Annotated in this window: 41 protein-coding genes (2 of these 41 running past the window's edge); 9 read left to right on the forward strand and 32 right to left on the reverse strand. The window is 50.4% G+C overall.

Annotated features, from left to right (window positions below; translation table 11 throughout):
* The 8 genes from CFK45_RS12790 to CFK45_RS12825 all read right to left on the reverse strand — a co-directional run.
* A protein-coding gene (locus CFK45_RS12790; protein ID WP_096086836.1) for a xanthine dehydrogenase family protein molybdopterin-binding subunit crosses the window boundary here: on the reverse strand, positions 1-1,147 show its 5' portion. The gene continues 1,100 nt to the left of window position 1, outside the view; 1,147 of the gene's 2,247 nt are visible here — the first part of the coding sequence; its start codon is at positions 1,145-1,147; its stop codon lies beyond the left edge, outside the window.
* 21 nt (positions 1,148-1,168) lie between these two features.
* On the reverse strand, positions 1,169-1,636 hold the full coding sequence (locus CFK45_RS12795; RefSeq protein WP_096086837.1) for a (2Fe-2S)-binding protein: 468 nt from the start codon (positions 1,634-1,636) through the stop codon (positions 1,169-1,171).
* 121 nt (positions 1,637-1,757) lie between these two features.
* On the reverse strand, positions 1,758-2,438 hold the full coding sequence (locus CFK45_RS12800; RefSeq protein ID WP_096086838.1) for a nucleotidyltransferase family protein: 681 nt from the start codon (positions 2,436-2,438) through the stop codon (positions 1,758-1,760).
* A complete protein-coding gene (locus tag CFK45_RS12805; protein ID WP_096086839.1) occupies positions 2,423-3,577 on the reverse strand; it encodes an XdhC family protein in 1,155 nt (384 codons plus the stop codon). The genes CFK45_RS12800 and CFK45_RS12805 overlap by 16 nt, the downstream gene beginning before the upstream one ends.
* Complete coding sequence (locus tag CFK45_RS12810) at positions 3,567-3,986, reverse strand: iron-sulfur cluster assembly scaffold protein (RefSeq protein ID WP_096086840.1); 420 nt, start codon at positions 3,984-3,986, stop codon at positions 3,567-3,569. The genes CFK45_RS12805 and CFK45_RS12810 overlap by 11 nt, the downstream gene beginning before the upstream one ends.
* 41 nt (positions 3,987-4,027) lie before the next feature.
* Entirely contained in the window at positions 4,028-5,305 is a 1,278-nt protein-coding gene (locus CFK45_RS12815; RefSeq protein ID WP_096086841.1) for an aminotransferase class V-fold PLP-dependent enzyme, read from the reverse strand.
* A gap of 217 nt (positions 5,306-5,522) precedes the next feature.
* Positions 5,523-6,908: a DUF1552 domain-containing protein gene (locus CFK45_RS12820; protein WP_096086842.1), complete on the reverse strand. Its 1,386-nt coding sequence runs from the start codon at positions 6,906-6,908 to the stop codon at positions 5,523-5,525.
* Complete coding sequence (locus tag CFK45_RS12825) at positions 6,908-10,204, reverse strand: DUF1588 domain-containing protein (protein WP_096086843.1); 3,297 nt, start codon at positions 10,202-10,204, stop codon at positions 6,908-6,910. The genes CFK45_RS12820 and CFK45_RS12825 overlap by 1 nt, the downstream gene beginning before the upstream one ends.
* A gap of 982 nt (positions 10,205-11,186) precedes the next feature.
* Here CFK45_RS12825 and CFK45_RS12830 point away from each other — a divergent pair.
* The 4 genes from CFK45_RS12830 to CFK45_RS12845 all read left to right on the forward strand — a co-directional run bounded on the left by CFK45_RS12830 (position 11,187) and on the right by CFK45_RS12845 (position 15,091).
* Entirely contained in the window at positions 11,187-11,783 is a 597-nt protein-coding gene (locus CFK45_RS12830; protein ID WP_096086844.1) for a hypothetical protein, read from the forward strand.
* On the forward strand, positions 11,783-12,892 hold the full coding sequence (locus tag CFK45_RS12835) for a hypothetical protein (RefSeq protein ID WP_143247581.1): 1,110 nt from the start codon (positions 11,783-11,785) through the stop codon (positions 12,890-12,892). Before CFK45_RS12830 ends, CFK45_RS12835 begins: the two co-directional genes overlap by 1 nt.
* Before the next feature lie 149 nt (positions 12,893-13,041).
* Positions 13,042-14,445, forward strand: coding sequence for a BamA/TamA family outer membrane protein (locus CFK45_RS12840; RefSeq protein WP_143247582.1), 1,404 nt, complete (start codon positions 13,042-13,044; stop codon positions 14,443-14,445).
* A 382-nt stretch (positions 14,446-14,827) separates the two neighbouring features.
* A complete protein-coding gene (locus CFK45_RS12845; RefSeq protein WP_204378477.1) occupies positions 14,828-15,091 on the forward strand; it encodes a DUF2492 family protein in 264 nt (87 codons plus the stop codon).
* Here the strand turns inward: CFK45_RS12845 and CFK45_RS12850 are convergent.
* Complete coding sequence (locus CFK45_RS12850) at positions 15,088-15,984, reverse strand: LysR family transcriptional regulator (RefSeq protein WP_096086847.1); 897 nt, start codon at positions 15,982-15,984, stop codon at positions 15,088-15,090. The two genes, CFK45_RS12845 and CFK45_RS12850, sit on opposite strands and share 4 nt — an antisense overlap.
* A gap of 193 nt (positions 15,985-16,177) precedes the next feature.
* Here CFK45_RS12850 and CFK45_RS12855 point away from each other — a divergent pair, with 193 nt between their 5' ends.
* Entirely contained in the window at positions 16,178-16,669 is a 492-nt protein-coding gene (locus tag CFK45_RS12855) for an SRPBCC family protein (RefSeq protein WP_158224694.1), read from the forward strand.
* A gap of 20 nt (positions 16,670-16,689) precedes the next feature.
* Here the strand turns inward: CFK45_RS12855 and CFK45_RS12860 are convergent, their stop codons facing one another.
* The 13 genes from CFK45_RS12860 to speA all read right to left on the reverse strand — a co-directional run bounded on the left by CFK45_RS12860 (position 16,690) and on the right by speA (position 33,883).
* On the reverse strand, positions 16,690-17,514 hold the full coding sequence (locus tag CFK45_RS12860) for a siderophore-interacting protein (RefSeq protein WP_096086849.1): 825 nt from the start codon (positions 17,512-17,514) through the stop codon (positions 16,690-16,692).
* 50 nt (positions 17,515-17,564) lie between these two features.
* The gene (locus CFK45_RS12865) at positions 17,565-18,485 is read right to left on the reverse strand and encodes a carbon-nitrogen hydrolase (protein WP_096086850.1); all 921 of its coding nucleotides are present in this window, start codon (positions 18,483-18,485) and stop codon (positions 17,565-17,567) included.
* Positions 18,482-19,537: an agmatine deiminase family protein gene (locus CFK45_RS12870; RefSeq protein ID WP_096086851.1), complete on the reverse strand. Its 1,056-nt coding sequence runs from the start codon at positions 19,535-19,537 to the stop codon at positions 18,482-18,484. Before CFK45_RS12870 ends, CFK45_RS12865 begins: the two co-directional genes overlap by 4 nt.
* 277 nt (positions 19,538-19,814) lie before the next feature.
* Entirely contained in the window at positions 19,815-20,987 is a 1,173-nt protein-coding gene (locus CFK45_RS12880; RefSeq protein ID WP_096086853.1) for a carboxynorspermidine decarboxylase, read from the reverse strand.
* 3 nt (positions 20,988-20,990) lie between these two features.
* A complete protein-coding gene (locus CFK45_RS12885; protein ID WP_096086854.1) occupies positions 20,991-21,869 on the reverse strand; it encodes a sugar phosphate isomerase/epimerase family protein in 879 nt (292 codons plus the stop codon).
* The gene (locus tag CFK45_RS12890) at positions 21,866-23,155 is read right to left on the reverse strand and encodes a DUF6005 family protein (RefSeq protein WP_143247583.1); all 1,290 of its coding nucleotides are present in this window, start codon (positions 23,153-23,155) and stop codon (positions 21,866-21,868) included. The genes CFK45_RS12885 and CFK45_RS12890 overlap by 4 nt, the downstream gene beginning before the upstream one ends.
* Positions 23,156-23,214: 59 nt before the next feature.
* Positions 23,215-24,486 carry an AMP-binding protein gene (locus CFK45_RS12895; protein ID WP_096086856.1) on the reverse strand — a complete coding sequence of 424 codons (1,272 nt, stop codon included), beginning with the start codon at positions 24,484-24,486 and terminating at the stop codon, positions 23,215-23,217.
* Positions 24,487-24,536: 50 nt separating this feature from the next.
* Positions 24,537-26,444, reverse strand: a complete 1,908-nt coding sequence (locus tag CFK45_RS12900) for an IucA/IucC family protein (protein WP_158224696.1) — start codon at positions 26,442-26,444, stop codon at positions 24,537-24,539.
* Positions 26,422-28,305 (reverse strand): IucA/IucC family protein, encoded by a 1,884-nt coding sequence (locus CFK45_RS12905; protein WP_096086858.1) that lies wholly within the window; start codon positions 28,303-28,305, stop codon positions 26,422-26,424. Before CFK45_RS12905 ends, CFK45_RS12900 begins: the two co-directional genes overlap by 23 nt.
* Positions 28,306-28,500: 195 nt before the next feature.
* Positions 28,501-29,877 (reverse strand): MATE family efflux transporter, encoded by a 1,377-nt coding sequence (locus CFK45_RS12910; RefSeq protein WP_096086859.1) that lies wholly within the window; start codon positions 29,875-29,877, stop codon positions 28,501-28,503.
* Between the two features lie 12 nt (positions 29,878-29,889).
* Positions 29,890-30,621 carry a 4'-phosphopantetheinyl transferase family protein gene (locus tag CFK45_RS12915; RefSeq protein WP_414630755.1) on the reverse strand — a complete coding sequence of 244 codons (732 nt, stop codon included), beginning with the start codon at positions 30,619-30,621 and terminating at the stop codon, positions 29,890-29,892.
* A 102-nt stretch (positions 30,622-30,723) separates the two neighbouring features.
* Positions 30,724-31,932 (reverse strand): saccharopine dehydrogenase family protein, encoded by a 1,209-nt coding sequence (locus tag CFK45_RS12920; RefSeq protein ID WP_096086861.1) that lies wholly within the window; start codon positions 31,930-31,932, stop codon positions 30,724-30,726.
* Between the two features lie 28 nt (positions 31,933-31,960).
* Positions 31,961-33,883, reverse strand: coding sequence for a biosynthetic arginine decarboxylase (gene speA / locus CFK45_RS12925; protein ID WP_239923675.1), 1,923 nt, complete (start codon positions 33,881-33,883; stop codon positions 31,961-31,963).
* A gap of 460 nt (positions 33,884-34,343) precedes the next feature.
* Here speA and CFK45_RS12930 point away from each other — a divergent pair, with 460 nt between their 5' ends.
* The gene (locus CFK45_RS12930) at positions 34,344-36,326 is read left to right on the forward strand and encodes a TonB-dependent receptor plug domain-containing protein (RefSeq protein WP_158224698.1); all 1,983 of its coding nucleotides are present in this window, start codon (positions 34,344-34,346) and stop codon (positions 36,324-36,326) included.
* Between the two features lie 34 nt (positions 36,327-36,360).
* Here CFK45_RS12930 and CFK45_RS12935 read toward each other — a convergent pair whose 3' ends face one another.
* From CFK45_RS12935 to CFK45_RS12955, 4 genes are all read right to left on the reverse strand, one after another.
* On the reverse strand, positions 36,361-36,858 hold the full coding sequence (locus tag CFK45_RS12935) for a hypothetical protein (protein ID WP_096086863.1): 498 nt from the start codon (positions 36,856-36,858) through the stop codon (positions 36,361-36,363).
* A 351-nt stretch (positions 36,859-37,209) separates the two neighbouring features.
* Positions 37,210-38,418, reverse strand: a complete 1,209-nt coding sequence (locus CFK45_RS12940) for an NnrS family protein (protein WP_096086864.1) — start codon at positions 38,416-38,418, stop codon at positions 37,210-37,212.
* Positions 38,419-38,622: 204 nt separating this feature from the next.
* Positions 38,623-41,658, reverse strand: a complete 3,036-nt coding sequence (locus CFK45_RS12945; protein WP_143247584.1) for a polysaccharide lyase family 8 super-sandwich domain-containing protein — start codon at positions 41,656-41,658, stop codon at positions 38,623-38,625.
* Between the two features lie 223 nt (positions 41,659-41,881).
* Positions 41,882-44,158: a DUF4955 domain-containing protein gene (locus CFK45_RS12955; protein ID WP_143247585.1), complete on the reverse strand. Its 2,277-nt coding sequence runs from the start codon at positions 44,156-44,158 to the stop codon at positions 41,882-41,884.
* 570 nt (positions 44,159-44,728) lie between these two features.
* Here CFK45_RS12955 and CFK45_RS12965 point away from each other — a divergent pair.
* The 3 genes from CFK45_RS12965 (at position 44,729) to galE (ending at position 48,044) form a co-directional block, all read left to right on the forward strand.
* Entirely contained in the window at positions 44,729-45,775 is a 1,047-nt protein-coding gene (locus tag CFK45_RS12965) for a UDP-glucose--hexose-1-phosphate uridylyltransferase (protein ID WP_096086868.1), read from the forward strand.
* Positions 45,776-45,854: 79 nt separating this feature from the next.
* The gene (galK, locus tag CFK45_RS12970) at positions 45,855-47,006 is read left to right on the forward strand and encodes a galactokinase (RefSeq protein ID WP_096086869.1); all 1,152 of its coding nucleotides are present in this window, start codon (positions 45,855-45,857) and stop codon (positions 47,004-47,006) included.
* 15 nt (positions 47,007-47,021) lie between these two features.
* Positions 47,022-48,044 carry a UDP-glucose 4-epimerase GalE gene (gene galE / locus CFK45_RS12975; protein WP_096086870.1) on the forward strand — a complete coding sequence of 341 codons (1,023 nt, stop codon included), beginning with the start codon at positions 47,022-47,024 and terminating at the stop codon, positions 48,042-48,044.
* Between the two features lie 455 nt (positions 48,045-48,499).
* Here galE and CFK45_RS12980 read toward each other — a convergent pair whose 3' ends face one another.
* The 6 genes in view from CFK45_RS12980 to CFK45_RS13005 are tightly spaced (at most 23 nt apart) and all read right to left on the reverse strand, a layout consistent with a single transcriptional unit that may run on beyond the window.
* Positions 48,500-49,108: a hypothetical protein gene (locus CFK45_RS12980; protein WP_096086871.1), complete on the reverse strand. Its 609-nt coding sequence runs from the start codon at positions 49,106-49,108 to the stop codon at positions 48,500-48,502.
* Between the two features lie 8 nt (positions 49,109-49,116).
* The gene (locus tag CFK45_RS12985; RefSeq protein ID WP_158224699.1) at positions 49,117-49,737 is read right to left on the reverse strand and encodes an OmpA family protein; all 621 of its coding nucleotides are present in this window, start codon (positions 49,735-49,737) and stop codon (positions 49,117-49,119) included.
* Position 49,738: 1 nt separating this feature from the next.
* Complete coding sequence (locus CFK45_RS12990) at positions 49,739-51,043, reverse strand: TolC family outer membrane protein (RefSeq protein ID WP_096086908.1); 1,305 nt, start codon at positions 51,041-51,043, stop codon at positions 49,739-49,741.
* A gap of 23 nt (positions 51,044-51,066) precedes the next feature.
* The gene (locus CFK45_RS12995) at positions 51,067-52,386 is read right to left on the reverse strand and encodes an HlyD family type I secretion periplasmic adaptor subunit (protein ID WP_096086873.1); all 1,320 of its coding nucleotides are present in this window, start codon (positions 52,384-52,386) and stop codon (positions 51,067-51,069) included.
* Positions 52,376-54,718 (reverse strand): type I secretion system permease/ATPase, encoded by a 2,343-nt coding sequence (locus tag CFK45_RS13000; protein ID WP_204378478.1) that lies wholly within the window; start codon positions 54,716-54,718, stop codon positions 52,376-52,378. Before CFK45_RS13000 ends, CFK45_RS12995 begins: the two co-directional genes overlap by 11 nt.
* An 11-nt stretch (positions 54,719-54,729) precedes the next feature.
* Positions 54,730-57,671, reverse strand: the 3' portion of a protein-coding gene (locus CFK45_RS13005) for a type I secretion C-terminal target domain-containing protein (protein WP_096086874.1). The gene runs 7,453 nt beyond the window's last position; the window shows 2,942 of its 10,395 coding nt (coding positions 7,454-10,395); the start codon falls outside the window, past its right edge; the stop codon is at positions 54,730-54,732.

Here is a 57,671-nt window from a genome sequence, read left to right on the forward strand (position 1 = left end):
CACTGTCGACCGCCGACTGCGGGTTTTGGGTTGCCGACCACAATTCAACTTTATCTTGTTGCCAGTGGGCAGCCGCCGCTGGAGTTTCCATCGGAGCGTGGGCCAGGCTCGGCACATAGTATTCCCTAACCACACGTTTGTCGGCCTGCTTTAGCGCAGTTTTGGCATCGCCCTTTTGGCGGTGGGTAAAGCTGACCACATCGAGATCTTTTTCGAGCTGCTTTTCAAACTTGTGGCTGTCAAACTTGGCGTGAGCGCTGTCCGACCAGCGAATCGTTAGTTTGTCCCGCCCCTGCATTGCCGCCCAAGTATTTGTCGCAAGCACCGCGACGCCGCCGAGCGGTTTATACGCAACCGGTTCGGTAACAGCCTGCATTTTTATTACCTTTTTAACGCCTGGCACTTTTAGTGCGGCTTCAGCGTCAACTTCAATCGGCTCTGAGCCGAGCACCGGTGGGCGGGCAATCACGGCAATTAACATGCCCTCTTTTTGCACATCGATGCCAAATTCAGCGCGCCCGGTAACGATGTCCACACCGTCGATATTGGCAACCTTGTCACTGCCAATAAATTTAAACTCTTTTTTACTTTTGTATTTGAGCGTACTGCTATCGGGAACTTGCTGGGTTGACGCCAGCTCAGCCAGCTCACCAAAACTGGCTTGTTTGTTTTTGTAACGAAGTTTTCCGTCTGCAACGCTAATATCATCGGCGCTTATTTTCCAAAGCTGCGCTGCAGCTTGCGTCAACATATGTCTGGCCAAGGCACCGGCTTCGCGCAGGCTTTCATAAAACAGGCGCATTGTCGATGAACCATCGGTATTTTGGCTGCCGTATTTTGGGTCCCCCAGGGCTTGCACCAATTCTATTTGCTGCCAGTTAGCGCCGAGTTCATCGGCTACCACCATCGGGATACTGGTTCTTACACCCTGGCCCATCTCACTGCGATGACAAATAACCACCACGCGATCATCCGGGCTAATTTCTAGATACACACTCGGCGCAAATTTAGGTTTTTTGCCGTCAACACCGGCCAGTGCCTGCGGCACCAGCGAGGCGACCGGCAGCGATGCACTTAATATTAACGAGCCTTTGGCAGAGCCCAGAATTAACGAACGTCGACTGATATTCTCTAATTTCTTGTTCATCTCTGTGTCCTTATTTACTCGTTAAGATTTCACTTCAGTCGCTAAATCTGCGGCAAACTTAATTGCCGCTTTAATTCGGGGGTAAGTGCCGCAGCGGCAAATATTGCCCTCCATCGCCGCGTCAATATCGGCGTCGCTGGGTTTGCTGTTTTGCTTAAGCAGCGCTGCGGCATTCATCATCTGCCCGCACTGGCAATAACCGCACTGGGCGACATTTAATTCCTGCCACGCTTGCTGTACGGGGTGGCTGCCATCGTCACTTAAACTTTCTATCGTGCGAATATCCTGCCCGGCAACGGCGGCCAGCGGCATAGAACACGAGCGCACGGCCGCGCCATTTAGATGTACCGTGCAAGCGCCGCACAAACCTTTGCCACAGCCAAACTTGGTACCTTTTAAATTCAAAATATCTCGCAAGACCCAAAGCAAAGGCATGTTCGGGTCTTCGTCGAGCTCGTGCTTCTGACCATTGATAACGATACTAAGCATGTGCCATGTCTCCTATTAGGTTATGCCTCTATAGCTATTATTAACGTTGTTGTTTATTGCCCGCACGCCTCACTTAAGAACTGATGCGAAATACGCGCGGGTTTTAATATTTAGCTTAGCGCTACATCTGCTTAAGCTGTTTGCGCATTTGGCGCAAATCATCTTCGCTATCCAAATCAATCAGCGCCTCGGGCATGCTGTGCGCCAAGACCTGCGAGCGATTGTTTCGCAGTATAGCCGCCGCCCCTTTATCGCCGTGAAGACCTGAAAACAGCGCCAATTTGTGTTCGGCGCACAGCATCGGCGCCAGTAATAAATCCTGCTCTGGCGCATAAGCACAGGCGATCGCTTTCGATGATACGCACCAGCGCTGATACAGCGCCAAGTAGTCTTTGCTCTTTAAGCGCCACTGGTCCAACAAACACAGCATCAGCGCTGAGCGCTGTGCTTTGGCACAGGCCAGCGCCTTGAGCACACTGGTGGACATGCCCTGCTGCCAGTTTTCATTGAGTACACATCGCAGCTCGAGCCCATCTAGCTCCGCGCGCAATTTATCGGCCGAAGCGCCGAGCACAACGCTCAGCTCTAGCTTACATTTTCCTGCCAGCGCATTTTTTAAGGCCAACAGCTGCAAACACTTGTGCCGCAGCAAGCTGTGCTCGCCAACGGCAACCAGTGCTTTTTCCTGGCCCAAACGCCGCGACGCACCGGCGGCGAGTAACACCACCTGCAAGCTATCTACGCGCTTGCTCGTCTTTATTTGGCTGCTATCAGCGTTAAACGTTGTTAAATTTTCAGGCACGGTTTTAACTCAGAGTTCGATGCCGAAAAAAAGCGCTGTAACTCGGCGACAATAGACAGCGCGATCGCCTCTGGCCCCCGCCCGCCAAGGTCTAAACCTATCGGGCCGCGAACACGTTGCTCGCTTGTCTCCATGAGCGAGGCAAAATCGCGATCGCCATCGGCTGCAATGGCCTTTAATAGTTTTTGTTTGCGCGCTTTAGGCCCGAGCAAACCAATATAAGCAAGCTCGCTGTCTAAGCTCGCTGCCAACCACTGCTGATCGCGCTGGAGATTGTGGGTCATAATCACAAGCGCATCGGCTGCGGCGATAAGTGCCGGATCGACTGTTTTATCGAGTTTTGCATCTATTTGCTGCTTAAGGCCTTCAGATGCTTCTTTTTCCAGAACCTTGTTTTCTAGCGCTAGCGCTGAGTCCAACTCACCTAGCTGTTTTAAAGCATCAATCGCTGCCGGGCGGTGATCAACCACCGTCACCTGCCAGTGCATCGCCAAAAACATGCGTATTAACACATGCACATCTGGCCCGGCGCCGGCTAGTAATATGCGCTTGCTCGGCGCGGCGGCAATGGCAATATATTTATTCCACGTAAGCGTTTTTTCAAAGGCACTTAATGTTTGCTCAAAAAGGTTTTGATTAGCGGCATCTTGAGCACTCGGGCTTTGATCACTGCTTTGATCACTGCCCCGATCAATACCCTTACAAGTTAAATTAGTGGCAGCGATCGCAGCTTGTGCACGCTCAAGGTTTAAAGCGTAACAAGCGCCCTTACCCTGTAGTACTGCATTTAATAAATCGGCAAAATGTAGGTGATTGTTTTTTGGGCTCAGCGCCACAAGGGCAATATCTACCTGCCCTTCACAACCGGCGCCAAGCCCCCACAGCAGGGCTTCATCGCCGCGCAAGTCGTAACTTAAGTGCAGAAGCTCGTCACTTTGGCGCACTTTTTTTGCATGTAGAGCAATATCCGCCTCAAGGCAGCCACCACTTAATAAACCGTGACAGCGACCACTGGCTTCAATCAGCATCAGGCAGCCGGCTTTTTGATAGGTGGCGCCTTCAGTTCGGGTAATGCAGGCGAGCACATAGTCGCGCTTTTGATCAAAATGCCGAGCGAGTTCGGGCCAATTAGTTTGCATCAATGCCCCCCTTCAGATTTACAAAGGCCTGCCACGGCAGCAGAGCACACTGAATACGAATCGGATGGCGTTTAAGATGAGCCAGTGGCGCAAGCGGCTCAGGTACATTTTGTCTATCGTCAGCGAGCGCAGCTTCTAGTTCGGCGGCAAGCTGCTGTGCTTGTTCAAGCGACAGCCCCGGTAGTTGTTCACACAGCAAACTGGCCGAGGCGCGACAGACCGCGCAGCTGTCACCGTGAAAACTTAAGGCCTTAATTGTTTGTTGTTCACAACACAGCTGCAGGCGTATTTCATCGCCGCACACCGCATTAACAGCGCTGTGTTCAAGCGCATTAGGCAACTCAACAGCAAAGCCTGTCGGCTGCTGATGTAAGGCTAGCAGCTGCTGTTGATACAAGCTGTCACTCATAAATGTTTCACTCCACGCTCTTATATGCCAGCGCTGCAGCACTATTTGTTTTTATTAACAGCAAATAATTCATAAGCCAAATCAAGTGCGTTAAACAGGGCGTGAATATCTTCTTGCTGGTTGTACATAGCAAAACTTGCGCGCGCACTGGTGCTGACGGTGTGTTTCGCTACGGAATTATCTGCCGTTTTGTGCGCATAATAACGATGTAGCGGCTCGGCACAATGGCGCCCCGCCCTCAAGGCTATGTGATGCTGATCGAGCAAAGCGGCAATATCGTGGCTGTGAACACCATCGAGCATAAAACTGACAAGCAAAGGTTCGGACTTAGCTAAAAGTTCGCGCTCTATTAATGTTTTTATCCACGGCCGGTGCGCCAGCTCATTCCAAAAAACCTTGTTCAGTTGTTGCTGCTGGGTTTTAACTTGCGACCAGCCAATATGCTGCACAAAATTTATCGCGGCTTGAAGCGCAACAATGGCGGCAAGGTTGACGGTGCCGGCCTCAAATTTTTGTATGCTCTTAATATAATCCGCGCCCTCGGCACTGACCTTCACAACAATGCCGCCACCGAGCTTTACCGGCTGGCACTTTGCAAGCTTGTCTTCGCGAACATAGAGCACACCACAACCCGGGCCCGCATAAAGTTTGTGCCCGGAAAATACGTAAAAATCGCAGCCGAGTTTATTCACGTCAACGGCCATATGCGCGACAGCCTGGGCACCGTCAACCAACAGTGCGGCGCCGCAAGCTCTGGCGACTTTAGCGCAGGCGGGAATATCATTGACAAGGCCAAGCACATTGCTGACCTGGGTGAGCGCAACGAGCCGCGTTTGATTGTCACACAACTGCTCTAATTCTTGCACATCAATATAACCGCGCTTATCGAGCCCGACTACACGCAGCTCAGCGCCAACCTCGCGGCACAGACTTTGCCAAACCAAAAAATTTGCGTGGTGCTCGGCAACACTGAGCACAATATTGTCACCGCGTTGTAATTGCGGCCGCAGCCAACTGTAGGCAACAAGATTTAGCGCCTCGGTTGCGCCGGAACAAAAGGCAATGGTATTGGCACTGTCGGCATGAATAAACTTTGCAACCGCCTCGCGGGCCTGTTCTAGCAGCGCTGTCGCTTCAACGCTCAATTGATACAGGCCGCGCTGGCTATTTGCGTGTTCACAGGCAAGATAATAACTGATTCGCTCGATAACAGGCCTGGGCACAAGGGCCGTTGACGCGCTGTCGAGGTAGACGAGTTCAGGCCGCGTCTCGAAGGCGGGAAAAGCGTTTTTTAAATTTGATGTCGCAAGCAGATTCATCGCTAGACCTTATTATCACCAGACCTTAGCGCCCACGGATTAGACCACAAATACTAACACAGCCAAAGCGAGGCGACAGCGCCGGCAAAGAAAAAGCAAAAGTCACTTAACGCAAAAAAGCCGCAGCTGAACGCAAACAGCGGCGGCGGTAGATAAGTGCGGATTTTATATCCACACAAAACTTATTGTTTTAGTAAAAACCGCTTAAGCTGCGCCCTTAAAGCAAAAACCCAGGCAGCGCACCACTGCCAGTATCGAGCGAGCCAAAGCGCTGTACATCTTGTTGGTCAAAGGCGTGGCAAATACCCGTTAACAGACGGCCGTGACTTTCACCGCCAGCATTTAAAAACTGGCCGCTGTTCACCCGCCCACCGAGGCTGCCGAAGCTCAGATAAGGCATCGGCTCACGGCCGTGATTATTGCCAAGTGAAATCTCACTGCCGATCACCACTAAAGAATTATCCAGCACACTGCCACCGCCCTCAGCGCTCTCATCAAGCTTGGCAAGTAACGATGCAAACTGCTGCATATACCAGCGGGTACCGGCTTCGTAAGCAAAAAACTCATCGCTGCCTTTGTGTGCGTGAGACAGATCGTGATGGCCCTGAGTAATCGGCTTGCCATCGGCACCGTTTAACCAGTTAAAGCGCACATTGTTAATCGCCACCGAAAACTGCAGGCTGCAAAAACGTGTTAAATCACAGCGCAAACACGCGGCGAGCAAGTCGATCATCTGCTCGGCGACAAATGGCATCATGTCGTTGGCATCGTAATCGATGTTGTTCGGTTTTTCAGGCAGCACACAGCTGCCGGAAAAACTCGCCTCATTGCGCATCTCGGTTGCACGAACGGCATCGAGGTGGGCTTCAATCTTAGTTTTATCGGCGGCTCCGACTTTATTATTGAGTGTTTGTAAATCTTGATAAACCAAGTCCAATACACTTTTGCGGCGCTCGCGCAGGGCAATAACTTCGGGGCTATCGCCCGACACCCCCATAAATATGCGATCAAACATTTTTATCGGGTCGCGCTCTGCGACAATCGGCGACAGCGCCGAGCCGTAAATATTCACGCCGTTACCACCAGTGCCACCGCGGCTGGCGACACCAAACTGCAAACTGCTAAACAGCGTTTGCGGCTTTAAGCGCTGCACCAAAAACTGATCGATCGACGGGCCGTCGGCAAGGCCGTGCTCGTCGCCACCTGCGAAGGTTTTGGCTTTGGCCCCTGTCCACATCGAGCACATGCCGCCGAAGTGGTTGTTGCCATCGGTGCGCAGATGCTTTAACTGATCAAAAATAAGCATTTTGTCTTTAAACGGCACAAATGCTTGGTGCATATGGTTATTTAATTCAAAGTTGCGAGTGCTGCCACTGGGGCGCCAGTGATCGTAGAGCATGCCGTGATTGTAATTGCACAGAACCAAACGCTTAGGCGCTTCATCATTGGCGTAGGCGCGCTCTATCTCAAGCAGCGGTAAAAACGGCGCCAATGCCGAACTCAAGCCAGAGCGTTTCAAAAATGCACGGCGCGCCGTATTAACACCTTGAACGCGAGCCAGTAATTTTGGCTTTAAATAGTGATTAATCATCGAAAATTTCATTATTTATTGTCACTGCTCGTCCGGGTGGTCTTAAACGCTCGCGATTTGACGATGTCGCGCATCAGTGCATTTAAATCGCCGCCACTTAAATTAAAGTTTTCAACCAGGGCATCAATCTCACAGTCGTCCTGCGGCTCCATGCCCCGGGCCAAGGCGTAAGTCAGCCAGTTTTCAACAAAACAGGCCTGCACTTGCTGGCTGCTGGCAAGCTTATCGGCAAGCCCGCCAACACCGTGGAAACTGCCGTTAACATCGGTGCCAATCAGCTTGCCTTCAACGTCAATTGCCAGGCCAAACTCACTGTCGCGATAGGCGCCAACCGCGTCGTAGTTTTCAAACGCAAAACCGATAGGATCGATCAGCGCGTGACAGCCGGCGCAGGCGGGGTTACTTGAATGCGCGGCAAAACGTTCGCGGGTTGTGGCGTTTTCATCGATGTCGGGCTCGGCGTCGTCAACATCTGGCGGCGGTGGCGGCAAGTCCTGACAGAAAAAGCGATTGCGAATAAATACACCGCGCGCAACCGGCGAAGTCTGGCCACTGTGCGCATAGGTGCTCATCACCGCCGGGTGTGTCAACACACCGTGGCGCAAGCCTGCAGGCAGCGCTGCGGGGTTGTCGGCATCGCTGAAGACGCCGTATATGTTCTGCAGCGCGGTATTTTCAGTGCGCGTTTGCCCCGGCTCGTATAAGTCAAAGAAACTTGGCGTATCGCCGCGGTAAATATCGTCGATATAAGCCGAGAAATCCTCAAGCATGGCCACTGCGACCTCTTTGGAAAAGTCGGGATACAGCTCAGCAATTTTCTCGACGCCGGCAACGTCATCAACCCCTAACCACTGCACATAAAACCCGGTAATGCGCCGCTGCGCTCGCTCGTCAGCCAACATGCGCTCAACCTCAGCACCGTAGATATCGGCATCGCTGAGCTCGTTTTGTTGCGCGCGCTGCATAAGTTGTTGGTCGGGTGTTGTGCCCCATAAAAAGTAGGCCAGCCGGGTGGCCAATTCGTAATCACTTAAATCGACGTAGTCGCCCGCCAAATATCCAGCTTCATTGGCGCTGCCCTCGTAGCGGTAAATAAAATTCGGCGATGCAAATAAACTGGTCATTAATGCGGTGTAGGCCTGCTCGCTGCTGCCCGAGCTGCTTCGCACTTGTTTATACATATCAAGCAGGCGAGTTTTTTCATCGCCACTTAAATTGCGGCGGAAAATTTTAGGGGCGAGCTCACTGACATAGGCATCCATACAGCGATCTTCATTGCCGATGGCGGGCGTGATGCGCATGCCCGAAACAATGGCTTCAAAACTGCCATCATTTTGCTGCGCGGCATCGCAGCGCGAGGCGCCACACATGCAAACACTGTCGGCCGCTGAACTGTTGGCGCAGTCGCTGGCCGCCGGCCAGCGAGAACTGCATTCAGAGGTAAAATTGCACTGGTCTGCGCCGGGCATAAAGGCTTTATTTGCCGGCACAAACGCCAGGTTCAGCTCACCATCGTCGACCCGGATTTCAAAACTTTCATTGTTGATATTAAATTTATTAACCTTGCTTAGTATGTCGTGCGAATCGAAGACCAATTGCCCCTCGGCATAGACATTAAAGATGCGATCACCGACATTGTCGTACTCAAGCTCGGTGAAATGCAGCATGATGTTGTAATCACCGGAAGCCACTGGCACGGCGTAATTAAATTCACCGACACGCGCCGTTCCATAAATAATCTGGGCACCGGTACCGGGAATAGATTGATCGGTATTTATTTCGCGCCCACCGTCAACGTAGTTGTCGGCGATGTAGTGCACCCCGCCAAATGGCTCGTAGATCGGCCCGGCTGAGTTGATTGACAGCCGCTGACACGCTTCGGGCATCGGGCCGTTGTCGTTCAGCTCAGTGGCAATGTATTCGGCCATCAATAAATATTTTTCAAAGTCAGCCTCGCTCATAGGCAAGCTGCTGTTGCCATCAAAAAACTTGGATATTTTTTCATCGCCGGGCAGCGAAGATAAATTCGCAGACAAATCCAGGCCAACTAAGTCTTTTACCGATTGACTGTACTCAGCAGCAGTCAGGCGCTGCAGTGGTGTCTTACCTAAAACTAAATCACTTGCACACGACAGCGGCTCGGTTTGAATTTCTTCAACTAGAGTAAAGGTAATTTTGTCGATATTTACTGCGTTAGCGGCCTCTAAACCCGCAACGACATCGGCCACTTCGGAGCTCACCAGAATAACCTTGCTGACCTCGGCAAAACTTGTGTCGAAATCACCGGTATTGAGCCCGCTAAACGTCAGCGTTTCATCGCCAACACGAATATGCAAACCGCGATTGACCGCGCTCGAATAACGCACACTGACTTCATAGACACCCGGCGTTTCAAAATGCGTTTGATAAAAGGCAATTTGGTTGCCTTTGCCTATGTGTGTGACATAACTGATGCCATCGGTGGTCCTGACTCGAATATGGCCATTGCTGCTTGGGTTGAGATCACCTTCGAGCGTGGCGTTTTCTGCCTCTAATACAACACTGTGTTTTTCACTGGGCGTTTCGCCATTAAAACCATCGAAGTTCAGCAGAATGTAACTCGCCAACTTCGCAGCGCAATCGTCGTCACAGAGCATGGCATCGGTGTAGGGCATGGTATCGCGAATTTTTATGCGCAGCCGATCAAGGCTGGTACAGGTATCGCAGCGCTCGGCTGTCAGCGCATCACCGGAAACAACATTATTGCCTTGTTCATCGCCGTGGCACGCTTGACACTGCTCGGCGTACAGCGCTTTGGCCTGACTAAAATCCGGGCCCGGCGACGGCATTGGGCTTATTGCAGGGCTGGCGAGCGGGCTGGGTTCCACGCTGACTACTGGCGACGGCACAGGCTTTGGCGAAAACTCAGGGCTGGGCACAGTACTTGGCTGTGGGCTCGGTTCGGCGCTTGGCAATAAGCTCGGCACTGGGCTTGATAGCGGGCTTGATACTGGGCTTGGACGCGCACTGGCCTGGCCACTGGGCACAGGCTGCGGCGCACTGCTTGCAGCGCTCGACGGCTGAGGCTCAGGGCTGACAATCGGCTCAGGACTGTCCCCTGGCTTAGGGCTGTTGTCGGGCTCAGGGCTGACAACTGGCTGCGGTGTAAAGCCCGGTATCGGTGTTGGTGATAATGCTGGTGTGAGTGCTGGCACGGGTGTCGCCGACGTTTGTGTCGGCGGAATTAAAGCGCTGCCATTTTCGGCAACACCGCCGCATGCACTTAATACCAGGCAGCAAAAAAAGATAACTAGGTAGTGGCGAAACACAGTAAACCCTGTCGTTATTAATTGACGTAAATGCAGCGCGCAAAAATAAAATGAGAAAAATACAGAAGCAGCCTGCCCGCTGTGCAGCAGATAAGTGCCGGGCGCAGGCTCAAGCAAAAATATCTGTTACAAAAACAAGACTTAGTACGCGCGTTAACATGCATGTATCCCCTCGCCTGACATCTTAATGATGCAATGCATACCTTGTGCGACCTGGATCGCAGAATAAACAGCGGCGAATAAAAAGCGGACAAACGGCAATTTAAACGCCAGAAATAACAACAGCTACACAATAAAAAACATCAGTGATTTGCCCAAGATAAAGCTCACAAAACACGCAGGGCTAAGCTGTATAACGCCAGTATTAAGCAGGCGAAAATGAAAACGTTTACTTTTCTGTACCCCAAACAGCCCAGAAATAACTCAGCAAAAGGCTAATACAGCTCAGCGCTGCTCACACAAATCAGCCCAGCGCAGGCGCCCCTGAATAAAAGTACAAACAAGCCGTGGGCAAAGCCCGGATAAAGCAGCAATGCTGTTCACTTAAGTGCAAGCGTCCCGGAACGAAGCTGACGCGGGCTTTCTTGGGGTGTAAACCCTCGGGGCTCCTGCCCTCGACCTTTCAGGCGCCTGCGGCGGTTCAAACTTTTCCTGAAAGTTTGTCGCCGCCGCATCCGGCAATTGCTCCTGCATTGCCCTAATGAGCTACATCCATGTAGCAACCTTGCGGCAGAGACTCAATCAAACCCACTTCAACTTCGCTCCTACCATCTCGTTACATCATTAAGTGAACAACATTGCGGATAAAGCGGGCAAAACAAAAACCAAGTAAGCCATAAAACCTACGTATACATTGCTATACTCGCCCGGCGCATTGGCGTACAGGGCCTGGCTTGCCGAGGGGGATTGCTCGCGAGGATTTGCGGGGAATGATATGTGCAGCTAGCCGCTTTATTTTAATCAACGGTTCCAAGGATTATTTATGAACCCGTTCAAGCATGAGCGAGCACGTGTAAAAACGCGGCTATCGATCTTTGCATTTATTTTTTCAAGTATTTTTACAGCACAAAGCCAAGCCGATGGTGAACACACCTTTAACGGCGACAATATTATTAACGTGCCCGACAACTTGTGCCGCGGTGCTGGCGAAAATAGCCTGAATGTCTCCAAAGTCATTAGCGGCAACCCCGCTAAATTTTTTGTCGCTGACAACCAGGTTGTTCGAGTGCAATGCCCTTTACCTATGCGAGCGGCAAACGGCTATCAGCGCAGCCATAACGCATACAACCTGAATAACATCAAGGAAATTAGCATCGTCACCCAAGGCCTGGAAAGCGGCAGTGGCATCATCGGTATTTGCGAGGCGTTTTTTAGCTATGCCCTGCCCTACGTCGGTTTAGCCCAGGGCGGCCGGCGTGTAGTCAGTAATCGCCAGCTGCACACTACGACCTGGAGCGAGCCGTTTACCTTTGCTACGAATAAAACACGCATCTTTAACTACGGTGTCGAGTGTGAATTTCACAGCGATGTTGAAGTTATGTCTTTACAAATGATTATTGGCGACGAGGAGCATCACTAATGAAACGACATAAACAATGCTCTGTGCATAAACTGCTCGGCCTTATTTGTTTTTTATTGGGCTCGGTGTCTGCAGCGCCGAGTTTTGCTGTGCATGGCGCCTGGTTTTTAAGCGAAGCAGGCATGAACTGCAATACATTAATTGCCGCAGAAACAGGCTATGAAAAGTTCGACGGCGCCACAAAAATCACCACCAGCTACCCAACGCGCTTTGTCTGCCCCATCGCCTTAGCGGGCAGGCAAACCCCAAGTGAGGACTATCACAGCCGCACACATCTAAGCGCACGCTCGCGCTACGCTGCTATCAATGTTATCGATAATCACGCCCTACAAGATTTTCACTGCCAGGCCATCGCCAAATTTAAAGACGGCTCAGAAAGTTTCAGTGCACAAGTCAGCAGCCAGGGCACGGGGCCGCAAACACTGATCTTGCGGCTCAACGGCTTAAATGGCAGCCAGAACAAAGAATGGGGTGGCGATTTACAAAACAACCAGCACAAGGAATTAGAAGCGTTAAGTTATTTCTGTGTGGCGCCAGCGCAAGATGAAAATAACTGGTTTGCCAGCAGCGCCATTATTCAATACAGCGTTGCACTTTGTTACGGATCCGGCCAGTGCACCGGCCCATTTAATGAAGCTCGTGACGGCAGCGATGCCCGCGAGGCCACCGTCAGCGTTTCGGCAAATGAGTGTTATGTTCCCCACCAGCTAAGCTCAGTTGGCCGAGCTCAGCTGCACATCTACGGCTGGAAAAATATTGAACAAAACGGCTCGAACCTGAGCTGGCCATCGGTGCTGTGCCCAATTTCCGTTCCAGCTCAAGACAGCTACCCCCACCGCATGCTGTTAAGTCAGGGGGTCGTCACCTTAAGTGACCCGCAACAAGCCCGCTGTGTTGTTGGTTACCCCGGCGCACAAACTGGCAGTTTTAGCGACGGTGTCGCGTTTGAGCAGCAAGGTGGCGGTTTGCCCGGCGACGTGTTTATGAATTCAGTTTTATCTGTACCCATAGATAGCTCACCGGTTTTAAAATGCGATTTAGCACCAGGGCAGAATTTTTACGGCGCACAGTTCAACATATCTCGCACTGAAACAAATCAGGCGCCATAAACTAGACGCTAACTTTTATAACGCGCGGGGCCACAAAAAATGGCGGTGGCGCCGCGCGTATCTTACTGACTTAATTACTGCTTTATAAAAAGCAAAGCGTGATAGAGTTGCCAAACTACATCGTTATTCAGCATAACGTCACAATGCCCATGCCTGAGCTTCTTGTTGTACCAGTTGTTGTAGTTGCTATTTTTAAAGCTAAAGCTGTTGTAGTTACTGCTGTTAAAGCTGTGGCAGCCGTTATCGCTCGTGTCGCTTGTTATTATCGATGCGTAACTTTTTTAATTTCACTGCTGTGCAGCTCAACCCTGCTCGCTGGCCCCGCCACCAGTAAATACGCCGTTGAGCGCCTGGAACAAAGTGACGGTCTCGGCCAACAAATTTGGATACCTTACGCGTTTGAAACCGAAAGCATGGGCGGCAACGGCGGTATCGGTTATGTGCACAGAGGCTTTTACCAACCGCAAATGACCGCCGGCGCAACGGCATTTGGCGGCGGCTCCAAAGCCTTTGCCGCCATCGTCTACGACTACCGCCTACCCCACACCGACCGGCTTTATCTAAGCGCACTGGGCATGTACGCAGACTACCCGCGCTTAAAAGCCTACGCCATTCCACAAGATATGTTGTGGCCCGCTGACGAGCCCCGCCCCGGCTCCAACGATTCCGACGCATCGGCCCATATTGAAAGCCACGGCGAAAATAACTGGTTTGATTTGCGCCTGGAATACGTGTTGCCCAGCGGCGCAGCAAAAGACAAAGGTTGGCTCAAGATGCAGACACGCGGTGGCATGCTGGTCTCTGAAAGCCCGCGAAAAAGTGGCTGGAACCCGTTAAAGTCCGGTGTCAGTGTGATGATTTTGCGCGGGCTGTGGCGCGAGCAGCTCTATCAAGGCGAACTGGCAAGGCTCGATGCCAGCTCCACCTCGTGGCAGCTTGGCCTGCACTACGACAACAGCAACTTTTCACCAAACCCTTCTACCGGCAGCAAACAATTTCTCGGTTATACCGCCGACAGCAATTCACTCAAAGAAGCAAACTGGAACTTTGTTGAAGCAGAGCACAGCCAGTATTTTTATTTGGGGCGTGGGCTCGGCGCCAAACAACGTGTTTTGGCTGTCAACGCCTGGGCGGGCTACTCGCCGTCCTGGCGCCAGTATGTAGAAGACGGGCAAGTCTATCTAAGCAATACACCCATTTACGGCGAAGGCGCCACCCTTGGTGGCTTTGAGCGTATGCGCGGCTTCGACACTAATCGTTTCAGCGACAAAGCCGCGGCGTATTTTGGCGCCGAGTACCGCCATACCTTAAATTGGAACCCGGCCGACGACTGGCGCCTGCTGCGCTACGTCGCACTCGACTGGCTACAGCTTGTCGCTTTTGCCGAAGCCGGGCGTGTACACAGCGAATTTAATACTGAATTATTGCGCGATATGCACACAGACTACGGTTTTGGGCTTCGCGCCTATTTTGCAACCATGGTCGGGCGCATGGATTTTGCTATCTCCGATGAGCAAGCCGGTATGTGGCTGATGGTTGGCCAGACATTTTAAAAGATACGCGTGCCACCTGAGCTAATTGCAGTGCCAAGGCCTTAAAGATATTTGAAAGCTTTTTTCTGGAACTGATATACACAGGCCAATTGTTATCTGGCGAGAAGTTCTCTGAATTGGGTTTAGCCAAAAAGTCGGGCTGCATCACCATTACCGTACGCGAATTCCTAATTCGTTTTTCACATACAGGCTTAATTCAAAAAGAACCCCGAGCCCAGTGGCAAATGCTTGAGTATTCCAAGCTACTCTGAAAGATCGACACCCAGCTTAAAATAGAGACTGGATATAGCGCAATCAACAGCGAACTTGATCCCCAGCAAAATCATCAATGCTCAAGCGTGCTGAAATCCGCGATTTAGTATTAAACGATGGGGCTTAACTTATGCAACTGCAGCAAATGCAACACGTTCACGACATACTCGCTTTGCTTAAACAAGATCAGCATGGCTATTCAGCGGCCGGCTTAATACTGGCCATTGAAAAACAATTTGGTGTCGACGCCCGCTTTAATTCCTGCTCTGTCAGTGATATGGATTGTGAGCAAGCCGTTCGTTTTTTAATTGAGCGCGGCAAGTTTATTCCCGGGCAAAGTGGCTGCCACAGTGCCAATGACGGCAGCGCTTGCAGCTGCGCATCGCACGCTTAAGTACCGTCATTGGAGCAAGGGAGCCGCCCCTCAAACAAGTCTCTGTGCTGCGCCATCAGCTCGTACAGGAAATGTACCAGCGCCTGTATTTTTTTACTGCTGCGCAAGTCTGGGTGGTAAAGCAACCACAGCTCAAGTCTTGGCTCCGAACACCCCGGCGGCAAGCGCGCAAGCTGCGGGTCTGCATCGCCGATAAAACAGGGCAAAATGGCAACACCCATACCTGCCCTGCAGGCTTCGTGCTGCAAGCGAATATTCATGATTTTATGGCGCGAGATAAAGCGCGGATACGCTTTTGCTATCTTGCCCACTGGCCTGCGCATCCCCTCGCTCCAGCCGAGCCAATTTAATTTATCGGCTAGATAATCTGGCAGCATGTCTGTTGTCGCGTCACTTATTAAGGCCTGTAACAAGTGCTTGGGGTAATAACAGGCGCGGTGCACATTGACCAGCTTGCGGCCAATCAAGTGCTCGGGTGGCTGGCTACAAAAGCGAAGTGCAACATCGGCTTCACGCCGACTAAGATCAAGTGCTTGTTCGGTATCGATCAGTTCAAATTCAAGCTCACTGTGCTGATCGCTAAACGACTTTAGAGCCTGCATCAAAAAAGGCTGGGCGAGGCCATCGTGCAGAGTCAAACGCAAATCACCGGCTAATTTTTGATCTTTGGCAGCCATGCGCCGGGAAACCAGGTTTAAACTCGCCTCAAGGTGCTGGGCCTGCTCGTAGATATCGCGCGCAGCGGGGGTTAATTCATAACCTTTGGCGCCGCGGTCAAATAAGCGTTCACCGAGGCTTTGCTCAAAAGCGCGGATGCGCCGCGACACCGTTGCATGATTGACCTTTAACTCAAGCGCCGCCGCCCGCACCGAAGCACAGCGCGCAACAGCCAAAAAAACTTTAAGTCATCCCAATTCATAGCGGCCCCAAAAGCATTAGCATAAAACAACCCGAGTGTTTATTGCGGTGCAATTATGCACCAAGCGTTGGCGCACTTGCAGACTTATCGCCATTTTGTTCGAGGACTAAGCTAGGGCCTGGAACGCAGCAAGACCGAAGTTTTTAGCTAAATCTATGGAGAGCAATATGAGCGCACAACGTTTTGAAGTGTCAGCGATGACAAAAATTAATGCCGATCGAGCAACCGTTTGGCAAGCCCTGGAAGAATTTGACGACGTCTATCGCTGGGCACCCGGTGTAAGCGAAAGTTACGCCATCGGTGAAGAAAAACTTGGTATCGGCCACGGCCGCCACTGTAAAATCGATGGTTTTGGTGGCATAGATGAGTATATTACTGAATGGAACCCGGGCCAGAGTTTAAGCTATAGCGTTACACCGGTCGGGCCGCTGCACCGCAGTAACAGTCAGTGGCGCTTAACTGATGCCGGCGCTGGCTCAACCCAGTTAACGATTTGCCTAAACTACGAATTACGCTTTGGTGTGTTTGGCAAAATGATGCACAAATTAATGGTAAGAAAAAAACTCGAAAGCGCCTTGCCAAGCACTCTACAGGCACTAAAAACACGTATCGAACAACAAACGCAGCTGCAAGCCGAGCCCCTTGTCGCGGCAAGCTAAGAAAGAGCTAGAGTCTAGCATCAGTTCGAATCTAATTGAGCCTGCGCATCGCGACGCTTGGCAACTTTGTGTTCGTCTTCACTGCTATGTTGTTTCCAATAGCTGCTGATATAAAACGCGCTGTTGCCAAGTTTGCGATTGGCCGTAAATGTTTCGCCGTTAAAATAACGCCGCAACAAGCGCATCGCCGAGAATTCACACGCTGCCCAGATCGATACTTCACCAGGCAAGCGCGGCAGCGCTTTTACGGCTTCAACAAAAATATTGTCTTGCCCGGCAGCGTCTTGCCCCGCTTGACGAATGACCCACTGCAATTGCACACCGACAGGTTTGTCCAGTTGCTGCTTATCCTGCTCGCTTAAAATTTCGATCACCGCGTAACCACGGGCATTGTTCGGCAGTTGCTCAAGCTTGCAGCTAAGTGCCGGCAGCGCCGTCATATCGCCCGCCAGTAAAAACCAATCCGCTCGCTGATCAAGCAGTTTTACCGGGCCGGGGCCATAAAAACTCATGCTTTGCCCGGCCATCGCACGGGCCGCCCAAGCCGAGGCGGGCCCACCGCCACCGCCGTGCCCGTGTAAAACAAAGTCCACCGTCAATTCAAGCTTGGCAGGGTCAAAAAGCCTAACCGTATAGGTTCGCATTAAACACTTGGCTCCGGCATCTAAGGCCGCGGCGCTTGGCAGCTGTTTTCCAGGCAACGGGAACAGCAACTTAATATAAGCACTGTCACTATTTGCCGGGAAACTCGCTAAAGCGTCACCGCAAAAAACAATGCGCTGCATATGTGCAGTGATTTTTTTACTGCTTTTTACCTGAACTTGGTAGAGTTTGGTCTTGGGCATAGTGCTTACGACAAGCATTCGACGATGTTACTAAATGCCTAAAAAAGGCATCAATCTCGATACAGCTTTAATAAATCACCGTACTGATCAATGCGCCTGTCGCGCAAAAAAGGCCAAATTTGGCGTACCGCTTCACTGCGTTTTACATCGACATCGGCGTAGATAATACACTCGTCGTCAACTCCGGCTTCAGCGAGCAGTTCACCTTGAGGGCCGGCAACAAAACTTGTGCCCCAAAAGGCAATGCCCGCGCCGGCCTTAGTTTCATCGCCACCGGGGCCAGGGTCGGCCTCAAAGCCTGTGCGATTGCAGCTAAGTACCGGCAAACCATTGGCTACCGCGTGTGCGCGCTGGCTGATACACCAGGCACTGCGCTGGCGCTGCTTCTCGTCGTTATCGTCGCGTGGATCCCAGCCGATGGCCGTCGGATAAATCAGCATCTCGGCACCGGCCATAGCCATCAAACGAGCGGCTTCAGGGAACCACTGATCCCAACAAACCAATACGCCGAGCTTACCGACACTGGTTTGCACCGGCGCAAAACCCAAGTCACCCGGCGTGAAATAAAACTTTTCATAAAAACCCGGATCGTCGGGAATATGCATTTTTCGATAACAACCGGCGATGCGGCCATCGCTATCGAAAACCACCGCAGTATTGTGGTAGAGCCCCGCAGCGCGGCGCTCAAATAATGAACTGATAATAACCACACCGAGTTCGGCCGCAAGTGCAGCAAGTTTGTCGGTGCTTGGGCCGGGAATCGGCTCGGCCAAATCAAAATTAGCGAGCTCTTCTTGCTGACAAAAATACAGTGAACGATGCAATTCTTGCAGCACCACTAAGCGCGCGCCACTGCTTGCAGCTTCGCGAATTGCACTGAGTGTATCGGAAAAATTTTTATCGACATCAGCGCTTTTAGCCTGCTGTACAAGTGCAACTTTAACTGGCTTAGCTTGTGAACATTCGGTCATTTAAGAAACCCTTTGGGTAATTGCATGCTAATACAGTGCAAACTGCCAAATTGACGAATAAGCGCCAGGCAGTCTATCGCGATGATGTCGTGCTCTGGAAACGCTTTTTGTAATTGCTGCGCGGCTTGTTGATCACGTTCAGGCTGGCCGTAGGCCGGCATTAACACTGCGCCATTAATAACTAAAAAGTTTGCGTACGTTGCCGGTAAACGCTCGCCGTGCTCATTAAAACAGGCCTTGGGCCACGGCAGCGGCACCAATGAAAAAGGCTCGCCATCACGATTGCGCAGTGCCTCAAGTTCCGCCTGCATCTGTTTAAGCTCGTCGTAGTGGCTGTCTTGTTCATCGTCACAGCGCACATAGACAATGGTATTATTTGGCGCAAAACGCGCAAGCGTATCGATATGCGCATCGGTATCATCACCGGCAAGCGCGCCGTGCTCAAGCCACAAAACCGTGTCTGTCGCAAACGCCGCATTTAACTGCTGTTCGATCTGTTCGCGGCTTAAGCCGGGGTTGCGGTTTTTATTTAGCAAGCACTTAGCTGTTGTTAATAAATGACCTTGGCCGTCTACCTCGATGGCGCCGCCCTCTAAAACCATCGCCTTAGGCTGATGCTGCGCAGCCACCCACGGCTGCTTAACCAAGCCTGAGTTAATTTGATTATCGAGCTGGCTTTCATATTTTCCGCCCCAGCCGTTAAAAATAAAATCGAGCGCAATACAGGGCAAGGCTTCGCCGTTGGCATTATGTTTAGCAACCAGTGTCAGCGGCCCGTGATCGCGCGCCCAGGTATCGTTGCAGGCCTGCACCAGGCAAATGAGCTTGCTGCAATCGAGGCCCGCATCGAGCAAGTACTGGCGCACATAAGAAGCCAGGTGTTCGTCGTGACAGACCACCAGCAGGGTTTGGCGCTTAAGTACTTCGCGGGCGATAGCGCGGTAGCAGCGCTCAACGTCATCGAGCTGCGAAGCCCAGTCCGTCTGGCTGTGAGGCCAGGTTAGCACAACAGCATCTTGCGGGTGCCACTCGGGCGGTAAATAATAATTCATAAATCTTAGTAAGTTATATCGTGCCAACGGCGGCAATCAAAACACGGCTCAAAACTCAGCCTTAAACGCGCCCGGAATAGTACTCAACAATGAGTGTGCGAGTACAGTGCTTTTCGGCCCAAAAACACTGCTGTATCAATGCCTTGCTCAAACATAGACTACGCCGCCTCACAAGCGCGGCCGGCAGCAACGAAGGCCCCGAAATGATTGTAGTTCCGGCGCAACAGCACCCAGCGCACCACGCTGCCATCAAGAAAGCAATTATTGCCCAGTTAAATTAAGATAAAAAATCGCGAAACGTTTCATAGGAAAAGGCTTTGATCAGCCGTGTTTTTCCGCGAATATCTCGATGGCAAATTGATGGCATTTTTATGCCGTTAAAAAAATTCTTCTTGACCATCGAATAACCGGCCACATCGGTGAAAACCAGTTGGTGACCGGGCGCAATCGCCTTGTCAAACACATAGTTTCCAAATACATCACCAGCCAGGCAACTTCGGCCACATACACGGTAGACGGTTTTTCCCTGTGCCAGCGCAGCTTCAAGCTCGTGTTCTTCAATTGCCGTCGCCCCTTCCAGCGCTGGTGCAAAACGATAAATCAAAACATCTAATAAGTGAGTTTCTACACCTGCGTCAACAATCAAGGTCGGCAGGCCATTGTCAACCAGATCAAGCACCGTCACCACCAACGATGAGGACTGGCTTACCGATGCCTCACCGGGCTCTAAATAGACCTGTAGCTGATATTTATCAGACAGGTCTTTTAAACGCAGACAAAAATCCTCAAGCGCGTAGTCATCTCGGGTAAACGCAACGCCACCGCCTAAACTTAACCAACGTAACTTGGCTAATAAACCCGCCAAATGGCGCTCAAGCCAATCAAGCTGCGCACTAAAGTTGGAATAGCTGGTGTTTTCGCAATTCATATGCAACATAACACCGTCGATTAACGACTCGAGCCCGTCGGGAAGTTGGTCAAAAGCAACACCAAGTCGAGAGTATTTAGCAACGGTGTCGCTGAGACTGTAGCGCGAAAAGCCCAGGCCAGGATTTAAACGCAGGCCAGTTGAAACATTCGCAGGCACATTGCTTTGATACTTATCGAGCTGTGTTAACGAGTTAAATATGATTTTGTCACAGTACTTGAGTGTCTGTTTTAGCTCGTCGTCATCGTAGGCAACACTGTAAGCATGCGTTTCACCGCCAAACTTTTCGTAGCCCAATCGCGCCTCGTATAAACTGCTACTTGTTGTACCTGCCATATACTGACGCATAAAATCAAAGCAGCACCAGGTTGAAAAACACTTCAGCGCGAGCACTGACTTTGCCCCAGATCGCTGTTGAACGTAGTGAATGCGCTGCATCGCTTTTAGCATTCGGCATTCATCAACCAAATAATAAGGCGTAGCAAGCCCACTTAGGCCCGGCTGACTATCTGTACTCGTCATTGCTTAAATTACCGGCGCCAGGCTGTTGTTAAGCTTATTCGCTGCAAAATCGCTATTAAGAGCAAGCGCCCTTAGTTTGTTTGCATCGTGCTCGAGCGTGCGAATACTATTTGGCCCAAACCATTCCAAAGATGCATCGAGCTCAGACCAGTCCAGTGTGCTCTTTCTAAAAACATCGCAAAGGAAACGACGATAATCAAACTGCCCTTCAAACAGCGTAGACATGCCTTCGCGTGTTCCGGCCGGTGCGTAAACATTGGCCGGAGCAAAAACAGGCAGTTGTTTTCTGCTGGCGACGTTTTTTAGATGTACATGCACAACCTTTGGCTCGAGTTGGCTAAATGCATTCACCGGCTCACTGCCCATCTCCCAAACATGAATAACATCAAAATTGATACGCAGTGCAGGGTGATTCACTTCTTCGATCAGGCGTTTAGTTGAAGCGAGCGTATCTGCCAGGGTATTGGGATGAGTTTCAACCACCAGTTGCAAACCGTAGTCGTCGGCAATAACACAGTGTTCACGCAAACGCTTAGTCCACAGTGCTCGTTGTTCATCGCTGATATCGGCGCTGGCTTTGGAACCTGAAAAAGTCCGCAACTTTTTTGCGCCCCACTGCCTGGCCAAACGACAAAACAAGCCTGCATTTTCCGCCGCGCTGCTCGCTTGTGTATCTAGCGGCAAATAATCACTGAGCATAGATACCGACAAACCGAGACTCTCGAGCCAATCTCTATCGTATTGGGGGAAGTCACTCATATTCTTAGCGTGCACACCCCACAGTTCAATTGCGTCAAAATGATGGCACTTGGCCCAAAGTGCAATTTGTTCAAGCGAGATCAACTGGTGGCGAAACGAGATCGTACAAACAGATAACTTCACACTTCAACTCCCACTAGCGCTTCGTTTTTTTTTGCAACAAAGGTTTGAGCCCACTGATTTTTAACTGCAACTAAGTGCGCCTTTATTTCAAACTCACGTTTATCTTGCTCATCGAGCAGAGAACGAATTTTGTCCAGCAGACTTAACTCCTCACTCGCGGCTAGTTTCATTGCTTGAAATTGAATCAACTTGTAGCTTTTAACTAAACGATCGATAAGCTCACAGTAATCATCAAACTCAGATTCAGGCAGGCCGAGCGCTCGCCAGAAATAAGCAAAACCATGTTCATAGGCGTATTTTCTAAGCGATAGTACCTGCACCTCCTCCAGCGCTGAAGCGAGGTGTTTAAGTGCTAGTTCAGCACCGTTTTTGTCTCGCCCAAGCGCATGGGCCTCAACGATATTTCTCACCGCATCCGTCAATGGGTTACTATCAGCGATAAAACAGGCGTCAAAATAAGCATTTACTTGCGCGAGCGACGTGGGTCTTAAACCCTGCTCACTAACGACATAGCCACCCGCGACACTCGGCTGCGAAACAGCGTTAACAATACGCTGTTTTTTTATAACACCTTCCCAGCGATAATCGGGGTCATACATAAACCACAGCTTTGGGTCGGGCGTCGGCCCGAGCATGACATAGTGAGGAAAAGGGTCCTTGCTAAATTCATTTTCCCGCTCGGGCAACTGGAACATATCAAGCATGACCATAATGTGTTGCCCCGGCTTGCGCTTTGCGACCAGTTCAGCCAGGGTTTCAAGGTTTTTTTGCTTCTCGATATCGTGCCGATACCAAGGGCTAACCTTCATACCATAAAGTGTTTCATACCAATCAAAGAAGTGCTGGTGACTAATGTTTTGATCGTGATAACTAAGCACATAACGGTCACTGACACAGACCTTTGCATCCCATACAGCAAAATACAGAATACGATGATCGAAGCCACTTTGGCGTTTGACAATTTCAGCAAGGCAGCTGGCGACGCAGTGAATTTTTAAGTCTTCATATACTTCCAAGCCCTTCTCCACCTTCGGCAGACCTTGGGCCTCGTACATTAACTGCGCGACTTCCCGCACAGTTTTAAAGTCTTGATTCATCAAAGTGTCTTCCGTTATCGAAAGCCCGTGATCAAGCTCCAAAAACATGAGCCACTGCAAAATAAGTGAAGAATCTAACGCGAGATCTTCTAACAAGCGTGCGTCACTTTGGAATTTATCCAGGTTCGCATGAGACATTTTCTCACTTAACACCTGAAACATAGCCTCAACAATTTGTTCTCTTGTCATAAAAACTCAGTAGGGATTTGGATTAATATTGCAGAACTTAAATTTCGATCTGAGCATGCCTAAAGCAAGGCTTCAGACAGTTTCTTGCGACTGAGCTTGCCATTAGCCATACGCTCTATTTTATCGACCCGCTGGATGTGCATCGGTACTTGATACGCTGCAAGCTTTTCTCTGCACCAGGTTCTAATTTTTTCGTCGTCCAGATGCACCTTAGATTGATATTGCAAACACACCTGCTCATTGGCAAAACTATGAGCTCGTTTAAACACCGCAGCATCACTAATTTCAGGCATAGCCAGAACGACCTCTTCAACTTCAGCCGGATAAACATTTAGACCACTGACATTGATCATGTCATCGATGCGAGAGAGGAAAAACAAATGCCCTCGCTTATCAAAATACCCAAGATCCCGACTTAAGACTTCACTGCCGTCACCGCGTTTCACGACGATTTCAGCGGCCTGTGATACATCTGTTCCAGCGCTAACACTTAAATGTGGCAATACCTTGCCAACATCATTTGGCGAATGAAGGCCAGTTCCGAGAGCAATACACCCTACTTCCGAACATCCATATTGCTGATAGAAAAAACGCACTTTATTTTTAACCCGATCAAAACACTGCGTGTGCATTAACGTGCCCGATGACATCACCGCGTAAAGCGGCTGATCTTCGCTGAGCATCATGGCCAGCGTACTGATTAATACCGGTGACGAATAAAGAATTCCCTGCTCTACACTGCGCAACTTGCGCAGTATGTATTTGGGGTTAAGGTTTGCGATTAGATGCGGCTCACGACCGCGCTTAAAAGCCGCCAACGCGCCGCAGATCAAGCCGTAAGAATGGCTTAGTGGACAGGCCACGACAGGAGTCATCGAGTCGGCATCGCTGAAGTGTTTCACATAACTATCAAGTTCGGTATCGATGCTCTTCCACGTGCGCTCGATGTATTTGGGCTCGCCGGTTGTGCCCGAACTCATTTGTACCAGCACTGCGTTTGTATCTCGCTCGCGCTTATTTTGATCTCGAGCCACGCTCTCAAAACTATTTAATAACTCGAGTACACTCTCGCCGCCACAGAGCAAGTAGTGGCTACCGCTGCGCTCGGCCCGGCGCCTGGCAGCGGCGATCGGCGTATCTGCTGGCAGCGGGAACAGCGATATATCGTGCTGTTGAGCATACAGACAAAGCGCCAACCAAAGCTCGCTGTTATCAACACGAACAGTTAGGCGCAAGCCTTTTGCATCGTTAAGCAGCGCGTGCTGCTTAAACTGACGATGACAGCTGGCTATAAACGAAGCATCGTAATATTGGTCGTTCACGTAAAACATATAGATCCTAATTCGCCTGCATCAGGCACACTTAGCGCTTGTTTTTTGTTTCAGTTTGATTGCGGAAGCTGCAAGCTCAATGAGCTCAAATACAGTTGGTTTTGTACGCGATGTTCAAATAGCTCAAGCGGCCCGCCATCCATAATCTTCTTCTTAAGCAGCGACTCAACCATAATTTTTTGGTCAAACGCACGGAGCAAATCGATGCGCGATTTTTCGGTAATGCCTAACGCTTGGTAGTCAGCGAGTTTTCTACACAAAAAACGCCAGAAATCGGCTTCGCTATAGTGGTAAAATCGCTCAAGCAAGAACGACAGATCGGCAAGGTTAAATACAAATACGGTATCCATTACCATCTCTCGCAGTGATTCAACTGAGCTCTTACTAAAACCTTCATCTGCGGCAATATGCTCAAAGTAGCTATCCACCTCACTAAGCTTGGGCGTATTGCCCGGATCGTTTAAATACGACTCGACATATTCGATATCTTCGTGAAAATCGCGTAATACTATTTTTTCTGGCCAACCATCTTGATGTATCAGCAATAAATTTTGCGCGTGCGCTTCAAACGCAACGCCGTGGTGAACCAGCATATGCCACAGAGGTAGCAACATTGTATCGAGCAGCTGCTCCAGCCATTGCTCGAGCCCATACCGATCTAACCAATTGGCAATAAATGGCCGGCCGTCGGATTCCGTCAACATCAAGGCGCTAAAAGGCAGCACCTGCTGCCCGACTTCAAGCTTGTCGAGCACACTTTCTCTAAAAATTGCACCGACACGGCCATCCATCTGCTGCCTTAACGAGCGATTACTGGGTTCGTATAACAGGCCCGCGTACTCACTTAGCAAAATCAAACAATTTTTCTGCTGTAAATACGCATCGTTTTTAACCAGATCTTGTAGCCAGGTTGAAATTGCAGCGGCCGTGCAAACAAAGTGTTGCTGCAAATTGCGATGAGCCGAGCTACTAATAATATTTAGTGGAACTTTAATATTGGCCTTGCGCTTGTGACTGACATTAAGCAAGGTGCGCAGTGATTGTGATGCCTGATAATAATCGCCTGCCACACCGAGCTCGATAATTTCCCCGGTCGCCAGGGCTTCAGCCAAGCCCTGATGCTTAAGTGCTTTGAGCTGCCACGGGTGTATAGGTGCCAGCGCGTAACTTTTCCAATCGCCGGAACGCTTTGCGCCATTTAACTGCGGGCTTCGTTCAGCAAGGCGTTTGCTGAGTTGTTCAAAAACATCGTCACCAATCTCGCGGCGCCAGAATTTCTCATCGCTATCTGTCAGCGAACGATCGAGCTGAGTATCGACGATAGCCAACCAACAAAACTGAAAAGACTGCCCGGCCTCCGGGCCGTAGTTCTGGTGATCTGCCAGGGAAAAGCCGCTGCGGGTTTTAAAACAGGGATGATAGAGATGACCTTCGGTAATGGCCGACTCTAACTCCGTAAAACTAAGCTCGCGGCGCGATGTTAAATGATGCGCAAGCGTATGCTCATTCCAGCGGCAAAAAGCCACCGTTTGCATCAGCTCAGCAAACAGCCGCTGTTTAGCGTCAGCCTCAATATCCAACGCGGCAATAAGCTCATCCAAACGTACTTCGCGATAGTTATCGCCGACAAGCAACTGAATCGTCCCCTGTGCAATACGCACACGCTCAAATACGCGCACACTGCCTATACAGCGAAACACTTGATCTGCAATAGAAAAGCTAAAAAGCGAATCAAACACTGCATCGGCGTCTGCACTAATATCGCTATCGCTTCGCGGCATGGATGAATACGTAACAATACCTTCAAACAACAAGGCCTCGACAAACTGGCGCAGCACCCGCCGCTCGACCTCGTCTGCAATAGTGGGTTTACTTAAGTACGAGACTAAGTCAGACCCGAAACGATCGCGCAGATTTTGTGTCAGCGCTTGCGCGTCAAGAATACGCATATGCAGCATTGTTCGTACCTTTTTTGTCGTTTTCCCGCGTAAACGTATTTTCAGCATGCTCACACAGTGGGTTTTTCATCGTTGCGTAAACCGAGCGCTCCATGCCCTCGTGCAATTCATCAATATCATTCACGCGAGCAAGCAAATTATTCTTAGAGCTCAACTCTGCGCTAGTTAATAAATGTTCAATAAAGGCCGCACCGATGCCGTTCATGGCCTGGTGTTGTTGCCGAAGCTTAGCTTGAGCGCGCTTGATAAGGCTTTGCTCATCAATCAGCTTGTCCGCCCCCAAACGATAGATAATTGCAAATAGCTGATTGACAACAACGTAGTAAGAAAACGCATTAAAAATCCATTTATCGTCATAAATCATGCGAGAGAAACGCATCTGATCTTCAACTGAAGCGATGGTGCTGTGATAATTTTTGGAGATGTAATAACCCTGACTATCGCGATAATAAAAACAAGACGGATAACCAGAAGAGATGTCTAACAGGGCATTTTGCTGATGCGCCTCAAGTGCGATGCCGTGCTCATCATAAAGCCTAATCAAGGTCTCTATCGAGCAGTGCCAGTAACGATCAAACCAATGCATTGCAACATCAGCAAGCGAGCGCTGCTCTTTATCGGCCAACTTTTCAATAACTTGTTTAAGTAAAGTCGGCTTATCAATGAGCCCCAGCGGCGAAGCCTGACAAAGTGACAACACTGTACACACGCCCTCGCCCTTGCTCTTGCCATAGCCATCGCTAAACAGGTTTCGACGCAGCACCAGTTCAAAGCCAGATTCAGCCTCGCCATCACCGGGCTTATTAACAGTAATATAAGCAGGATCGTCGACCATCTTAAATTGAGGGTTGGCCGCCATAAAACCGCTCTTTTCCAGAAAGCTATGTATCAACATGCCATCTTCCAACTCATCACGCATATTACTGCGCAAGGAATTAGTGATTTTTACTGGAATTGAAAACTTGAGCATCCACTTAGATTTAGCGTTAAACAAGGTCCTTACCGACGAGGTAGCGGTATAAGCATCGCCACGCTCACCCAAGTACTTCATACGTCCGTCGGCAAGCAAATCACGCACCCAAGTTTGCAACAATAAAAAATGCGCTTGCAGAGGGTGGACAGGAATAGCCACATGGCCAGGCTCGATTGATACGGTATCGCAGGCTTTAAGTTCGTCAGCTAAAATTTGACTGGCACTGTTATCAAGCAGCGAAGCCTCGAGCACCAAGCTTTTATCAACGCTAAAATAATGTAACTGAAACGCTCCACGCAGCTCGGGGCTGTAGTGAGCGAGCTGCCAAAACGCCATACCCTGCCGACTTTTAGGCGTCGGGTGCAGCCAATGCCCTACCAAAGCGCTTTGTTCAGCGTCAATAAATAAGTCACTTAAGAGTGATGCATCACCTTTACGAAGCTCAAGAAATTTTGTCATCAGCTGATAACTATCCATCACCCGCGACAACAGCTCCATCTCATTGAGTTTAACGCTGTCTTTATAGCTGTCGCTGCCCGAGGGCGAAAGCTGTGCCTGATAAAGCTCACGAACAAGGGAAATAATGAGATACATTAATTCAGCACCTTGCCAAGCGCCAAAATCAGTATTTGAACAGGTATAGACTGCGTGAAAATGATGGCGACCAACACGAGAGCGATACGCCACATCAAATAAGACATGCAGGCCCACGCAGGGAAGGTCGAGCTGCAATAATTGATTGCCAAGAAATACAATATCCGGGCGTTTATCTGGCGGCGGAATTTCATCCGAAGACAACCAGCGCCCGCCATCGACCTCACGCAAATAGCAATTGGCAAAAGCGTGAAAAGACGCCTGTTCTGCAATTTCTCTAGAAGTTAAGGTCACAACTCAATCCAAACCGATGTGTTTATCTACCCAAACAATACTGCATGATAATAATTCTCATTAACAGCAGTGTTACAGATGTTACACAACGAGCTGCGACAACAAGTAAAAACCCGCTAGCAGCGCAATGTTGTTCACTTAAGTGCAAGCTTTGCCCCTACCATCTCGTTACATCATTAAGTGAACAGTGTTTCGCTAGCAGCGGGCCTCGAGTAATTTGTCTTGTTTAGACATGATTTTTTCCGGTCGAAAATAAATAAAAAATATAAGCGCAAGCACAAAAGTTAGTGCCTCAGCAACTGAGATGGCATAGATAAACCCGATATCGGGTAGCAATACACGAAGTAGCACAAGCAAAACAATCGGCAAAACGAGTGAGCGCGATAATGCGATTATGCTCGAATGCATGGCGCGCTCTGACGACGTCAAATATGCGCTGATTAATACGTTAAAACCGTTAAATAAAAAAATTGGCCAAATCATATGCACATAGGTTTGAGTTAGTGCGAGCGCTTGCTTAGCGTCATGTTCAAGAAAAAACTCAGCAACCAAGCCCTGAAAATTTAATAAGAATACAACTTGCAACAAACTGAGCACTGCGATTGAACACGCCGCTAGCTTAAAAAAGGATGACACCCTGTAAACAAGGCCGGCCCCGATATTTCTACTGAACAAAACATGCATAGCATCGACAATGCCGTAGTAAATCATCAGGCTTATATATATCAGGTAATTCACCACACTAAACGCTGCAATACCTTCCGCACCGCTTTGTCGACTGATAATCCAATGAAAAACGAGGATTACAATACCTATAGAAATCTCGTTAATAAATTCCGAGAAGCCATTGTAGATGCAAAAACCGAGCTCGGACCAAGACTTTCCTGGCCACGCAAAATGCAAGCTTGTTTTATTTGATAAAAAATGTCGAAGCAGATACAAAAGTTGTACAAGCTGCGCCAATAAGGTAGCCCAGGCCGCTGCCGTAATGCCCCAACCGAAGCCATAAATAAACAAAAAATCAAGTGCGATATTCGTTCCAGCACCAAGCAAAAGCGCATGCATACCAAGCTCAGGCCGATTATCTGCACGAGCAAAATAATAAAGCACCAAGCCTGACAGCTGAATCAGCATCGCCAAGCATAAGACGCTGAAATACTCATCCATAAGTACAAATAACTTCTGTGGCGCGCCCAGAGCCGCAAATAACTGATGACTAAATAACAAGGCCAGCGGACAAAGAACCAGGTTCATAGCCAATACAGCAAAAAACACCTGATTAAACACCCGGCTTGCAGAGCCATGGTCTTTTTTACTTAGGCTGATGCTAATTTTTACTGAACCGCCGACAGCCAGCATCAATGCAACACCAAATAGCAATGCAAAATAAGGCATCAACAGGTTGATCGAAGCTAATGCGTCAGCACCTATAAAGTTACCGACAAAAAATCCGTCGACAACGCTGGCCGTGGAAATTGCCAAAAGGCTCAAGGTCGACGGCAGTACATATCGTAAAAATGTCGAAACAATTGGCCCATTTTCAGGGTCACAGCTCAATGAAGCTGTACTCATAACACCTCGCTACTAATACAAGTGGCTAATACAAGTGGGGCGCAAGCGCCGTGCAATAGGCAAGTTCACCTCAAACAGCCCCTCCCCCGGGAAAAACTCTTTTGTAACAAGCTTAAGATCACTGGCAACGACCTGGGATTTTAGGGCCAGTGTCAAAATATAATTTGGCGCCACATCGAACAGATAGGCTTGCCACCGGGAAATTTCATCGCTGCCATCAACGCAAGATTCAAGTCTTAACAAATGCTGATCCGGATAACTAAATACATCGCCAGTCAAGCTTGGCCATAGCGGCTGCCCCCGGGCCTTGGCAAATGCTTCTTTTAAAGTCCATAGCTCAGCTACTCTTCTGGCTTGCTGGCGAGGCGCCAGCTTGTTCAGGACAGCAACTTCACGGCTATCAAAATAATGCTCAGCAAAAGCCGAGTTAAAGACCGGCTTAGTAATTGGCTCAACATCAATTCCGGGCTCTACGCCACCAGCACCATGGACAACAGCAAGTGCCACTAAACCTGGCGTATGCGACAAATTAAATTTAATGGATTGAGCGCCTGAAGGTGAAGCTAAAACAGGCTTGCCATGCCTATTTGCAGTGAAGCGCCATGCCGCCATCGGCATAGCTGGCGCATGTTGACAAAGTGCCTGGCGCAACATAAAGCGCGCCAAAACAAACTGATGACGCTGTAATTCTGAGCTCATTGCGCGACAGCGCTGACGCTCCTCGTCGGCAAGGCTGTTAAGCATGTCATTAAACAGCGCCTTATTTTCAAGCGCTTCATTTCGGCAAAAGTAAAGCTCAATGCGAGGCTCAAGGCTGTTGCTATCTAACAAAGCGGCTTTGATCAGCTAGAGCAGATCAAAGCCGGGCTCTTCAACAAGCTTCCACGGCAGGCCGTATTTATTCATGTCCTGCATAAATGGATCGGGATCAAGCTGCTCCATATTCCAAACCCCCGCCTGCATCCAACTACCTTCTAGCATCATCTTGGCGCCAATCATCGCCGGCACACCAGTGGTATAAGAAATAGCTTGCGACTGAAGCTCATTAAAACAGTCTTGATGATCTTTAACGTTGTAAACATACACGCTGCGTTTTTCACCGTTTTTAACGCCCTCGACAACACAGCCAATGCAGGTTTTGCCTTTTGTACGCGGCCCCAGCTTTGATGGGTCTGGCAGCAGGGTTTTCAAAAACTGAAGTGGTACAATTTTACTGCCGTTAAAATCAACCGGCTCGATGCCCGTCATGCCGACATTGCCAAGCACCTCAAGATGTTTTAAGTAACTATCACCAAAACTCATCCAAAACTGAGCTTTTTTTAAGCTCGGATAGTGTTTAGTCAGTGATTCCAACTCTTCGTGATACATGCGGTAGATATTGTAGCTACCAACTTCGTCAGGGCAGGTGAAACGCTGCTTGGTTGACATTGCGGCGCTTTTTACAAACTCGCCATCTTGCCAGTGGCGACACTCAGCCGTGACTTCCCGAATATTAATCTCGGGGTTAAAGTTTGTTGCAAACGGGTAGCCGTGATCACCACCGTTAACATCGATAATATCGAGCTTATGAATTTCATCAAAATAATGCTTTGCGGCGTAAGCGGTAAACATATTTGTTGCGCCGGGGTCAAAACCGGAACCAAGCAAGGCCATCAAACCTGCTTGCTTAAATTTTTCCTGATAGGCCCACTGCCATTTATATTCAAATTTGGCGCTATCTAGCGGCTCGTAGTTTGCCGTATCAAGATAGTGCACGCCCATTTCTAAACAGGCATCCATAATCGTCAAGTCTTGATACGGCAAGGCGACATTAATCACCATAAAGGGCCTAAGCTGATCAAAGAGCCGAACAAGCTCGTCGACACTATCTGCGTCAACCTGGGCGGTTTTAATTCTTACACCACTTTGCTGATAAACCTGATCGGCAATGAATTTACACTTTGATTCAGTTCGGCTTGCCAGAACTATCTCACCAAAGACCTCGCTTACTTGCGCACACTTATGCGCCACTACCTGGCCAACGCCGCCGGCACCTATAATAAGTACTTTTTTCACAATCGATTCCTATGGTTTGTATTTAGAGCTAAACATCTTTTTCGTAGTAGGTGTAACCTTGCATGCTTGCATTAAAGCTATTAATCATTTGCTGGCGCTCCTGCGCACTAATACGCCCATCTTTTACCGCCGCTTCAACCTTATCGCGAAAACGCAGCTTCATATTGGCAGGCTGAAATTCAACGTACTCAAGCACATCGGCGATAGAATCACCGTGAATTTCTTTGACGAACTCAAAGCTCGAATCATCATTCAGGCGAATACTGACAACATTGGTATCGCCAAATAGATTGTGTAAATCGCCGAGTGTTTCTTGATAGGCGCCGACCAAAAATACCCCAAGATAGTATTCTTCGGCGTCTTTTAGGGAGTGCACAGGCAAGGTTTTTTTAGCGCCGTGGGCGCCAATAAAACGGTCAATTTTTCCATCGCAGTCGCAGGTTATGTCGGCGAGCACCGTGTGGCGATCGGGCTTTTCATCCAGCCTGTGCACCGGCATAACAGGAAAAAGCTGATCTATCGCCCAGCTATCGGGCAAAGATTGAAACAGACTAAAATTGCCGTAATAGATATCAGCCAGGGAATCATCCAAGCCCTCAAGCTCGGTGGGCAGCTGCTCCATATTTTCTAATACGGCTTTAATTTGGCTTAAAACATCTAAAAATAAATTTTCACCAATTGCGCGTAAACGCAGGCCGATGCGGCCGCGTTTAAACAGTTCCCGCAGCTCATCGCGGTAGTAGTGGGCATCGTTATAACACTCCTGAATACGTTCTGGCTTTAAGTACTCAAGTATCTCGCGCATATTGTCGATTAAATCGTGTTTTTCATCGCGCCCGGCGGCCATTGGTAGCGCTTCAAAGCGCGTTACATCCAGTACGTTAAACAGCAAGATGGACGAGTACGCAACCGTCGCCCGCCCCGACTCGGTCACGATCGTCGGATGTGGCAGAGCATAACTATCAAGCGTTGCTTTAATGGTATCGACGACATCTTCACAGTACTCACTGAGCGAGTAATTACGGCTTTGACCATCTTGCGAGTGTGCGCCCGTATAATCGACAGCCAGGCCACCACCGAGGTCAATATGCGACATCGACGCGCCCTCTTTGCAGAGACTGGCGTAGTAGTGACAGGCCTCGCTAACACCTGCGCGGATATCGCGAATATTCGGTATCTGCGAGCCGAGGTGACAGTGCAGCATTTGCAGGCAGTGCAACATGTCGTGCTCTTTCAGACGATCGATCACCTGGATCATTTGTGCGCTTGATAAACCAAAGACACTGCGATCACCGCTGGTTGAATTCCAGTAACCGCCGACCTTGGACATCATTTTTGCCCGCACACCAATACGCGGCTCAATGCCCAGAGCCCGGCTGCGCTCAATAATGATCGGCAGCTCAGCGGGGGTTTCAATCACCAAAAAACAGGGCGTGCCCAACTTGCTTGCCTGCAAAGCAAGATCAACAAATTCTTTATCTTTATAACCGTTGCACACAAGTAGGCTTTCTGTGCACGTTGTGCTCGCAAGTGCTGCAATCAACTCAGCCTTACTGCCAACTTCAAAACCGTGCTGATAACGCGAACCAAAATGCGCAATTTCTTCGACAATATGCGCCTGCTGGTTTACCTTGATCGGAAATACGCCGCGATAAGCCCCTCGATATTCGACCTTGCTGATCGCCTCGGCAAAGGCCTCGTTTAACTCGCGAATACTCTGGTCAATAATATTTTCAATGCGCAACAACACCGGCATATGAAGCTCGCGCACCTGCATACCGTGTATGACCTGCAACAGCGACAAAGAACCTTGCTCAGGGTGCTTGCGATTAACAATCGCTACCTGACCTTGCTGGTTAATTTCAAAAAAGCCGTTGCCCCAGCGCTTAATACCATAACTGGCGGTGGCATCGGCGATAATCGACTCGATAGATTGTTCTAACTTAGGCACAAACTTAGACACTCACTTACATGCACAGATACATCAGCCAGGCCCAGACAGGCAGGTGGCCCGCACAACTGAAGCCAGCTACAGCAAAACCACACCAATGAGAACCAATATCATTTGCAAGCTATTATTATCTATTCGCCAGACGAAACACAGCGCTATTACATTTGTTACACCCAAGTAAGACGACTATGGCGCAATCAGCATCGACAGCTTTTGTTAAATCAAGCAAGGAGCTTTGCTGCGCCTGCGCCTGCACCTGCACCTGCACCTGCACCTGCGCTCTGGGCGATTTTTGTAGGCTGTGCCTTGCCGGGTACGCTTAGCCAGATGCCGCAGGCTTGACGCAGGCCGACAAGCCCATAAGCCGCGCTGAAGATGCAGTGGAAGATGAGTGAAAGCGCCGTCGCTGAACTATAATCAAACGATAATCAAACGATTAACAATAAAATGGGGATTAGCCGTGAGATTGTGGCCGGCGCTACTGTGTATTTTGGCTGAGCCTGTACTGGCGGATAACAGGCTCGAACAGCTACTTAGCCTCGACTTAGAAACCCTGGTAAACACCCCCATCCAAGGGGCAACCCTGACCAATCACGACCTGTTAAGTGTGCCGTCATCGGTTACCGTCTACCACCAGCAGCAGATCCAGCAGCTCGGCGCTAATTATCTGTATGAACTTGCAGCCCTGGTACCCGGCTTTCAAGTTATACGTATGGGCGATACCCCTTACGACTACGCTTTAAGTTCGCGCGGCCGCCGCATTGCCAATGTCAGTGCTGAAATCCTTATTCTGGTCGACGGCTTGCGGGTCGATAACGCGCGCAACGCATCGGGTTTTCAAATTCTTGCGCAGATGCCACTAAATAGCATCGACAAAGTGGAGTTTATTCGCGGGCCCGGCGCGGCCATCTACGGTTCAAATGCAATGATGGGCGTAATAAATATCAGCACGGTCGAGGGCAGCAAGCAGATATCTGCCGGGCTCGGCAACCACCAGCAGCAGCGCGTGGATTGGCAGCACCACTACAGTAACAAAAAATTAAAGCTCGACTGGCAGTTTAACTACGACAGCAGCGAAGGCGAAACATATTCGGTTGAAAGCAGCTTTGGCCCCGGGCAAATCAAAACGCAAGACCCACAACAACAACTTTTTAGCCATATCAAGCTTGCTTACGGCAACACTCGCATGGCATTTTTAAGCAATATTAGCCGCCAGGATGACTTCTATTTTTTTGAACGCATCAGCGATGAATTTAACTACAACGATGTGAATTATTACCGCTTAAGTGCCGAGCACAGGCTGCAACACAACAAGGCTCAACACGATTTTTCAGCGGCATTTAGCCAAACAACCGGTGAAGCGCAAACGATATTCACCAGCGATGGCGATTTTGGCCCCGGTAGCCCGGCCATGGAGGCAAGAATCCAGGGCAATTCACTGAGCAGCCAGCTGCGCTGGCGGCTAAACCTTGAGTTATCCGATACCCAGAGCCTGCAAAGTGGCCTTGAATATCGCCACTTAGATATTCGCGACGGCTGGGCCTGGAGCAATTATCAACTCAGCGACTTAGCTGCAGGTATTATTCCACCGGCGTATTACGGCGAACAAAGCAAAAACACCATTATTCAAGGCCAGATGCAGCAGGATATTTACGGCGCCTATGTGCAGCATCAAAGCCTGTGGTTTGAACACAGCCAACTTGTCGCGGGCCTGCGTTACGATTATTTTTCAGGATCTGGGCACAAATACAGCCCCCGCCTGACCTGGGTACAACACCTCAGCGAACAACAATCGATTAAACTACTTTACAACGAGGCCTTTCGTGCACCAACGGCAGCTGAGCGGCGCATCGTCAATGCACCAGGTATCAGCGGCAATGATCAGCTTGAACCGGAAAATGTAAAGACTCTGGAATTAAGTTGGCAGTTAAGTTTGGCGCAGCACTACCTGCAATTTAGCATCTATGAAAACCAGTTTGACAACGCAATTTTGCAGATCACCGAAAGCAACGGCAATCGCGTCTATGCCAATCAAGATCAGGATAAATCCAACGGCGCCGAATTCGAGTACAGCTGGCAACTCAGTCAAGCTCAGCAGCTGAGTTTGAACTTAAGTTATTTAGCAAACAAACCTGAACAGAGCTTTCGCGATGCCGATGAATTTGCCTCGTTTATCTGGAATTTAAACAAAGGTCGATGGAACCTAAATAGCAGCGTGATTTTTCAAGGCGAGCGCCAACTCACCAGCGGCGAAAAAACGGACAACTACACTGTATTCAACGCCAAACTACAATATCAACTGCAAACAAATTGGCTGTTGACACTAGAGGGGAAAAACCTGGCCGACAAGCAGTATTACACCCCCGCCCACGGCCTACAGCCGAGTACGGGAGTGATTAACCAGGGCAGACGAGTCAGCATTGGTCTGCGCTATATCTATTAACGAACAACGCTTAATAAACTAACCGTCTTTACCATCAACGCAAGTCAACTGGCTCCAATCTAGCGAGATCTTCAAGAGGCAGCTCATCTATTGTTGCAATAGTTAACTCGTTATTTTCTGTTGCAGAAACATTGATAAGAGAGTTATCAATACGCGGAGGTAGTTTATACATAGCACCTGTAGCAGGGTCGACAATCAACATGCCAATCAAACCACCAAAGATAATATTGCCCCAGTACCAGCCGTCTAGGCTTGCCGAAAAAGTATATGTTTTATCTTCATAACCTTCATGGCTTAAAATCAGCGTATATTTAGCAGATTTAAAGTAGCCGCTCGATGCTTTCAAATTTACAACGGCAGGTGTTGTCCCAGAGTGAACACTTTTACCCTGTGCGTCTTTAATTATAAAACTAGATGAATCCGGAGTACTTGAGATGGTAACAGGGTACTCAGTTTTACTCACAATACTAGAGCAAGAGCTTAAAGCCAGAACAGACACTAAAGAAATCGACAACTTAGGTAAAAACTTCACGATAAACAAACCAAAATTAATTAAACAGAAGTCTGTTCTGCAACAATTGCGAACAGAAAACAACCACCACTGTTAAGGAGTAAGAGATTTACAAACAGGGGAATAAAGCGAGAGCAGTTAAACCTTATGATTTAAGGCCTAACTTACTCGAAGATAAAGTATAGGAACGACGTCAAATACTTAAAATAATTATGCCAAATAAAAAAAACAAATGCCAGCCAGCATTTACGTATTGCAGAGCGGCATCAACCGAAATTACGAAGATATTACCGAGACAAGATCAAAAAACACCCGCTAAAATCTGTACTGACCAAAAAACAAACTAACCGGCCTAGGGTCTGTTAACACTAATTAGCCCAACTTACCATCAACGCGCGCACTGGTTAATATCGGCCAATAGCGTATAACAAAGATAACAAACGCTAACACCCAGCAGCCAGCTGCCAACCACAAAGACAGAACAAAAAACTGCGGCAACATAGCCAACCAAGCGCGGCTTAGATACGCGAGCAGCATCAGTATAAACGCCAAGCTCATGCCCCAGCCGACCTTGATTTCGCGGCCCGTATGGCCGAGAGATACACGCGCTATCATCGACAAAATCATAAAGGCCATGCCACCGACGGTAAGGCCGTGCATGGCACTTGAGCGGGTAAACAAAATATCAAATTCGCTAAGCCCTAGCCCTAAAAAAGCAAGTGCCATCGCCCAATAACTAAAGTGCAGCGACCAAAGCAGCGGTGTGGCTAGCGTTATCCAGGGTTTCCAGCGCGATGCGCGCACGCAGTGGGCAATACCAGCCCACATATAGATATACGCCAGCCAGGTAGCGGGCACAGGTAAACCCAGGCTCGCCAATAAAAGTAAGACCAGCGGCAACAAACTGGCAAACTCAAGCCAGCGCAGCGGCAATACTTTGGCTGTCGCCGTGGCATTTGCCGTAAACATAGGGAACACACGCCCGCCAATAACACACATTAATAAACTTATCAGCAGCACCATCGTGTTTACACTTTGGTTGAGGTGCTCAAAGCTGTTTAAAGCTGCAGCGCAGTGCATATGGGCATTGGCCCAGGTCATCAACAATAAAATTGGCACAAACATCAAATTGCGCCACATACGCTTTAAATAAATAAGCCGAGCTAAAGCCAGTGCCGCCAGCGGTAAAAAACTTAGGTCAACAGCAAGCACTAACCAACCTGGAAGCAGTGAAGGAAACAGCATCAGCACACGTGCCAGCAGCCACAGCATAAAAAGGCCGGCAAGCATAGGCCCGTTTAAACTGCGCAGGCCTGTCCAGGTTTGCACCGCGGTTAATAAAAACCCAACCACTACCGCAGCGGCAAAACCAAAGAGCATTTCATGCTGGTGCCACCAAAGTAAACCGCCGTAAACGTTAAGCTGTACTTTGCCGGTAAAAAGCAGCATCCACAGGGCTATGGCAATTGCGGAAAACGCGGCGCTGGCCAAAAAAAATGGCCGAAATGCCAGTGCAAACAGTGTCGAAAAGAAACTTGAAGAAGAATACGTATTTGCAGCTAAATCATCCTGACCCGCCATTACAAACTCCGCCTAAAAAAACAAAGAAGATAATCATTCTTAAAAAGTTTCTCAGTATAAGGCAAGTCGAGCTTTGATTTATATCAGCCAAGTAAGCGGCAGATATAAACAATAAAGCGCGACAAAACTGTCACGCGTTGTTGTTATTTGGCGGGGGTAATTGGTAACGCTCAGAGCATCTCGGTAGCGCCGGGATTTAAGTACTTATAAGCGAGTGAGCTCAAAGTCGTAAGCTTGAGCATGCTGGGTATTGAAAGTCAGCCGTGTTGCATCGTCGAGTAGGGCCAGCTCAACATCTGTGCTTGAGTGATCAATTTCCCAGCGCCCATTTAATGTGACACTGACAGGGAAGACCTTACTCGCATCGTAGCTTCGATAATCAATGCCTAAATCTGGATTTGCAACACTGAGCTTAAGTGTGCCCTGCTCTCTTAACATTAACATAAGTGGTCTACTGAGCTCTTTTATCCAGCCTTGATTAAGCGCGTTTGTTGCATCAAATACCGCATAGGCCCAGGTATCACTCGGCAAATACTGAACAATATGCGCAGCGCTATTTTGCTGCTGTACTTGGTAGGGTTTGGATGCGCTTAAATCTTCCAACACGGCTTCATTTGCGCCTGGAACTAAAACATACTCGTAAGAAGCGGACCTTGGTTTTTTACCGTGATTAAATTGAGCGTAGCTAATTTTTCCCTGGCTTGTTCCGCCTTTGCCATCGGACTTAGGCGATGTGTGGTTCAAGCGCACAAGATCTAGGGTGTCGGAGTCGTAAACTACAAAACCCGTACCGTACTCGTTGATAAACCAGGTTGGGCCAGAAAAATCTGTTTTTGTATACGGCAGCGCATCAATGGCCTGCCCTTTTAGGTTGAGCTTTTGCGTGTTGATCGATACTTGGTGCAAGGTAGTAACGGTATTATTTTGTGCATCGCTGTTTTGTATATCGGAGCCAAGCGCGATAACCATGCCGTCAAACGCAAACGCTGATTTCTTAAACTTAAAACTGGTATCGTGGCTGGCACTGTTATTGCGCTGCTGAAATTCAAACGCAAACATACCACTTTGACCTTCAATATTTAAAAAGCCATCTTCAACTTTGTCAAAACGCAAGCTGCCGGCAAAATTGGCGTCGGTGCGCTCATCCTGCCTGTCTTTTAATGCAATTAACTCCTGCCACGGTTTAACAATGGTTGTCGAACCCGACGGCCTGTTCCAGTCGTAACCCTGCTCACTAAAACCGCTGTCGTAGGCGCCGGGCTCGTAAATAACATCGAGCGTTCCGTAGCCCTGGTAGCGGCCATAGGCGTTGGCCCCTTTATTAAAATAAATTTCCGTACCCCAGAAGCTGCGGTTAAAGCCCTTAAAGCTTACCAGCCAATCGTTTTGTCGGTATGCACCAAGCGCTGCGTAGTGAAATTGGTAAAAACCTTCGGCGCTATCATAGTTCTGAATATTATCAAAATAAGGTTCGATTTCACGGTTGTAATACGAAGCGGTATAGGCGTCGATTTCGCCTATGTAATAAGGCCCCATTTCGGCAATTTTTTTATAGGTACTATCACTGATACGCGAGTCCAAACTCATAGGAAAACGCGTTGCGGAGCTATTAGAAAACGTTTGATTTTTACAAATCAAGCTCATAGCGTAGGCTGCATCGCGAAGTCGCTCATAGCTTTGTCGCTCCATACGAAACGCCGTATCTTTCAGCATATCAAAATAGTCGGTAAGCACATTCCAGGTGTAGATATACTGCGTTGTGTGGGTCCAGTGATGAAAAACCGTGCCGTCGGGTTTTACAAAATCAAAGGTGCCGGTTGAATACTGCATGGCTCTGTCGTAGCGGCGCTTAAAGGCTTTAACATAAAGCATTTTTTCGATATCGGTGTTGGTGTAGTACAGCGCCGTGCCCAGGTAGATATGTGAACCTAAATAGGCATAGTCGGTATTGCCAACCTTGAAGAAGTCACCCTCAGTTTTCCAGGTACTGTCGTCAACAAAATCAATTTCAAAATGCATGATATGGGCAAGCCCGGCGTATACATCTTTGCGCTGTTGCGCATTTAATTTGTCTGCGGCGATCATAACCGCGCGATAGTATTCTCTTGTGTTGTACCAAACCGTATCGGTTGTGCCTTGCTTGGCGACATGCCACACCAGATTGACCAACTTCTGCCACGCGTCTTGATTATTGCTATGCAGCGCGTAGCGAGCAATGGTTAAAGCAAAAGCGTTGGCTTGGTTATCTTTTAAAGCGTCGCCACTAATCGTGCCGCCCTCACGGCGGATATTGTAGCTATTGTATTTTTCAACAGCGTCGTTGTAGGCCGATTCGCTCGGTTTATTGCCTTTAAGTTCTTTATTAAAAAATCGCTCTTTAATCGCTGCCAAATCGGCCAACTCCTCGGCCGTCGGTTCATAGGCTGCTATGCCCTGAGGCAGCAGTAAATCACTTGTAATATCAAGCGGTGACTGGGTCGGCGAAGGCTGGGGGCTCGGAGATACGGATGGCAAAGGCTCGGGACTCGGGCTTAGCGTTGGCAATGGGCTCGGTACAGCACTTGGTTCTGGGCTGGCAAGCTCATCACAGCGCTGCTCGCCGCAGTAGCAAACACTGATTTCAGACTTACTGTCGGCACAATCACTGGCTAAATCACCGTAGCTCGCGCGACATTCACTGGTGCTATCACATTGATCGACCGGCAGTGGCGAGGGGCTTGGAAATAAAGACGGGCTCACTTCGGGTGAAGGGCTTGGGCTTGGGCTTGGGCTTGGGCTTGGGCTTGGGCTTGGGCTGACACTAGGCTGCGCCGTAGGAGACGGGCTTGGAAGTGGGCTGGGTTGGGCACTGGGTGTAGAGCTAGGCTCGGGACTAGATTCGGGGCTTGGAGCAGTGCTAAAAATCGGCCCTGGGCTTATGCCAGGCTGGGGGCTCATTCCAGGCCCTGGGCTCTCTATTGGCTGAGGGCTCTCTATCGGCTGAGGGCTCTCTATCGGCTGAGGGCTCTTTATGGGCTGAGGGCTCTCTATCGGCTTAGGGCTCTCTATCGGCTGAGGGCTCTTTATGGGCTGAGGGCTCTTCTCCGGAGCTGGGCTAGCCTGCACGGGCATACTTGCGCCGGGCTCTGAGCTTAGTTGGCCACCCGGCAATGGCGCCGCGCTTTCGCCACCTCCACATGCGGATAAAACAGAAACAAAAATAAAACAAAGCGCATAGTTAACTATGTGTTGTCGAGCCATCGTGATTATCCCAATCAGAATTCGGTGAATAAGGCGTACCGCTCTGACTGGCACAAACGTGGCAATCAGAGCTTCGCTAATTAACTGCGCTATTGTCTGTTTGCTTATTCCTTTTCACGACAACACAAAAACAAAAACGTGACACCTGATAACAAATAGATCACACAAATAGTCGCAGCGAGACTGGCGACGTTTTCTTAAAGCAGCTTAGGGCGCACTAGAACTAATCCGCCGCCCACGGCGAGTCTTTGCCTGTGCGCAAATGGTACTGAGCTTCATACAGAGATTCGGGCTCAACTTTATTTCCGTGGCTGTATTTAAATCCGAGCTCGGCGTCGTTAAAACGCGCCAAGGCGCCGTGCCAACCAACAATTTTAGGGAACAGGTAACGGCCGTACTTTGAGTCGCCAAAACGCCACCAGTCCCAGTACACATCGTCGCGACTGCCAAGGTCTTCAAAATTCCAGAAAATTAAATTTTCCATATGGTTCGGCTGGCTCGATTGCGAACCTCCGGGACCACCATTCGCGGCACTAAAACCGCCGCGTGTTGCATCAAATAAGGTCGCGTGGGGAAAACTGGCGTGGGCATCAAACGATGTTGCCTGCGGCCATGAACAGCGGTGAAAGACCACACCACCACTTAGCGCGCTGACACCAAAACTGTGGAACTGACCTTCACTGCCGATGCTGTGGGAGTCGCTCACCAACACGCCCGAGCTGCTGCTCACATGCAGCGAAGAATGGCCGCGATTGCCCGAATCGACATAGCGATCAACCGTAAACGAGTGACTTGCGGCAATGCTGACCGTCGCATTCCAGTCGACAAAGTGCACATCTTTTATCCAAGAGTCGGCATAAAGCGCTATTTTTAGTGCCGTCCAGCCCGAGTCGTGAATAATATTTTTGTGGTGCTCAAAGTCTTCGTGCCAGTTGCCGTGAAAACGCAAGGACTCAAAGCCCAAATGATTACCCATGTTTAATTTGCGCAGGCGCCAGCGATATTGCGCATCGATGTCCATATAAAGCGGCGCTTTTAAATACAGGCGATTGCCATCTTTGCGCTCAATTTGATGCACTTCCTGGGCAAACTCACCCTCTTTGAGTTTGCTCCATTCGGGCTCAAGCTGATAGGGAACCAAAGCTGCACTCGCTGCAGATTCGTCGTCGATGCGAATTAAAATATTGTCGCCGGCGTTAAGCGATGAGGCATCAAACACATCAATATGCATCTGGCCGATACGTGCACTGGCGCTTATTTCGGTAACCGGCGAACCCGAAACACTCGAGTTGCTGCCGCGCGCGGAAAACATTTCCGGCGTGGTCCACTTTTTATCGGGCTCAAGGCTATTTAAGTGATAACGAAACGCCAGTACTGAACCTTTGTCATCACTGCCTTCGCCGCGAAAGATAATATTTGAACCCGATATTGTCACCAAGCTTTCGGTCACGTCTAATTGTTCGCTCAAGTTGTAGCGCCCGCGGGGGAAAAATACAATCGCCCCATCGAGCTGTTCGGCATCGGCAACTGCCGCCCGCACCGCTGCGAGATCATCCTTGCCGTCATCAACCACCGCGCCGTAGTCGAGCACATTTAGCACCGGCCAATCTGGGTTCGGAATGTCGCGCTCGCCGCGCGCGTATCCGGCATACGAAAAGTCCGGCACCGGTAAACTCTCACCGGCCTCACGCGCGTCAACGTAATCTCGCCATACGGCAACTTCATTACCCGGGCTCACTTCGGGGCTCGGGCTGGCTTCGGGGCTGGCAGCCGGGCTTGGCAGAGGCAGCGCGTCACAGCGCTGTTCGCCGCACATACACACACTGCTTGCGGCTTTGCTATCGACACAATCGGTGGCGGCGTCACCGTAGTTCAGGCGGCACTCACTGGTGCTGTTGCACTGGTCTACCGGCAACGGCGAAGGGCTTGGAAATAACGAAGGGCTGGGCTCTGGCAATGGGCTTGGGCTTGGGCTGGGCACTGGCGAGGGGCTAACTTCAGGGCTGGGTTCAACACTCGGTTCAGGACTCGCTTCAGGGCTGGGGCTGGGCTTACTACTTGGTGTTGGGCTGGGCTCTGGCGACGGCTGCGGGCTGCTAGCAGGTGAAACCTCTGGGCTCGCCATTGGGCTTGGCGCAGGTGACGGTTTCAAGCTCGGAACAGGGCTCGGGCGCACACTCGGTTCGGGTAGCGGCGGCAACATGCTTGGGCTTGGCACGGGCTCAGGGCTTTTTATAGGCTGAGGGCTCTCTACTGGCTGAGGGCTCTCTACCGGCTCAGGGCTCTTTACTGGCTCAGGGCTCTTTACTGGCTCAGGGCTGTTTGTCGGCTCAGGGCTTTCTACTGGCTGAGGGCTCTCTATCGGCTGAGGGCTCTGCTCAGGGCCGGAGCCACCCGGTGCAGGCTCAGAGCTAAACTCGGAGCCCGAGCCGCCACACGCACTCAAGCTTAAGATCACTGCAATAAATATTAGGTAGTTTTTTAATATAGGCAGGCGCATACAAACATCCTGTCGGGCTTGCTGAGCCTTGCGCAGGCGAAGCTTCAGCAAACGAGTTCACGTAAGTTGTTCTGCTAGGGCGCAGTTGCCGCTAGAGCACATTTATCTGGGCGCCATTGTTTTTTATTCTGGTTTGCCACTCTAGCTTCGAAGCCGATATTTGAGACACCCTGCGAACTCGGCGCACTAAGTTGAGATACCGGTCACGGGCTAAGGTTTGAAGCACTTAAGCGAAGCGCGAGCCAGGCCTGGAACAAGACCGTGCTTGTCGCCACAAACGCAGCGACAGCGGGGCTTGACACAAGCGCAAAGGGTAAGCGCTTACCCTTAGGCTGTGCCTGAGTCTCAGCAAGATGCGCAAGACAAAACTTGCGCTTTATCAAAGAAGCCAGACAAGACAAGGTAAACGTTTGCCTTTTACCGGGCAGAGCCGTAATATCGCAGCTGTTTTTTAAGCTGGGCCAAGAGCGAATTCAAAGCGCGCAGCCGCCGCTCAACAGTTGTTTTACAGCAACTGCCATTACAGCCTTAAGCAACAACTACAGATATAAATTTACAGAGAGCTAAGCCGTGGAAAATAACAACGAGTTTTCATTTGTCGACCACCCCCACCGTCGCTACAACCCGCTGATTGGTGAGTGGGTATTAGTCAGCCCTCACCGCGCCAAGCGCCCCTGGCAGGGTCAGAACGAAGCCCCCGATACCAGCGTTCGCCCAAGCTACGATGAAAAGTGTTTCCTCTGCCCTGGCAACAAGCGTATTACCGGTGAAGAAAACCCAAAATACGAAGATGTATTTGTCTTCACCAACGATTTCGCCGCACTGCAACCAGATACCCCGGCCTACAGCAGCGATGACCCACTGTTTAAGTTTGAAGCCGAGCAAGGCTGCTCACGCGTTATTTGTTTCTCTCCGGATCACAGCAAAACCCTGCCTGAACTCGACGTCAAACAAATCGAAAAAGTGATCAACTGCTGGCAAGACCAGTGTGAAGACCTGAGCAAGGATTACAACTGGATTCAGGTATTTGAAAACAAAGGCGCGATGATGGGCTGTTCCAACCCTCACCCACACGGCCAAATCTGGGCGCAGAACCAACTGCCAACCCTGGTTGATAAAAAAGCCAAGAACCAACTGGCTTATTACAACGAACACAAAAGCAACCTGTTGCTCGACTACGTTGAGCGCGAAATAAAAAGCGACGAGCGGATTGTCTACGCCAACGACTACTGGGTTGCCCTGGTTCCATTCTGGGCCGCGTGGCCATTTGAAACCTTGCTGTTGCCGCGTTTCCCCATCGCCCGCATGACCGAACTCAGCACAGTGGCAAAAGAAGCGCTGGCCGACTGCATGAAAGCACTGACCACCCGCTACGACAACCTGTTTGAGTGCTCGTTCCCGTACAGCATGGGCTGGCACGGCGCGCCTTACGATGATCAAGAGCACCCCGAGTGGACCTTGCACGCGCACTTCTTCCCGCCGCTATTGCGCTCTGCGACCGTGCGCAAGTTTATGGTTGGTTATGAAATGATGGCCGAAGCCCAGCGCGACTTAACCGCCGAACAGGCAGCCGAGCGCCTGCGCAACCTGCCTTTGCAGCACTACCGCGCAAAATAAAGTACCCGGATACAGAAAATTACGAAAGCTAAGACCTTAGGGCAGCTAGTTAGCTCAGGTATTAAAAGAGAAAAAAATCATGCAAGAATTAGCGACGAATGCAACAAATGTTTTTAAAGATGTCTTTGGTTCCGAGCCCGCTTATGTTGGCAACGCGCCCGGCCGCGTCAACCTGATCGGCGAGCACACCGATTACAACGACGGTTTTGTTTTACCGGCGGCGATTAATTTTGGCACTGTCGTTGCCGCCACTGGCCGCGACGATCGCACGGTTAGCGTGGTTGCGCTCGACTTCGACAACGAGCGCGCCGACTTTGACCTCGACACGCTCGCCGATGCCGAAGCGAGCAGCTGGCGCAGTTATGTTCGCGGCGTATTGCTGGCGCTGATGGAACAGTACCCCGACATAAAAGGCGCCAACCTGAGTGTTACCGGCAACGTTCCCCAAGGGGCCGGGCTGAGTTCATCGGCCTCGTTTGAAATCGCCTTGCTAAAAACCATGGCCAGCCTCAATGAGCTGCCGCTTTCCGGTGCCGAAGCTGCAAAAATGGGCCAGCTCGCTGAAAACAAATACGCCGGCTGCAACTGCGGCATTATGGATCAGATGATCTCGGCCTGCGGCGCCAAAAATCGCGCACTGCTGCTCGACTGCCGCTCGCTGGAAACTAAGTACACCTCGATTCCCGAGGGTTACAGTGTTTTGATCACCAACTCCAACGTTAAGCGCGGCCTGGTCGACAGCGAGTACAACACGCGCCGCGAACAGTGTGAAGCTGCGGCCGCAGCCATGGGCCTTAGCTCTTTGCGCGATGCGTCGATGGAACAGCTGTTAGCCGCCAAAGACAAAATGAGCGAAAAAGAATTTCAGCGCGCCCATCACGTGCTGACGGAGAACGAGCGCACCTTGACCATGTTCGATGCGCTCAATGCCGGCGATATGGCCACCTGCAGCAAAATGATGGCCGAGAGCCACGCAAGCATGCGCGACGACTTTGAAATTACCGTGCGCCCCATTGACTACTTAGTAGAGCTGCTCGGTAGCCTCATCGGCGACAACGGCGGCGTGCGTATGACCGGCGGCGGTTTTGGTGGCTGTGTGGTAGCGCTGGTCGCCGACAACAAGGTTGACGAAGCCAAAACTCTGATTCTTGAAAATTACGAAAAAGAAACCGGTATCGCACCAAGCATTTTTGTATGCAGTGCCGAAGACGGTGCCTTTACTCAAGCCTAAAGCAAGGATAAGCACATGAAAATTTTAGTTACCGGCGGCGCCGGTTATATTGGCAGCCACACTTGCGTTGAACTCTTAGAGAGCGGCTACGAAGTTGTTGTTGTCGACAACCTTTGCAATTCCAAGCGCGAAGCCATCAGTCGCGTAGAGAAAATCACCGGAAAAAGCTGCCTGTTTTATCAGGTTGATATCTGTGATCGCGACGCCCTAAGTGCCGTATTTCGCGAGCACAAAATTGACGCCGTGATTCATTTTGCCGGCCTTAAAGCCGTTGGTGAAAGTGCTCAAATTCCTTTGGAGTATTACCAAAACAACGTTAGCGGCAGCATCGTGCTGGCCGAAGTGATGCGTGAGTTTAACTGCTGGAACTTTGTCTTTAGTTCATCGGCCACCGTCTATGGGCCCGACGCACCAATCCCCTACGTTGAAACCTTGCCCACCGGCCCGTGTAACGTTTACGGCCGCACCAAGCACATGGTCGAAGATATTTTCCGCGACTTGTGTAATGCACCTGAAAGCAAGTGGAATGTCAGCCTGCTGCGCTACTTCAACCCCATCGGTGCGCACGAAAGCGGTACCATCGGCGAAGACCCTCAGGGCATCCCCAACAACTTGATGCCCTATATCGCCCAAGTTGCCGTTGGCAAGCTCGAGTACTTAAATATCTTTGGCGACGATTACGACACCGTCGACGGTACCGGTGTGCGCGACTACATTCACGTTGTCGACTTAGCTAAGGGCCACGTTGCCGCCGTTGCCAGCCTGGTTAAAGCTGAGCAAGCCAAATGCAATGTCTACAACCTCGGCTCTGGCCACGGTTACAGTGTGCTTGAGGTGGTGAAAGCCTTCGAAAAAGCCAGCGATGTAGAGATACCTTACAAAGTTGCACCGCGCCGCACGGGCGACTTGCCCGAGTTTTTTGCCGATGCCTCTTTGGCTTTAAAAGAACTCGGCTGGAAAACCGAGCTCGGCATTGAGCGCATGGCCGAAGACACCTGGCGCTGGCAAAAAAATAACCCCCGGGGTTATCCTGCCTAAGTGCAGTAGCGGCAAAAGCGATACCACGCTGACGCTAAAAAAAAGGCCCCGCCACGATGTGTAGCGGGGCCTTTTTTTTAGCGTTAGCTTGGCAATCGATGATGTGCCACTAAGATTTCAAAAGCATTCGGGCCTAGGGCCTGTTAACACTAATTAAATGCACTCTGTTGCGCCCCTCATTCTGCTATCAAGGCGTTTGGAGCGCAGTTTGGTTGTTCCAAATAAGCGACAAACAACACAGAGAGCGGGATGAGGGGCACAACCCGAAGGGCTGGGCCTGAATATCCGCCCAGATGCGTTACTTATCGCTTATTTAGCTTGCTAAACTGCGCTCAAAGTGCCTTTCTGGTCGAATATTCAGGCTCCAGCAGGGCGTATTTAATTAGTGTTAACAGGCCCTAGTCAGTATTACAGATGCTCAGATAGCCGCTGCAACATTAATCGGCTATTTCAAATTATTTATAGCCTTGATCAAAGCGCGCCTTTGCTAAACCCAAAGCCACCTTGTTGCGCCATACAATGGCATCAGGTGGCGCTAAATAACCGCTATCATCAATGGCTTGTAGACTCTGATCATCCACCAACGATTGCAAAATCATCTGCCCCGATGCACTTTGTTGCAGCGTATTTAAATCGCTGATATAGAGCCAATAAAATGTCGCCGTTTCGGGTCGGTCGTTATATATATGTAGCTTTTCTTGCTGCTTTTTGTCTTTTTGATCTTTGTTGTCACTGTCTTGCGAATTTAACGTTGAACTAGCTGCAACGAGCAGGCGAGTCGGAAGATCTTGCTTGCGCTGCTGCTGAAATACTGCCAGCTGCTTATCTGTTAACGGCGCGGAGCTTAAGTAAAAATCTATCCCGGTGTTTTCCAGATAATCCTTCTGCTTGCCGTGCAGCAATTGCATCTCGCTGTTTTGGGCAAACACTTGCGCGATATGGCCGATATTAGTATCGCTGTATACCAGCATGTTGTTGTAAGCAGCGTCGCTGCCGCTCGTCTGCGCTTGCAGAGGCCCGCAAATCAAGCCAAAGATCATTGCTAAAAAAATATAAAGCTTCATAGGGCCCCCTAGTTATTTTCTGCGCTATCTTCAGTGCTGTAGACAGTCCAGCGCTGCTCGTTATTTTCTGAGCCGGGGTAAATAATCAGGCCCAGGGTGCGTCGACGGCGCTCGTGTAACGGCCGGAATAACGAGTTGGCACTATCGGTAAATATATGCTCATTCACGCGGCTTTTATCAACACCTTTACTTGTCAGCGCATCGATAATTGCGTCCGCGCGCTTTACCGCAAGCTTGCGGTTATATTCCAGGCTGCCCTCGGAACTGGTATCGCCAATCAGCTGTAAACTTGAAGTCGGCATATCGAGCATCGCCTGCGCAAGGCGATCTATTTTCCACTGCTGATCTGTGCGGATAGCCGCGCTGTCAAAGTCAAAGTCAATATGAAACTCTTTGTGTGCCAGTGAAGGCTGCCAATCGGCACAGCCGAGCTCATCGATAATTGCCGCTTCCGGCGAATCGGCACACAAGTCGCGAGCATTGATAACACCGTCTTGGTCTTCATCGCTTATGTCGTCCCACTGATAACGCTGAACTTGTGAACTGGGTAAGTGTTCACACGCGGCGAGGAAAAAGGCGGGCAGCGCCGCCACGACAGCAAGCACAGGTTTTAGCTTGTTTATAAACATCCTAGTTGTCCTCTGTTTTCCATTCTTCGGGGTAATCAACGCGCAGTGCATAAAGCAAGGTGCCCATGGCATTGTGTACCCGATAATCGGCCAGGCGGGCGTCGTATTCAGCGTTGATATAATTTCTTCTAGCTAAAAATAGTTCGATCTTGGAATCGAGCACATCCAGCAAAGAGCGGCGCCCCAAATTAAACTGCTCTTTGTAACCGAGCGTCGCCTCGGTTGCAGCATCAACATTTTCTTTATACAAGCTCTGTTGTTGTTCAAGGAAATAACGCGCGTTCCAGCTTAACTTAGCGCCCTCTTCAACTTGAATAATGGTGCGTTTTTGCAGTGAAAGCGCTTCTTGATAACGCCAGCCTGAAGCTTTGACTCTGGCGTGATCACTGCCGCCGTTATAGAGCTCGTAGCGGAAGTTCAGCATCAAGCGCGCATCTTCATCCGGGCCTTCAAAACCACCGATATTGTCATTTTTATTTGCGACAAAATCGAGCGTCACCTCGGGATAGTGTTTGCTCTTGGCACCGCGAAACTCTTGTTTTGCCGCCTTAATATCCGCTTTTGCTTCGAGTATTGAGGGGTGCTGATCGCGGGCTTTTGTAATTAATTCAGATACATTGGCCGGCAGCATAGCGACATCGGCATTGGGAGTATTTAGATTATATGGCGGCAGATTAACCTGGCTCAAAAAACGCGCGCGCAAATCGGCGAGATTATTTTGTGCCGAGGCCAGCGACGCCCGAGCTGTAGCCAGGCGCGCACTGATTTGCGCGTAATCTGAGCGGCTCGACAAGCCTTTGCTCATACGCGAATGCACATCATCGAGCGTTTTTTTATGGTCGGCAACATTGCGTTCGCTAAGTGCAACAATCTCTTGCGCTTTAATTACCTGTAAATAAAGCTCGGTAACCGTCAGCGCAATATTTTCTGCGGTCACCATCAATTGATAGCGCTCTGATTCAGCTTCGTAACTTAAGCGCTTTACTTCGGCATCGGTGCGAAAACCTGCAAATAATTGCTGGCTGATGCTCAGACCAAGCTCGCGTCTATCTAGATCGGCATCAATTTTTTGGCCGCTGTTGTAGCGGGTATCTTCAACCCCGGTGCCGCCATACACGGCAACCGACGGCAGATAACCGCCCTTCGCTGCGCGGCGTTCACTGCCCATCGCCCGAAAGCGCGCGTACTGATGCTGAACTTCGGGGTTGTTATCAATCGCCGACGCCACGGCTTGCTCTAGCGTCAGCGCCGAACTCATCGGGCTAAAACCCAGGGCCCACAGCAGCCCCCAATATCGAAATCGCATAGTCTTTCCTTTTACAGTCATAATCAGGGTTCTCGCATCGCACCGGCGCGGGCGCGCAGCAGGGGTTTCATCCAGTAACTCAATACACTTTTGCGGCCGCTAACAATGTCGACAGCCGCCTGCATACCCGGAATGATCGGTTGTCCATTTAAGGAGCTGGCACTGGTTTCTATATGCGCGCGGTAATAAGTCAGGTCTTGTTTTTCATCGCGCAGGGCATCAGCGCTGACATAGGTCACCGTGCCACTTAAGCCACCGTAGATAACAAAATCGTAAGCGCTGAATTTAACCACGGCTTTAAGCCCCGGCTTAACAAAAGCAATATCGGCCGGCGCAATACGGGTTTCGACAATTAGTTTGTCGTCGAGCGGTACAATTTCCATAATGGCTTCACCAGGGCCAATCACGCCGCCGCGGCTTCTGACGGCAATATCTTTTACTTTGCCGTCGACTGGGCTGCGAACTTTACTGCGGCTGAGTTGATCGGCCAGGGCCGTGCGCATTTCACTTAAGCGCGCAAGTTCCGCATCGAGTTCAGCGAGTTCTATCTGCGCGCGCGTGCGAAATTCCAGCGCCGTGCTCAGCCGCTCACTGATCGCCTGATCGCGCGCAGCGGCGAGTTTTTCAGCTTCGAGCTGCACACCTTCAAGTTGACCGCGCATGCTGGTTAATTCACGCTCGAGTTTTAACAGTTCAATTTCCGCAACTGCGCCGCTGGCAACTGCCGCCTGCATCAGCTGTTTTTCCTGTTCAAGCGAATGCAAATTTGCGGCAATGGTCTGCGCTTCACTTTGTTTTTCATTGACGGCGCCAAGCTGTTGATAAATTCGCTGAGCCGCCTGCTGTAACTGCGCCTGTAATTGTTGCAGGCGCTCGTGATAGCTCGCTTGAGAGTTTGCCTCGGCGTGGGCAGATGCCTCGGTATCTTCAAGCTGCCTGAGTGACACCACAATTGCGCTCTGCCACGGCAGAGCGCTGTCGACTGCAACGCTGTCTAATTCCGCCTGCAAGCGACTGCGCCGTGCCAGCAGAGCACTGCGCTGCTGTTCGCTCTCCTGAAAATTTGCACGAAAACGCGTATCGTCCAACTCTAAAAGCACCTGCCCCTGCTCGACCAATTCACCTTCGTGAACCAGCAGTTGTTTTAAAATACCCCCCTCTAAGCTCTGGATTTTTTGTACCGCCGTGAGCGGAACAATTTTTCCATCACCCACCACAACTTCATCAAGCTCGGCCCAGGCCGCCCATAAAATCAAGCTCAAACTCAAGCCGGCAACCAGATACACCACTTGCCGTGCGCGATAGGCTTCTTGAATATTTTTCCAGTGCTGCTTAGTTGTCATTGCAGCCTTCCTCTAAGTGCTGCTGCGCACTTACCACTTCGGCTACGCTGCCCGCGCTTTCTTTTTTTACACTGTGTATTTGTGAATACTTTGGTCGCAAGCTGTTTATTTGAGAGTTATTTTGTTGGTTTTCTTGAGCATTAAATTGTTCTTCGGGTTTTACCGCAGCTTTTACCTCAGGTTTTCCAACAGGCTTAACCGCAACCGATCGCACGCGCTGTTGTTGTTTTAATAACTGCGCTACCGGCCCGTCGGCAACGATGTGGCCGCGCTCTAGCACAATTGCGCGATCGCACAACTCCAGCACTTCGCGATTGTGGCTGGCAACAAGCAAAGACTGGTTGCGCGGCAGTTTTTGCAGACAGGAAATAACCTGTTGCTGCATTTTTTCATCCATAGCACTGGTCGGTTCATCGAGCAATAACAATGGCGCTTCGCGCAATAAAGCTCTGGCCAAAACAACACTTTGACGCTGACCACCGCTTAAATTTCGGCCGAGCTCACCGACACAGGTGTCTAAGCCCTGCGGCAACTGATCAACAAAACGATTGAGGCCGCTTTGATACAAAACATGTTTTAACAGCTGCGCATCAACTTGCTCTTGGCCCCAAACAATATTGTCGAGCACTGAGCCGTATTTAAGTGCCGGCTGCTGAGCGAGAAACGCACTTTGCTTGCGCAGTTCGGCCAGTGGCCACTGGCGCAGATCAATACCGTCAAATAAAACCTGGCCGCGCTCAACTTGATACTGGCCGGCCAACAGCGACAGCAAACTCGATTTACCCGATCCAGCGGCGCCAATCAGTGCAATGCGTTCACCGCGCGCAACACTAAAATTAATTGTTTGCAGAACACAGATTTCGCTATTGGGGTAAGAGAAGTCGACATTTTTTAAACTGACATTGCCATTGAACTGGCGGTTTTGCATAGCCTGTTTGGCGCTGCCCTCTTGCGGCAAATGCATTACTTGCTCAACAGAATTAATGGCCGTTGTCGTTTGCTGGTATTTAAGCAGCAACATCGACAGCTGATTAATACTTGCCGCCGCGCGGCCGCTTAACATGACTATGGCAATTAAACCGCCCATGCTTAACAGGCCATCGCCAATGCGATAGACCCCCCAAATAATGAGCCCGACGGTAACAAATTGCTGACAACTTAGGATGCTATGGCTGAGCTTTTGACTCTGCTGGCGCGCGGCTGTATTCCAGTCGTTCAATGCGGCGACCGTTTGCTGCCAGCGATTTAAAGCCTGGGCTTCGGCATTTAATTGTTTGCTCTCGGGCAATAGTTGCAGTTGTTCTATCAGCAGGCTTTGCCTTTGCGTTGACAATTGTGAAGCCTGCTCAATGCTCGCCTGCAGCTGAGGCCTTAATAAAAAACTTGCAGTAATAATTAACAGCATGGCCAACAGTGGCACCAAGACCATAGGCCCGCCGAGCCAGGCTATTACAACTAAAAACAGCAAGCTAAAAGGCAAGTCAACAAAGCAGGCAACCGTGGCGGAAGTTAAAAATTCGCGCACGCTGTCGAACTCTTGAATTTGTTTGGCAAAAGCCGCTGCCGATTTAGGCCGGTTTGCCAGGCGCATGCCGAGCGTGCTGGCCATAAGCTTGCTTGATATATTCAGCTCTATGCTGCGCCCGGCCATATCGGCAAGGCGGCTGCGCGCTTGTTTTAACAGCCAGTCAAAACTCAGCGCGATTGCCGCAGCCAGCGCCAGTACCCACAGGGTGTGCAGTGCCTGGTTCGGCACCACCCTGTCGTAAACATTCATGGTAAACAGCGGCACTATCAAGGCAATAAAATTAATACACAGCGAGGCAAGCAAAAAATCCCGGTACCAGGGTTTTACTTCGGCAATGGCATTGATTAACCAGTGGCGCTCTTTGCTCTGCACTAAGTCGCGGCTGCGCGCATCGCTTAATTGTTCCGGGGCCAGCAAAAAAAGGCGGCCATCTAGCTCATCAAGAGATATAAAACTGTGCAGCTCTTCACCCGCTAACAGTTGTTCACCGTCGTCAAACTCGGGGCGGCAGATTTCAAACTGCTCGGCTTTGAACTTAAGTAAAATTAAAGGCCGGCCTGCAGTATCGATGGCCACGGCTGGCAGCGGTGGCCTGGCACCGACACCGCCCGCACCGAGCTTGGCCACACAAACATCAAAACCCGCGTTTTCGGCCGCGCTTGGCAGCTGCGCTTCACTCAAACAGCCGCGCTGCAGCGGTAAAGCCTGCAACAGTTGCGCCGGGTGCCTGGGCATATCGTAGTGCCGGCAAAACCAATACAGGCAGGCTAACCAGGCATCGTGTTGATTTATGCTTGTGCTCACTTGCTTATCCTTTAGCTTGTTATCAGCACTTGATCGTCTATTAGCTTTTGAAAAATAGCGGCATCGTCGAGTCCGTCCGTGTTGCCGCCATAAAGATCGTCGACCGTTTGTGAGCTAATTAAAATTTGTTGCACGGCGCCGCCGCCAAGGTTAATCACAAGTGTCGAATCGCTGCCGTTGTCACTGAGATCGACATAGCTATCGAGCTCGGAGCCGCTTGAGCTGTCGACCGAGCTGAGTAAATCACTAAGGTCAATATGGTCTTCGCCGACACTAAAGTCGCTAATCTGATCGGCCGCCGGTGAGCCGGCCGCACCGGCTCCGGCCGCTTCGAAAACAAAAAAGTCTTCGCCGGCAGCGCCGCTGACTACGTCGTCACCTGCACCGCCAACTATGCGATCGCGAAGGCCGCTGCCGCTTAGTGTCGAATCGCCGCCGCTGCCAACTTCAATTTCCATGCTCGCGGTTGTGCCGCTAACAGTTTTGCCATCGAGGGTCGACTGAGGCGTTAATACAAGCGAAAAATTATCACCGGCCTTAAGGCCGACAATTTGTACATCGGCGACTTTGTCTTCGGCTAACAGCCAGTTGGCGCCGCTGCGTGTCGCACCAATAAAGCTGATGTGTTCGGGCGCGCCCTCAATCAGCAGGCTGGCTTTTTCACCGGGCGCGGGGTTCTGCGCGCTTAAGCTCAAGCCGAGCGGCTGGGTGCTATTGGCATCGGCGTCGCTGTATAAATTGTCGTAACTGAGCGTTAGCAGCGGGGCATCGGGTTCGGCGTTAAGGTGTATAACTAAATCCTGAGTCACAGCGTCACTGCGATCACTTTCGCGCTTGCCGTCAACCACGGCAGTATCGAGCGCAACAACACCGACACTTAAATGCAAGTCGCCAAAGGCAGTGGCACCACTGATCAGCTCAAAACTATCTATCGTTGCGCTGGCACTATCGAGCGAGGCGATTAAATCGCCGCTGATGGGGTTGCGAATAAAGCTCGCTTGTTTGTCGCCAATTTTTATGCCGGTCAGGCCGTCGAGCGCGCTGGCATCCGAGGCCGCCGCATCAATGTGCACCTGTAGTTTCAGGCTTTCATTGGCATTGACGGTCTCGGTGGTGCTGGCCTTAATCGCGATATTAATAACATCGCCTTCGTTGGCATTGAGCTCGCTTAAGTCGTTGGCCATCTGTGGCTGATCGGCAACCGGGTCGATATACACCATAAACGGCGCATCGCTACTTAAGGATTCGCCCGTCGCCGTTTCAACCGTAATTGCTTCAAGGCTCAGCGGCAGATCGCCGCTGAAATCAAGCGGCGGCCGCAATACCAGGTTGTCGAGCTGAGAGGCAAGCACACTGAAGGCGCTAGTTGGCTGGCCCTGAAAACTTCCGCCATCGGCACCGTTGTTTGGCAGCTGTTGCAGCGAAGCGCCGCTGTTCCAAAAAATCACCGCATCTTTGGGCACGCCTTTAATTTGCAAGCTCATTACTTCCGAGCCATCGACATCAAAAAGTTCAGCACTTAGCCCCGTTAGGCTGATATCGCTGTCTTCGGCGCCGCGCACATCTGCACTGTTGACAATGGCGTGATCGGTAACCGGCTGAATATCAAACACCAGCGCTGTATCAAACCAGTCGCTAACGACATTGTCTTGCCCGGTCGCCGGCAGCGGCACCGTAGCATCCTGCACTTGTAAACTGATCGGTAAACTCAAGTTACCGCTGTAATTTAGCGGCGGTGTGTAACTGAGGCTGCTTAATTTAGACGTGTCGTTGAGCACGTAGTTGCCCATGCCATCGGCAACTAATACGCCTTCTGGATCATTGAGCTGGCCGCCGTCGGCCGGCAAACTAAAGCGCAGTGCAATGACACTTTCTACGCCCTCGTTGGGCTGGGTGTTGACGTCACCCACCAGAGCACTCAGATCAAAATCAAAAACCACAGCTTCGTCTTCAAGGCTGGAGCCCACGGTCGGCGCTGAAGCCGTGTCGACGATAGGGCCTATTTCAAACTGCAGTGTTTGTATATCGGTGCGGGTATCTCCGCTCGGGTCGGTTGCAATCACCGTCATCGGCATCTGCATCACTCCGGCAAAATCCTGCTCAAGGCCATCGAAGTGCAAGTGGTTGATGCTGGCGTCGGTGAATACAAACGCAATAACATGTTTGCCGCTGGCATCGTACTGCGCACGCACATCGGGCCCGGAGATCCAGCCGCCGCGCGGCATATCTGCGGTATCGATGCGAAAGCTGATATTGTCATTGCTATCGTCGGTAATTTTGCCGTCGAGGTGGCCGGTGCTGGTAAAAAACTCATCTTCGCGGCCGTCGATCACCGAAGTCTGCACATCGTACAGCTCCCCGGCGCCGTCGCTGTCACCGGGCTGGTCAAAGCGAATCTTAATTGCGGCGTTGCGCATCTCGGCGTCGTAACCATTGCTGCGATCGCGATCGCCGTCGTCGATGACCCGGGCGCTGACTTTAATCAGGTCATAACCCAGCGCCGAGCTGGTGCTGTGATCACTGCTGATCGTCGCGCCCTGTAAAAGCTGCACGCCCGCTTCGGCAACGGTATCGCTGCTAAAACCAGTTGCCGGAATCAACCAGTTGCCGCGCCCGTCGTGAATGGCGCCATTGGGGTGCGTCACCGACCAGCCGTCGGCCTCGGGCATCGTCAGCTGGATGTAGTCGAGTATCTCCGAGCCGTCGAGGTCAGAGTCCCAGAACCCGGCGCTGTTATCGAGCGCGATGGGCGAGCCGTCGCTGCTAACCAGCACGTCATCGCCGCCGTCGATAATGGTGTCTATCTCTACCTGGGCATCGACATGCACCTTGAGCTGGCCATCTATATCGCGGCTCTGTTCAACACCGGTTTCAGATCTGTCGACAATGGTCCAGGTAACTGGCAACACAAACTCGCCGGCGGCATCCTGAGGCGGCAGCCAGGTCACGCGGT

Origin of the sequence: Agaribacterium haliotis, assembly GCF_002312815.1 — a bacterium.
GTDB lineage: Bacteria > Pseudomonadota > Gammaproteobacteria > Pseudomonadales > Cellvibrionaceae > Agaribacterium > Agaribacterium haliotis.

What these genes read in the sequence shown, in the direction of transcription:
- CFK45_RS12900 (WP_158224696.1), bottom strand. Translation starts at nt 26,444, where the DNA reads ATGCTGCATATGCGTATTCTTGACGCGCAAGCGCTGACACAAAATCTG.
- CFK45_RS12945 (WP_143247584.1), bottom strand. Translation starts at nt 41,658, where the DNA reads ATGGCTCGACAACACATAGTTAACTATGCGCTTTGTTTTATTTTTGTT.
- galK (WP_096086869.1), top strand. Translation starts at nt 45,855, where the DNA reads ATGCAAGAATTAGCGACGAATGCAACAAATGTTTTTAAAGATGTCTTT.
- CFK45_RS12980 (WP_096086871.1), bottom strand. Translation starts at nt 49,108, where the DNA reads ATGAAGCTTTATATTTTTTTAGCAATGATCTTTGGCTTGATTTGCGGG.
- CFK45_RS12915 (WP_414630755.1), bottom strand. Translation starts at nt 30,621, where the DNA reads ATGCTTAACAGCCTTGCCGACGAGGAGCGTCAGCGCTGTCGCGCAATG.
- CFK45_RS12860 (WP_096086849.1), bottom strand. Translation starts at nt 17,514, where the DNA reads ATGCCCAAGACCAAACTCTACCAAGTTCAGGTAAAAAGCAGTAAAAAA.
- CFK45_RS12830 (WP_096086844.1), top strand. Translation starts at nt 11,187, where the DNA reads ATGAACCCGTTCAAGCATGAGCGAGCACGTGTAAAAACGCGGCTATCG.
- CFK45_RS12890 (WP_143247583.1), bottom strand. Translation starts at nt 23,155, where the DNA reads ATGACAAGAGAACAAATTGTTGAGGCTATGTTTCAGGTGTTAAGTGAG.
- CFK45_RS12910 (WP_096086859.1), bottom strand. Translation starts at nt 29,877, where the DNA reads ATGAGTACAGCTTCATTGAGCTGTGACCCTGAAAATGGGCCAATTGTT.
- CFK45_RS12815 (WP_096086841.1), bottom strand. Translation starts at nt 5,305, where the DNA reads ATGAATCTGCTTGCGACATCAAATTTAAAAAACGCTTTTCCCGCCTTC.
- CFK45_RS12845 (WP_204378477.1), top strand. Translation starts at nt 14,828, where the DNA reads ATGCAACTGCAGCAAATGCAACACGTTCACGACATACTCGCTTTGCTT.
- CFK45_RS12835 (WP_143247581.1), top strand. Translation starts at nt 11,783, where the DNA reads ATGAAACGACATAAACAATGCTCTGTGCATAAACTGCTCGGCCTTATT.
- CFK45_RS12995 (WP_096086873.1), bottom strand. Translation starts at nt 52,386, where the DNA reads ATGACAACTAAGCAGCACTGGAAAAATATTCAAGAAGCCTATCGCGCA.
- galE (WP_096086870.1), top strand. Translation starts at nt 47,022, where the DNA reads ATGAAAATTTTAGTTACCGGCGGCGCCGGTTATATTGGCAGCCACACT.
- CFK45_RS12940 (WP_096086864.1), bottom strand. Translation starts at nt 38,418, where the DNA reads ATGGCGGGTCAGGATGATTTAGCTGCAAATACGTATTCTTCTTCAAGT.
- CFK45_RS12990 (WP_096086908.1), bottom strand. Translation starts at nt 51,043, where the DNA reads ATGCGATTTCGATATTGGGGGCTGCTGTGGGCCCTGGGTTTTAGCCCG.
- CFK45_RS12870 (WP_096086851.1), bottom strand. Translation starts at nt 19,537, where the DNA reads ATGAATTATTATTTACCGCCCGAGTGGCACCCGCAAGATGCTGTTGTG.
- CFK45_RS12840 (WP_143247582.1), top strand. Translation starts at nt 13,042, where the DNA reads ATGCCTGAGCTTCTTGTTGTACCAGTTGTTGTAGTTGCTATTTTTAAA.
- CFK45_RS12810 (WP_096086840.1), bottom strand. Translation starts at nt 3,986, where the DNA reads ATGAGTGACAGCTTGTATCAACAGCAGCTGCTAGCCTTACATCAGCAG.
- CFK45_RS12985 (WP_158224699.1), bottom strand. Translation starts at nt 49,737, where the DNA reads ATGTTTATAAACAAGCTAAAACCTGTGCTTGCTGTCGTGGCGGCGCTG.
- CFK45_RS12855 (WP_158224694.1), top strand. Translation starts at nt 16,178, where the DNA reads ATGAGCGCACAACGTTTTGAAGTGTCAGCGATGACAAAAATTAATGCC.
- CFK45_RS12820 (WP_096086842.1), bottom strand. Translation starts at nt 6,908, where the DNA reads ATGAAATTTTCGATGATTAATCACTATTTAAAGCCAAAATTACTGGCT.
- CFK45_RS12955 (WP_143247585.1), bottom strand. Translation starts at nt 44,158, where the DNA reads ATGCGCCTGCCTATATTAAAAAACTACCTAATATTTATTGCAGTGATC.
- CFK45_RS12880 (WP_096086853.1), bottom strand. Translation starts at nt 20,987, where the DNA reads ATGACGAGTACAGATAGTCAGCCGGGCCTAAGTGGGCTTGCTACGCCT.
- CFK45_RS12795 (WP_096086837.1), bottom strand. Translation starts at nt 1,636, where the DNA reads ATGCTTAGTATCGTTATCAATGGTCAGAAGCACGAGCTCGACGAAGAC.
- CFK45_RS12865 (WP_096086850.1), bottom strand. Translation starts at nt 18,485, where the DNA reads ATGACCGAATGTTCACAAGCTAAGCCAGTTAAAGTTGCACTTGTACAG.
- CFK45_RS12805 (WP_096086839.1), bottom strand. Translation starts at nt 3,577, where the DNA reads ATGCAAACTAATTGGCCCGAACTCGCTCGGCATTTTGATCAAAAGCGC.
- CFK45_RS12895 (WP_096086856.1), bottom strand. Translation starts at nt 24,486, where the DNA reads ATGTTTTACGTGAACGACCAATATTACGATGCTTCGTTTATAGCCAGC.